The organism is Bifidobacterium choerinum (assembly GCF_002761235.1).
GTDB classification, from domain to species: domain Bacteria; phylum Actinomycetota; class Actinomycetes; order Actinomycetales; family Bifidobacteriaceae; genus Bifidobacterium; species Bifidobacterium choerinum.
Genome location: NZ_CP018044.1, coordinates 2,010,683 through 2,068,353, shown reverse-complemented (window position 1 = coordinate 2,068,353; position 57,671 = coordinate 2,010,683). Strand labels below are relative to the sequence as shown.

General features: G+C 68.3%; 47 protein-coding genes, 2 tRNA genes and 1 pseudogene (2 of these 50 running past the window's edge). 33 read left to right on the top strand and 17 right to left on the bottom strand.

What is annotated here, in order from left to right:
- Positions 1-936, bottom strand: the 5' portion of a protein-coding gene (sepH, locus tag BcFMB_RS08590; protein ID WP_099721558.1) for a septation protein SepH. Its footprint begins 78 nt before the window's first position; 936 of the gene's 1,014 nt are visible here — the first part of the coding sequence; it begins with the start codon at positions 934-936; its stop codon lies beyond the left edge, outside the window.
- A gap of 159 nt (positions 937-1,095) precedes the next feature.
- Here sepH and BcFMB_RS08585 point away from each other — a divergent pair, with 159 nt between their 5' ends.
- The 3 genes from BcFMB_RS08585 to BcFMB_RS08575 all read left to right on the top strand — a co-directional run bounded on the left by BcFMB_RS08585 (position 1,096) and on the right by BcFMB_RS08575 (position 4,285).
- Positions 1,096-1,389 carry a DUF4193 domain-containing protein gene (locus tag BcFMB_RS08585; protein WP_024540512.1) on the top strand — a complete coding sequence of 98 codons (294 nt, stop codon included), beginning with the start codon at positions 1,096-1,098 and terminating at the stop codon, positions 1,387-1,389.
- Positions 1,389-1,859, top strand: coding sequence for a dUTP diphosphatase (gene dut, locus BcFMB_RS08580; RefSeq protein ID WP_099721557.1), 471 nt, complete (start codon positions 1,389-1,391; stop codon positions 1,857-1,859). Before BcFMB_RS08585 ends, dut begins: the two co-directional genes overlap by 1 nt.
- Positions 1,860-1,945: 86 nt before the next feature.
- The gene (locus tag BcFMB_RS08575) at positions 1,946-4,285 is read left to right on the top strand and encodes a RelA/SpoT family protein (protein WP_099721556.1); all 2,340 of its coding nucleotides are present in this window, start codon (positions 1,946-1,948) and stop codon (positions 4,283-4,285) included.
- A 141-nt stretch (positions 4,286-4,426) separates the two neighbouring features.
- Here BcFMB_RS08575 and BcFMB_RS08570 read toward each other — a convergent pair whose 3' ends face one another.
- The gene (locus BcFMB_RS08570; protein ID WP_026645075.1) at positions 4,427-4,966 is read right to left on the bottom strand and encodes a peptidylprolyl isomerase; all 540 of its coding nucleotides are present in this window, start codon (positions 4,964-4,966) and stop codon (positions 4,427-4,429) included.
- A 128-nt stretch (positions 4,967-5,094) separates the two neighbouring features.
- Positions 5,095-5,955: a Cof-type HAD-IIB family hydrolase gene (locus BcFMB_RS08565; RefSeq protein ID WP_099721555.1), complete on the bottom strand. Its 861-nt coding sequence runs from the start codon at positions 5,953-5,955 to the stop codon at positions 5,095-5,097.
- 267 nt (positions 5,956-6,222) lie between these two features.
- Here BcFMB_RS08565 and BcFMB_RS08560 point away from each other — a divergent pair, with 267 nt between their 5' ends.
- From BcFMB_RS08560 to BcFMB_RS08485, 16 genes are all read left to right on the top strand, one after another.
- Positions 6,223-7,251: a MetQ/NlpA family ABC transporter substrate-binding protein gene (locus BcFMB_RS08560; RefSeq protein WP_026645073.1), complete on the top strand. Its 1,029-nt coding sequence runs from the start codon at positions 6,223-6,225 to the stop codon at positions 7,249-7,251.
- 155 nt (positions 7,252-7,406) lie between these two features.
- Positions 7,407-8,672 carry a methionine ABC transporter ATP-binding protein gene (locus tag BcFMB_RS08555; RefSeq protein ID WP_026645072.1) on the top strand — a complete coding sequence of 422 codons (1,266 nt, stop codon included), beginning with the start codon at positions 7,407-7,409 and terminating at the stop codon, positions 8,670-8,672.
- Positions 8,672-9,385, top strand: a complete 714-nt coding sequence (locus BcFMB_RS08550) for a methionine ABC transporter permease (RefSeq protein ID WP_099721554.1) — start codon at positions 8,672-8,674, stop codon at positions 9,383-9,385. Before BcFMB_RS08555 ends, BcFMB_RS08550 begins: the two co-directional genes overlap by 1 nt.
- 41 nt (positions 9,386-9,426) lie before the next feature.
- Positions 9,427-10,581: a M20 metallopeptidase family protein gene (locus BcFMB_RS08545; protein ID WP_099721552.1), complete on the top strand. Its 1,155-nt coding sequence runs from the start codon at positions 9,427-9,429 to the stop codon at positions 10,579-10,581.
- Between the two features lie 29 nt (positions 10,582-10,610).
- The gene (locus BcFMB_RS08540; RefSeq protein WP_024540503.1) at positions 10,611-12,308 is read left to right on the top strand and encodes an NAD+ synthase; all 1,698 of its coding nucleotides are present in this window, start codon (positions 10,611-10,613) and stop codon (positions 12,306-12,308) included.
- An 82-nt stretch (positions 12,309-12,390) separates the two neighbouring features.
- Complete coding sequence (locus BcFMB_RS08535) at positions 12,391-12,588, top strand: hypothetical protein (protein ID WP_024540502.1); 198 nt, start codon at positions 12,391-12,393, stop codon at positions 12,586-12,588.
- Between the two features lie 248 nt (positions 12,589-12,836).
- Entirely contained in the window at positions 12,837-15,212 is a 2,376-nt protein-coding gene (gene pflB, locus BcFMB_RS08530) for a formate C-acetyltransferase (RefSeq protein WP_024540501.1), read from the top strand.
- A 158-nt stretch (positions 15,213-15,370) separates the two neighbouring features.
- Positions 15,371-16,252 carry a pyruvate formate-lyase-activating protein gene (pflA, locus tag BcFMB_RS08525; RefSeq protein WP_024540500.1) on the top strand — a complete coding sequence of 294 codons (882 nt, stop codon included), beginning with the start codon at positions 15,371-15,373 and terminating at the stop codon, positions 16,250-16,252.
- Positions 16,253-16,341: 89 nt separating this feature from the next.
- Positions 16,342-17,628, top strand: coding sequence for an HRDC domain-containing protein (locus BcFMB_RS08520; RefSeq protein ID WP_024540499.1), 1,287 nt, complete (start codon positions 16,342-16,344; stop codon positions 17,626-17,628).
- 49 nt (positions 17,629-17,677) lie between these two features.
- The gene (gene tig, locus BcFMB_RS08515; protein WP_024540498.1) at positions 17,678-19,060 is read left to right on the top strand and encodes a trigger factor; all 1,383 of its coding nucleotides are present in this window, start codon (positions 17,678-17,680) and stop codon (positions 19,058-19,060) included.
- Positions 19,061-19,191: 131 nt separating this feature from the next.
- Positions 19,192-20,538 carry a chloride channel protein gene (locus BcFMB_RS08510; protein ID WP_232513799.1) on the top strand — a complete coding sequence of 449 codons (1,347 nt, stop codon included), beginning with the start codon at positions 19,192-19,194 and terminating at the stop codon, positions 20,536-20,538.
- Between the two features lie 90 nt (positions 20,539-20,628).
- Positions 20,629-21,216, top strand: a complete 588-nt coding sequence (locus BcFMB_RS08505) for an ATP-dependent Clp protease proteolytic subunit (protein WP_029675334.1) — start codon at positions 20,629-20,631, stop codon at positions 21,214-21,216.
- A 2-nt stretch (positions 21,217-21,218) separates the two neighbouring features.
- Positions 21,219-21,905, top strand: a complete 687-nt coding sequence (locus tag BcFMB_RS08500; protein WP_024540495.1) for an ATP-dependent Clp protease proteolytic subunit — start codon at positions 21,219-21,221, stop codon at positions 21,903-21,905.
- Between the two features lie 221 nt (positions 21,906-22,126).
- Positions 22,127-23,467: an ATP-dependent Clp protease ATP-binding subunit ClpX gene (gene clpX, locus BcFMB_RS08495; protein WP_099721550.1), complete on the top strand. Its 1,341-nt coding sequence runs from the start codon at positions 22,127-22,129 to the stop codon at positions 23,465-23,467.
- A gap of 112 nt (positions 23,468-23,579) precedes the next feature.
- Positions 23,580-23,653, top strand: a tRNA-Arg gene (locus tag BcFMB_RS08490).
- 56 nt (positions 23,654-23,709) lie between these two features.
- Positions 23,710-23,786, top strand: a tRNA-Arg gene (locus BcFMB_RS08485).
- Between the two features lie 265 nt (positions 23,787-24,051).
- Here the strand turns inward: BcFMB_RS08485 and BcFMB_RS09910 are convergent.
- Complete coding sequence (locus BcFMB_RS09910; RefSeq protein WP_418214996.1) at positions 24,052-24,681, bottom strand: hypothetical protein; 630 nt, start codon at positions 24,679-24,681, stop codon at positions 24,052-24,054.
- Positions 24,682-24,844: 163 nt separating this feature from the next.
- Here BcFMB_RS09910 and BcFMB_RS10100 point away from each other — a divergent pair, with 163 nt between their 5' ends.
- Positions 24,845-25,474, top strand: coding sequence for a transposase-like zinc-binding domain-containing protein (locus tag BcFMB_RS10100; protein WP_418214995.1), 630 nt, complete (start codon positions 24,845-24,847; stop codon positions 25,472-25,474).
- Here BcFMB_RS10100 and BcFMB_RS10095 read toward each other — a convergent pair.
- Positions 25,430-26,608: pseudogene (locus tag BcFMB_RS10095) on the bottom strand (IS1249 family transposase). The gene BcFMB_RS10100 and the pseudogene BcFMB_RS10095 sit on opposite strands and share 45 nt — an antisense overlap.
- Positions 26,609-26,663: 55 nt before the next feature.
- Between BcFMB_RS10095 and BcFMB_RS08460 the strand changes: the two are divergent.
- The 3 genes from BcFMB_RS08460 to BcFMB_RS08450 all read left to right on the top strand — a co-directional run bounded on the left by BcFMB_RS08460 (position 26,664) and on the right by BcFMB_RS08450 (position 30,283).
- Complete coding sequence (locus BcFMB_RS08460; protein WP_099721543.1) at positions 26,664-27,932, top strand: MalY/PatB family protein; 1,269 nt, start codon at positions 26,664-26,666, stop codon at positions 27,930-27,932.
- 163 nt (positions 27,933-28,095) lie between these two features.
- Complete coding sequence (gene nhaA / locus BcFMB_RS08455) at positions 28,096-29,526, top strand: Na+/H+ antiporter NhaA (protein ID WP_024541189.1); 1,431 nt, start codon at positions 28,096-28,098, stop codon at positions 29,524-29,526.
- A 79-nt stretch (positions 29,527-29,605) separates the two neighbouring features.
- On the top strand, positions 29,606-30,283 hold the full coding sequence (locus BcFMB_RS08450; RefSeq protein WP_198405457.1) for an LOG family protein: 678 nt from the start codon (positions 29,606-29,608) through the stop codon (positions 30,281-30,283).
- 86 nt (positions 30,284-30,369) lie between these two features.
- On the opposite strand, the gene BcFMB_RS08445 is transcribed toward BcFMB_RS08450, so the two are convergent.
- The 7 genes from BcFMB_RS08445 to BcFMB_RS08415 all read right to left on the bottom strand — a co-directional run bounded on the left by BcFMB_RS08445 (position 30,370) and on the right by BcFMB_RS08415 (position 38,307).
- The gene (locus tag BcFMB_RS08445) at positions 30,370-31,041 is read right to left on the bottom strand and encodes an O-methyltransferase (RefSeq protein ID WP_099721541.1); all 672 of its coding nucleotides are present in this window, start codon (positions 31,039-31,041) and stop codon (positions 30,370-30,372) included.
- Positions 31,042-31,051: 10 nt separating this feature from the next.
- Positions 31,052-31,984: a succinate dehydrogenase/fumarate reductase iron-sulfur subunit gene (locus BcFMB_RS08440; protein ID WP_099721540.1), complete on the bottom strand. Its 933-nt coding sequence runs from the start codon at positions 31,982-31,984 to the stop codon at positions 31,052-31,054.
- 44 nt (positions 31,985-32,028) lie between these two features.
- Positions 32,029-33,873 (bottom strand): FAD-binding protein, encoded by a 1,845-nt coding sequence (locus BcFMB_RS08435; RefSeq protein ID WP_099721538.1) that lies wholly within the window; start codon positions 33,871-33,873, stop codon positions 32,029-32,031.
- A gap of 48 nt (positions 33,874-33,921) precedes the next feature.
- Positions 33,922-35,019, bottom strand: a complete 1,098-nt coding sequence (gene dprA, locus BcFMB_RS08430) for a DNA-processing protein DprA (protein WP_232513798.1) — start codon at positions 35,017-35,019, stop codon at positions 33,922-33,924.
- A complete protein-coding gene (locus BcFMB_RS08425; RefSeq protein WP_024541195.1) occupies positions 35,016-36,542 on the bottom strand; it encodes a YifB family Mg chelatase-like AAA ATPase in 1,527 nt (508 codons plus the stop codon). Before BcFMB_RS08425 ends, dprA begins: the two co-directional genes overlap by 4 nt.
- On the bottom strand, positions 36,542-37,129 hold the full coding sequence (locus tag BcFMB_RS08420; protein WP_099721536.1) for a YraN family protein: 588 nt from the start codon (positions 37,127-37,129) through the stop codon (positions 36,542-36,544). The genes BcFMB_RS08425 and BcFMB_RS08420 overlap by 1 nt, the downstream gene beginning before the upstream one ends.
- Before the next feature lie 305 nt (positions 37,130-37,434).
- Positions 37,435-38,307 carry a pyridoxamine kinase gene (locus BcFMB_RS08415; RefSeq protein ID WP_099721534.1) on the bottom strand — a complete coding sequence of 291 codons (873 nt, stop codon included), beginning with the start codon at positions 38,305-38,307 and terminating at the stop codon, positions 37,435-37,437.
- A gap of 348 nt (positions 38,308-38,655) precedes the next feature.
- Between BcFMB_RS08415 and BcFMB_RS08410 the strand changes: the two genes are divergently transcribed.
- From BcFMB_RS08410 to BcFMB_RS08390, 5 genes are all read left to right on the top strand, one after another.
- Complete coding sequence (locus BcFMB_RS08410; RefSeq protein WP_099721533.1) at positions 38,656-39,972, top strand: O-acetylhomoserine aminocarboxypropyltransferase/cysteine synthase family protein; 1,317 nt, start codon at positions 38,656-38,658, stop codon at positions 39,970-39,972.
- A gap of 187 nt (positions 39,973-40,159) precedes the next feature.
- Positions 40,160-41,704, top strand: a complete 1,545-nt coding sequence (locus BcFMB_RS08405) for an ABC transporter ATP-binding protein (RefSeq protein WP_232513797.1) — start codon at positions 40,160-40,162, stop codon at positions 41,702-41,704.
- Complete coding sequence (locus tag BcFMB_RS08400; RefSeq protein ID WP_099721531.1) at positions 41,701-42,468, top strand: energy-coupling factor transporter transmembrane component T family protein; 768 nt, start codon at positions 41,701-41,703, stop codon at positions 42,466-42,468. Before BcFMB_RS08405 ends, BcFMB_RS08400 begins: the two co-directional genes overlap by 4 nt.
- Positions 42,469-42,642: 174 nt before the next feature.
- A complete protein-coding gene (locus BcFMB_RS08395; protein WP_232513796.1) occupies positions 42,643-43,521 on the top strand; it encodes an ABC transporter ATP-binding protein in 879 nt (292 codons plus the stop codon).
- Between the two features lie 37 nt (positions 43,522-43,558).
- Positions 43,559-46,168, top strand: a complete 2,610-nt coding sequence (locus BcFMB_RS08390; protein ID WP_099721530.1) for an ABC transporter permease — start codon at positions 43,559-43,561, stop codon at positions 46,166-46,168.
- A gap of 164 nt (positions 46,169-46,332) precedes the next feature.
- Here BcFMB_RS08390 and BcFMB_RS08385 read toward each other — a convergent pair whose 3' ends face one another.
- On the bottom strand, positions 46,333-47,043 hold the full coding sequence (locus tag BcFMB_RS08385) for a response regulator (protein WP_099721529.1): 711 nt from the start codon (positions 47,041-47,043) through the stop codon (positions 46,333-46,335).
- A gap of 32 nt (positions 47,044-47,075) precedes the next feature.
- Positions 47,076-49,637, bottom strand: a complete 2,562-nt coding sequence (locus tag BcFMB_RS08380; protein ID WP_099721528.1) for a sensor histidine kinase — start codon at positions 49,635-49,637, stop codon at positions 47,076-47,078.
- Positions 49,638-49,857: 220 nt separating this feature from the next.
- On the opposite strand from BcFMB_RS08380, the gene BcFMB_RS08375 reads away from it, so the two are divergent.
- From BcFMB_RS08375 to ychF, 3 genes are all read left to right on the top strand, one after another.
- Positions 49,858-51,195: an alpha/beta fold hydrolase gene (locus BcFMB_RS08375; protein ID WP_024541205.1), complete on the top strand. Its 1,338-nt coding sequence runs from the start codon at positions 49,858-49,860 to the stop codon at positions 51,193-51,195.
- Between the two features lie 124 nt (positions 51,196-51,319).
- Positions 51,320-52,126 carry a pyrroline-5-carboxylate reductase gene (proC, locus tag BcFMB_RS08370; protein WP_024541206.1) on the top strand — a complete coding sequence of 269 codons (807 nt, stop codon included), beginning with the start codon at positions 51,320-51,322 and terminating at the stop codon, positions 52,124-52,126.
- A 55-nt stretch (positions 52,127-52,181) separates the two neighbouring features.
- Positions 52,182-53,270, top strand: a complete 1,089-nt coding sequence (gene ychF, locus BcFMB_RS08365) for a redox-regulated ATPase YchF (protein ID WP_024541207.1) — start codon at positions 52,182-52,184, stop codon at positions 53,268-53,270.
- A gap of 370 nt (positions 53,271-53,640) precedes the next feature.
- Here the strand turns inward: ychF and BcFMB_RS08360 are convergent, their stop codons facing one another.
- The 3 genes from BcFMB_RS08360 to BcFMB_RS08350 all read right to left on the bottom strand — a co-directional run bounded on the left by BcFMB_RS08360 (position 53,641) and on the right by BcFMB_RS08350 (position 55,705).
- Positions 53,641-53,997: a cupin domain-containing protein gene (locus BcFMB_RS08360; RefSeq protein ID WP_024541208.1), complete on the bottom strand. Its 357-nt coding sequence runs from the start codon at positions 53,995-53,997 to the stop codon at positions 53,641-53,643.
- A 226-nt stretch (positions 53,998-54,223) separates the two neighbouring features.
- On the bottom strand, positions 54,224-54,550 hold the full coding sequence (locus tag BcFMB_RS08355) for a hypothetical protein (RefSeq protein WP_099721527.1): 327 nt from the start codon (positions 54,548-54,550) through the stop codon (positions 54,224-54,226).
- A 135-nt stretch (positions 54,551-54,685) separates the two neighbouring features.
- Positions 54,686-55,705, bottom strand: coding sequence for an alpha/beta hydrolase (locus BcFMB_RS08350; protein ID WP_099721772.1), 1,020 nt, complete (start codon positions 55,703-55,705; stop codon positions 54,686-54,688).
- A 225-nt stretch (positions 55,706-55,930) separates the two neighbouring features.
- Between BcFMB_RS08350 and BcFMB_RS08345 the strand changes: the two genes are divergently transcribed.
- Positions 55,931-57,055 (top strand): YeiH family protein, encoded by a 1,125-nt coding sequence (locus BcFMB_RS08345; protein WP_198405409.1) that lies wholly within the window; start codon positions 55,931-55,933, stop codon positions 57,053-57,055.
- 267 nt (positions 57,056-57,322) lie between these two features.
- Positions 57,323-57,671: the start of a uracil-xanthine permease family protein gene (locus BcFMB_RS08340; protein ID WP_418215016.1), read on the top strand. 1,034 nt of this gene lie beyond the right edge of the window; only the first 349 of its 1,383 coding nucleotides appear in the window; its start codon is at positions 57,323-57,325; the stop codon falls past the right edge of the window.

Below are 57,671 nucleotides of genomic sequence, written 5' to 3'. Positions count from 1 at the left end.
TTTGGGGCCGTCATGATGCGTCTCGTCGTGCGCGGCGTCGTCGTGCGCGGCGTCGTCGTGCGCGACGTCTCCTGCGGCGGCGGGGGATGCGTCGTCGGATTGCGCCGGCGATGACGGAGCCTGCTGCGCGGCGTCCTTCGGCTCCTGTGGCTGCTGCGGCAGCGGAACGTCGATGGCGGGGGCCGGCCGTTGCGCTGCCGGCGTATCTGCCGGGGCGTTGTGCGGCTGGCCCCAGGCGGCGACCGTCTGCTCGATGCGGGCGGAACGTGCCGAATCGCCGGGCAGTGAGATCGATGAGGGGATCGCGTCGTCGGGCACGTCGTCGCCTCCGTTCGCGGCGGCCGTCGTCGGGTTCGTCTCGCCGATGAGCTTGCGCGCGGCGTTGTTGATACATACGACCGAATTGTCATGCATGTTCCACGACCATTCCGCATGGATCGGGTGGCCGGCGGACGTGAAGGAGGCGGTGATGCGCCACGGCTCGAGACCGCGCCGCGTCGCCTTCCACTCGACCTCGTCGCGCCGCACCCGCGCCGCGGCGAAGGTGCGTTCGATGACGTCGCCGAGTGCGCGCATCCGCGACTCCTTGGGTGCGGGGACGCGCAGGAACTGCTCGATCGCGTAGCTTTTCTCCGATTCGACGGCCGATGAGAAGCGGCGTACGAGGATCGGGCTCAGCCCATAGCGTTCGGCGACCTGATCGGGTTCCATGCCGGCGCGGATGAGCGTCTGGATCTGCGAGATCGGCAATGTACGCTGCTGCGCGGGCGTCTCCTCGCCGTGGTGCTCCGCCTTGAGCTGCTTGGCCTCGAGAAGCGCGCGCTCGAGCGTCTCGTCGACGTCCACGGCGAAGGAGGCGCCGTCCACGGCGAACACCAGCAGGCCGGTCTTCGTGACGTGATCGAATCGTGCAACCGGGTAGGAGTCACCTGCCATAGCCAACACCTCTTTCATCCAGAATGTGAACGCTTTCCATTGTGCCCCACATGTCGGATTTTGCGTAACGGTCTCATCGTGTATCCTATGCGGGGAAAACCATGTATTGTATGGTGCGTCGCAATGATAAGCCGCCATCAATCGATGAAAGGAATCGCTATGGCACAGGATTATGATTCCCCGCGCAACAAGGACGAGGACGAGGAGTCGCTGCAGGCGCTCGGCAAGAGCTCGCAGAACTCCGCGACCGACATGGACGACGACGAGAACGCGATCGCCGAGGACTACGAGCTGCCAGGCGCCGACCTGAGCAACGAGGACGCGTCGGTGACCGTCATCCCGATGCAGGGCGACGAGTTCATCTGCTCCGAATGCTTCCTCGTCAAGCACCGCAGCCAGCTCGCGTACACGACGCCCGACGGCCAGCCGGTGTGCAAGGAGTGTGTGGCCTGATGAGCTTCGATCCCGCCTACAACGAGCCCGAATCCACCGAAGTGCTCGTCTGCCCGGTCGATCCGGGGCATCCTGTCGAATTGCGCTACGCGCACGCCGGTGATGCCGGCGCCGACCTGAGCACGACCGACCATCTGGAACTCGGCCCCTTCGAGCGCGCGCTCGTGCACACCGGCGTGCGCATCGCGCTGCCGGCCGGATACGTGGCGCTCGTGCACCCGCGCTCGGGACTGGCCGTCAAACGGGGCGTGACGGTGCTCAACGCGCCCGGCACGATCGACGCCGGATACCGTGGCGAGATCATGGTGCCGCTGATCAACCTCGATGCCCATGAGACCGCCGTCTTCGAGCCGGGGGACCGCATCGCGCAGCTCGTCATCCAACGCTACGTCGAGGCGACCTTCGTGCCGGCCGCGGCGCTGCCCGGTTCGGACCGGGCGGAACGCGGCTTCGGTTCGACGGGGATGTGAACACGCGCCGTCGTCCGGCGCGCCGCGCGTAGAATGAAATGACGCCCGTGGGAAGACGGCGCGGCGATACGAGAGGAGAGTGGACGATGGTGAACGTGGACGAGGAGATGCAGCCGGCCAACATGCTCGGCTGCGAAATCAGCGCCAATCCGTTGGATCCGCTCGCCCCGATCCTGGCGATCTGCAGGCAGCACCATCCGGACGAGGACATGGAGATCCTCTCGCGCGCCTACCAGCGCGCCGTACGCCAGCATTCGACGCAGCGCCGCAAATCCGGCGAGCCGTACATCATCCACCCGCTCGCCGTCGCGCAGATCCTCGCCGACCTCGGCATGGGGCCGCTCGTCGTGGCCGCCGGCCTGCTGCATGACACGGTCGAGGACACCGACTACACGCTCGAGGAGTGTCGCGCCGAGTTCGGCGACACCGTGGCCGGCCTCGTCGACGGCGTCACGAAACTGACGAAGATGGACTACGGCGACTCCGCGCAGGCGGAGACGATCCGCAAGATGGTCGTCGCGATGAGCCGTGACGTGCGTGTACTCGTCGTCAAGCTCGCCGACCGTGTGCACAATGCGCGCACCTGGCGCTACGTCAAGCCGTCGAGCGCCCAGCGCAAGGCGCGCGAGACGCTCGACGTTTACGCGCCGTTGGCGAACCGTCTCGGCATGAACGCGATCAAGACGGAGCTCGAGGAGCTGAGCTTCAAGGTCCTCTACCCGAAGATCTACAACGAGATCATCATGCTCGTCGCGCATCGCGCAGGACAGCGCGAGGTCTACCTCAAGCAGATCATCGCCGAGATCAACGAGGATCTGGGCGATCTGGGCATCCATGCGATGGTCACCGGACGCCCGAAGGACTACTTCTCGATCTACCAGAAGATGATCGTGCGCGGCCATGACTTCTCCGACATCTACGACCTCGTCGGCGTGCGCATCATCGTCGACACGATCCAGGACTGCTATGCCGTGCTCGGCGCCGTGCACGCACGCTGGAGCCCGGTGCCGGGCCGCTTCAAGGACTACATCGCGATGCCGAAGCTCAACATGTACCAGAGCCTGCACACGACGGTCGTCGGTCCCGGCGGCAAGCCGGTCGAGATCCAGATCCGCACCTGGGACATGCACCGGCGCGCCGAGTTCGGCATCGCCGCGCACTGGAAGTACAAGGCGAACGGCCAGGCCGGCCGTGCGCTGAGCACGCCGGACAAGGCGGACCGCGAGCGCGGCCGGCAGGAGCCGGAGGAGGCCGACAACCTCAAATGGATCCAGCAGCTCGCCGACTGGACGAGCGAGACGCCGGACTCGAACGAGTTCCTCGGTTCGCTCAAGGAGGACCTCGGCTCGGCCGAGGTGTATGTCTTCACGCCGAAGGGCAAGATCGTCTCGCTGCCTGCCGACGCGACGCCGGTCGACTTCGCGTACGCCGTGCACACCGAGGTGGGGCACCGCACGATGGGCGCGCGCGTCAACGGGCGTCTCGTGCCGCTCGACACGACGCTCGAGAACGGCGACACCGTCGAGGTGCTCACGAGCAAGTCGGACACGGCCGGCCCGTCGCGCGACTGGCTGAGCTTCGTCAAGAGCCCGAAGGCGCGCAACAAGATCCGCCAATGGTTCAGCAAGGAGCGGCGCACCGAGGCGATCGAGGAGGGCCGCGACGAGCTGACGCGTGCGATCCGCAAGCGCAACCTGCCGGTCAACGTGCTGCTGACGCCCGAGGCGATGGTCGGTGCGGCCGACGACCTCAACCTGCCGAACGCCGAAGCGGTCTACGCGGCGATCGGCGAGGGGCAGGTCTCGACACAGAACGTCATCTCCCATCTGGTCAAGGACGCCGGCAGCGACGAGGTCGCCGAGGAGGCGGAGGAGGAGGTGCTGCCGCTGCGCGTGCCCAAGCGCCGCCACGCCGGCTCCGGCCCGGGCATCGCCGTCAAGGGAGTCACCGACATCTGGGTCAAGCTCGCCAAATGTTGCATGCCGGTGCCCGGCGACAGCATCATCGGCTTCATCACGCGCAACGAGGGCGTCTCGGTGCACCGCGTCGACTGCCTCAACATGATCAACCTCAAACACCGTGAACCCGAACGCGTCGTCGAAGTGTCGTGGACGAACGACAAGGGCCTGTTCATGGTGCGCATCCAGGTCGAGGCGCTTGACCGTCCGCATCTGCTTTCGGACGTGACGCGCGTGCTCTCCGACCACGGCGTCAACATCCTGTCCGGTTCGATCGCGACCGGCTCGGACCGCGTCGCCACGAGCCAGTTCAGCTTCGAGATGGCCGATCCGCAGCATCTGAACACGTTGCTGTCCGCGGTGCGCAAGATCGACGGCGTCTTCGACGTCTACCGACTGACCGGCGCGAAGGACTCCGCGCAGCCGCGCATGCGCCGCATCCGCGACGGCCTCGACGCGCAGCACTGAGCGCACGGGCGGCATCGACACGTCATCAGCAACGACATAAGCGGACGGGAGGGGTGTCCCTCCCGTCCGCTTATGTCGTCACGAAACCGGCCGCCGTCGCGACGTCGTTCGTCGTCGCGGGGCCTCAGCGGCCGAAAAGCCTCAGTCCTTGACTTCGATCGATTCGATCATGACCGGCTCGAGCGGGCAATCGCGCGCATCGGTCGCGACGGAGTCGATCCTGTCGACGATCGCCTTCGACGCCTCGTCGGCGACCTCGCCAAAGATCGTGTGGTGGCCGTCGAGCCACGGCGTCGGCACCGTCGTGATGAAGAACTGCGAGCCGTTCGTGCCGTGCAGCTTGCCGTCGGCGCCGCGGGCGAGGCCGGCGTTCGCCATCGCGAGCAGGTAGGGGCGGTCGAACTTGAGCGTCGGGACGATCTCGTCGTCGAAGTCGTAGCCGGGGCCGCCGGTGCCGGTGCCGAGCGGGCAGCCGCCCTGGATCATGAAGTCCTTGATGACGCGGTGGAAGGTCAGGCCGTCGTAGAAGTGTTCGTTGGACTGCTCGCCGGTGAACGGGTCGCGCCAAGCCTTCTGGCCGGTGGCCAGACCGAGGAAGTTCTCGACGGTCTTGGGCGTCTTGTCGTCGAACAGGTCGATCGTGATATCACCTTCGGAGGTGTGCATGATAATAGTGGTCATACCTCGACACGGTAGCATACGGCCGCGCTCGCGCACGACGCTGCGCCCGACGGCGAACGGAGCGCCGCGCGCAGAATCGATGATGTCAATGAATCGATGATGTTGCTGAATCGATGATGCCGATGTCGTCACAGCACACCGAAATGCCGCAGAGCGCGCACGACGCCGTCGTCGTCAACGCTTCGCGTGACGTAGTCGGCGGCCGCCTTCGCGTCGTCGGTGCCGTTGCCCATCGCGACGCCGATATGCGCGTAGCGCAGCATGTCCACGTCGTTGCCGCCGTCGCCGAAGGCCATTGACTGTTCGCGCGTCAGTCCGGCGTCGGACAGCAGCGCTTCGATGCCACGGTCCTTGCCGCCCGAGGCCGGGATGAGGTCGACGAAATCGGGATGCCAGCGCACGCCGCGCACATTACGGCATTCCCCGACGATCGCAAGCTCGTCGTCGCGGCCCACATAGGGGCTGATTTGGTAGATGCGATGGTCGCCGATGCGCGTATGCGGGTCGATGAAGCGCAGCTTCGGCGCCGTCTTGCCCAGCGATTGCCACATCGCGCGCATCCGTGCGGAATCGTGGTTGAAATATGCGGTGTCGCGTTCGCCGAACACGGCGACGACGTCCGGATGACGGTCGAGCCAGCCGACGATCACGCGCACGTCCTCCTCGTCGATCGGCCGGTCCGCGACGATCGTGCCGTCGCTCCTGTAGCAGATTTGGCCGTTGACGGCGGCGATGCCGTCGAAACGGATCGGCAGCGCGTCGAGCACGACTTTCATCTGTTCGGGGGAGCGGCCGGTGCAGATGTAGATGCGGATGCCCTTCGCGCGCAACGCGTCGAGCGCGTCGATCGTCGAGGGCGGCACCTCGTGCGTCGTGAAGCTCGTCAATGTGCCGTCGATGTCGAAGAACACGGCGCGCACGTCGCGCCCCGCCTCGCGGGCGGCTGCGTCGGTCGCGTATCGGTCGGAGTCGGTTGTGGTCGTCGTCATGGAGGTCAGTCTATCGTGCGCCGCTGCCGTTATTGTCGTCGCCGTCGTCGTCGCATGTGGACGCAGACGGCAACGTCGCCGGATGCGCGATCGTTGGCGTTGCCATGCGTGAACGCCGCTTATAAGAGGAAACGATAACGACACGGCACCGTCGCGTCCCGCGCGGTCGTATCCTTGAACACGTCGCGGCGCCGACGGGCACGTTCGGGCGCACGCGGGACCTACGCACACCAAGGAACCATCGAGAGAGGAACGAGAGGAAACGAGATGAGCCAGAACAACGCCAACGAACCGGGCAAGGCGCCCGAGCTGAACACCGACGAGCCGGTGCGCGTCAACCACACGGCGCGCAACATCATCATCGCCGTCGTCGTCGTGCTGCTCGTGGCGGCCGGCGCCTTCTTCGGCTTCCACCGCGCGAACAACGGCGGGAAGGCGGCCGCGAGCGCCGAGACGAAGGGCACGAAGGACAATCCGGTGAAGATCGGCGTCGTCGGCGCGACCGATCCGCAGTGGATCGAATTCAAGAAGCAGGCCGAGGCGAAGGGCGTCTACGTGGACATCGTGGACTTCCAGGACTATACGAGCGAGAACCCGGCGCTCGACGCCGGCGACCTCGACATGAACGAGTTCCAGCATCTGCTGTATCTGGCCAACTACAACGTGCAGAACAACAAGAACCTGCAGCCGCTCGGCGGCGTGGCGATCTACCCGCTCGGCGTCTACTCCTCCTTCGACAAGGACGGCAAGCCGAAGTACACCGACATCAAGGATCTGCCGGCCGGCTCGACGGTCGCGATTCCGAACGACGAGACGAACCAGGCGCGCGCGATCGGCGTGCTCAAGGCCGCCGGCGTCGTCACGCTCAAGGGCGACTGGACGGCGTTCACAATTCCGCAGGACATCGACGAGGCGAAGTCGAAGGTCAAGGTCGTGCCGATGAAGGCCGAGCAGATCGCAAACACACTCAAGTCGGGCGGCGACGACCTGTCCGCCGGCGTCATCAACAACGACTACGTCGCCGACGCCGGCCTCGACCCGACCGACGCGATCTACCATGACGACGCAGAATCTGAGGAGTCGCGCCCCTACATCAACATCTTCGCCGTGCGAGCCGACGACGTGGACAACGCCGTGTACCGCAAGTGCGTCGAGATCTACCAGACGAAGCCGGTGCTCGACGCGCTGCAGGAGGAGTCGGCAGGCACCGCCGTGTTCGCAGACAAGTTCTCGCAGACCGAACTGGCGAAGTACCTGACCGACATCGAATCGGACATCCGCGCGAGCGGCAAGTGAGCCCTTCGCCGCACACGGCGCGCCGCCACGGGGCAACGCGCACGATGAGCCGCCCGTGCCGCTACAATGGCGGCCGGCGGCTTTCTCTCGCATTCGGCGCGATGCGCGGGCGACGGGGGAGAGGCGGGGCAAATCAAGGAGACAAAGGCGACACAATGACGCAAGGCAAGGAACCCATCATCGTCTTCGACCATGTGGTCAAGGAGTTCAGGCAGCGCGGCGCGAAGAAGACGATGCGCGCCGTCGACGACGTCTCGCTGAGCATCGACGAAGGCGACATTTTCGGCATCATCGGCTATTCGGGCGCCGGCAAGTCGACGCTTGTGCGCATGATCAACGCGCTCGAGCAGCCGACGAGCGGCACCGTCACCGTCATGGGCCACGACGTGTCGCATATGGGCGAGGGCAGGCTGCGGCCGGTGCGCCAGAAGATCGGCATGATCTTCCAGCAGTTCAATCTGTTCTCGCAGAAGACGGTCGCGCAGAACATCGCCTATCCGCTGAAGCTCGACCATTGGCGCAAGGACTATCAGGACAAGCGCGTCCGCGAGCTGCTCGAGTTCGTAGGCCTGTCCGAACATGCGAACAAGTACCCGTCGCAGCTGTCGGGCGGCCAGAAGCAGCGCGTCGGCATCGCGCGCGCCCTGGCGACGAACCCGAAGATCCTGCTTGCCGACGAGGCGACGAGCGCGCTCGACCCGGAGACGACGACCGAGGTGCTCCAGCTGCTCGAACGCGTCAACCGTCAGCTCGGCATCACGATCGTGCTCATCACGCATCAGATGAACGTCGTGCAGCAGATCGCCAACCGCGTCGCTGTCATGAGCGCCGGCCGCGTCGTCGAACAGGGCGATGTCTACGACGTCTTCGCCGCGCCGAAGCAGCCGGTCACGAAGCGCTTCATCGCCACGGCGATGGACGGCCTGCCCGACCCGGCGCGCATCGCCGTCATGCGCGAGCAGTGGCCGGGACGTCTCGTCACCGTCGTCGTGCGTCAGCGCGACATCGTCGACGCCGACGGCAACGTGCTCGTGCCCGCCTCCGGACAGGACATCTCCGAACTCATCGCCCGCCACGGCATCAGCAGCGGCCTGCTGTACGGCGGCATCGACACCGTGCAGGACATCGCGATCGGCGCGATGACCTACGAGTTCACCGGCGACGAGGCGCGGATCGACGCCTTCCTCGACGACCTGCGCCGCCACAGCGACATCGTCGACTTCGGCACGAAGGCACATCCGGTCGACTACGACACGGCCGTCGAACGCGCCCGCATCGCGCTCGGCCCCGACGAGGCGACAGCCACGTCGACGCCCACGCTCGACGACGATCTCGAAATGATCGAACAGAACGACGACGTCGTCGACATGACGCCCACGACCCCGCGGGAACGCAAGGCCGCACGAAAGGAACGTGACTGATGTACACCCTCGCATCCGCATCCGCATTCGCCCCCGCCGCGACGCTCGCGAGCCGCAGCGACTGGAGCGTCCTCAAGCCGCTGCTCGCGCAGTCGGTCGTCCAGACGCTGCAGATGGTGCTCGTCACAATCGTCATCGGCGGCGTGCTCGGCCTCGTGCTCGGCGTCATCCTCTACGGCACGCGCCCGGGCAACCTCTTCGAGAACCGCGTCGTCTATCGCGTGCTCGACATCCTCGTCAACATCGTGCGCCCGATCCCGTTCATCATCTTCCTCGCCGCGATGCAGCCGCTGACCGTCAGGGTCGTCGGCACGTCGATCGGCACGACGGCGGCGATCTTCCCGATGTGCATCATGTGCACCTTCGCGACGTCGCGTCTCGTCGAGCAGAACCTCGTGCCGGTCGACCACGGCGTCATCGAGGCGGCGCGCGCGATGGGCGCCTCGAAGTTCACAATCATCCGCACCGTGCTCATCCCCGAGGCGCTCGCGCCGCTGATCCTCGCCTACGCGTTCCTGTTCATCGGCGTGCTCGACATGTCCGCGATGGCCGGCTACATCGGCGGCGGCGGCCTGGGCAACTTCGCGATCGCGTACGGCTACCAGAAATTCGACCAGACCGTCACCTGGACGGCCGTCATCATCATGATCGTGCTTGTGCAGGTCGTGCAGGCCATCGCGAACGCGATCGCCAAGCGTCTGCTGCGCCGCTGAGACGGCGCCGGCAACGAACCAAGCAGGAGAGAGGAGCCAACATGGCCGTGACGATCGAACTGAGCGACGAACTGCGGGCGATCCGCCACCATCTGCACCGTCATCCGGAGCGTTCCTTCGAGGAACATGAGACGAGCGCGTATCTGAGGGACGTGCTCGCCTCGCACGGCGTCGAGCCGCTCGACGACCCGATGCCGACCGGCGTCTTCGCGCACATCGAGGGCACGCATCCGGGTCCGGTCGTGGGCCTGCGCGCCGATATCGACGGCCTGCCGGTGCATGAGGACTCCGGACTCGACTTCGCGTCGGCCGACGACGGCGTCATGCACGCCTGCGGCCACGACCTGCACATGACGAGTCTGCTCGGCGCCGTGTTCTGGCTCAACGCGCACCGCGACCTCATCCGCGGCACGCTGCGCGTCATCTTCCAGCCGGCCGAGGAGCTCGGCCGTGGCGCGCGCGCCGTCATCGACGCCGGGCTCGCCGACGGCCTCGACGCGATCATCGGCACGCACAACAACCCGAACTACGCGCCCGGCGTCCTCGCCGCCGGACCGCAGCCGATGATGGCCGGCTGCGTGCGCTTCCATGTGACGCTGCACGCCGACGGCACGCACGGCGGCTACCCGCACAAGGGCACCGGACCCTTCGAGGCGATGAGCTCGATGATCCTTGCGTTGCAGACGATCGTCAGCCGCAACGTCTCGCCGTTCCATCCGCTCGTGCTGTCGGTGACCGAAGTGCACGGCGGCGACGTGTGGAACGTCATCCCGGCCGAGGCCGGATTCCAGGGCACGGCGCGCTACTTCCACCGCGAGGACGGCGACCTCGCCGCCCGCCGCTTCCGCCAGATCGTCGAGGCGACGGCCGCCGCCCACGGCATCCGCGCCGACATCGAATGGGACGACTTCCAGGCGCCGCTCGTATGCGACCCCGACCTGATCGCGCCGGTCGCCGCCGCGATCCCGCAGTACGCCGAGGCCGCGCCGATCATGCCGTCGATGGCGGGGGAGGACTTCGCCGAATACGGCGAGGTGACGCGCCTCGTCTTCGCCTTCGTCGGCTCGAACGGCACGCCCGGATGCGCCGACTGGCACAGCCCGCGCTTCGTCGGCTTCGACGAGGCCGTGAAGACCGGCGCCGAGTTCTACGCGAACGCCGCGCTCGAGACATTGCACACGCTCGCGAACGAATAGGGAGGCGCGCGGCGCTACACTTGGTGCCCATGAGCACACTACGTTTCGCACTCGCGCAGATCGACACCTGCGTCGGCGACCTTGACGGCAACGCCCGCAAGGTCCTCGATTTCACGCGCCGCGCCATGCAGGGCGGCGCCGACGTCGTCGTCTTCCCGGAGATGACGCTCACCGGCTATCCGATCGAGGACCTCGCGCTGCGCGCGACCTTCCGGTCGGCCGCATGGGACACGGCTGACCGGCTCGCCGCCGCACTCGGCGACGAAGGCATGGGCGGCCTGTACGTCGTCGTCGGCACGATCGGCACCGACCACGCCAACGGCAAGCCGCGCAACCGCCTCGTCGTGCTGCACGGCGGACACGTCTGGGCCGGCTACGACAAGCACTTCCTGCCCAACTACGGCGTCTTCGACGAGTTCCGCATCTTCTCGTCCGGCGAGCGCACCGTCGTGCTCGACATCGACGGCGCGCGCGTCGGCGTCGCTATCTGCGAGGACATCTGGCAGGACGGCGGCCCCGTCGCCGAACTCGCTCACATGGGCATCGACCTGCTGCTGACCGTCAACGGCTCGCCGTACGAGGAGGGCAAGACGCACACGCGGCTCGACCTGGGCGCGCGTCGCGCGCGCGAGGTCGACGCGCCGATGATCTACGTCAACCAGGTCGGCGGCCAGGACGACCTCGTCTTCGACGGCGGCAGCTTCGTCGTCGACGCCGACGGCACATTGCTCGAGCGTTCGCCGATGTTCGTCGAGGACCTCTCGTACTTCGACCTCGACACGGACGCCGACCACCAGCGGCCGGGCGCGATCGCCGAGCCGCTCGACGCGGACGAGGAGGTCTACACGGCCTGCGTGCTCGGCCTCAAGGACTACATGGCCAAGAACGGCTTCACGTCGGTCACGCTCGGCCTGTCCGGAGGCGTCGACTCGGCGCTCGTCGCCGCGATGGCCGCCGACGCCGCCGGCGGCGACGCGGTGTACGGCATCTCGATGCCGAGCATGTACTCGTCGGACGGTTCGAAAGACGACGCCGCCGACCTTGCCGCGAACCTCGGCGCCCACTACGACGTGCAGCCGATCGAACCGCTCTTCGACGCCTTCCAGCGGCAGCTGCGGCTCGAAGGCGTCGCCGCCGAGAACCTGCAGGCGCGCATCCGCGGCGTCATCGTCATGGCCTACTCGAACTCGAAGGGCGCGCTCGCGCTCGCCACCGGCAACAAGTCCGAGCTCGCCTGCGGCTATTCGACGATCTACGGCGACGCCGTCGGCGGCTACGCGCCGATCAAGGACGTCTTCAAGACGAAGGTGTGGGCGCTCGCGCGCTGGCGCAACCGCGCGGCCGCCGAAGGCGTCGGCGTCGGCGGCCTGCGCGTCGTCGGCAACGAGGGATTCGACGGCGGCGTCATGCCGGCCGGCGGCGTCATCATCCCGGTGAGCTCGATCGAGAAGGCGCCGAGCGCCGAACTGCGCCCCGGGCAGAAGGATTCGGACTCGCTGCCGGAGTACGCGTTGCTCGACCGTGTGCTCGAGGCCTACATCGAGCATGCGCATGGCCGCGCCGACCTGCTCGCCGACGGCTTCGACGAGAGGACCGTCGACACGGTCATGCGCCTCGTCGACCGCGCCGAATGGAAGCGTCGCCAGTACCCGCTGGGCCCGAAGGTGAGCGCGCTCGCGTTCGGGCGCGACCGGCGCCTGCCGGTCACCGACCGGTTCCGCGAATAGCGGACCCGGGCCGGCGCGGCCCACAGGCGTACAGTGGTGCCCGAAACGGGCGTTTGCAGGAACAGCACGAAGGAGCGAAAGCATGAGCGAAGCGCAGCAGTGGTACTACAACACGGCGACCGGGCAGGTCGAACTCGGTCCGAAGTCCCCGATGGAGTACCGCATCGGACCGTATCCGACGAAGCAGGCGGCGATGGACGCGCTGAAGACCGCCGCCGAACGCAACAAGCGCTGGGACGACGAGGACCATGCCTGGAACAGCTGGAACGACACGAAGTGAGTGAGCGGCCCGTCGGGCCGCTGGCATGACGACGAAGGCCGCGCCGATCGATGTCCCGATCGGCGCGGCCTTCGTCGTCGACGGGATGTGCACGTTCACATCATTCGGAAGTGACGCGTATCACAGGGAAAACGGGCGAATGTGACCAAGGTCACGCATCCGCGCGGCCGTTCGCCGATGATGAACGGCTATCATGGGACACGCAACGGCACAAAGAGGCGTCGCAACAGACCCCAAAAGGAGTGAATATGGCAGCAGTCGAGACAACCGCGGTCTCCCCGGAGGAAATCAAGGAGCAGGCCTGGAAGGGCTTCGTCCCCGGAAACTGGGAAAAGGACATCGACGTCCGTGACTTCATCCAGAAGAACTACACGCCGTACGAGGGCGACGAGTCCTTCCTCGCGGACGCCACCGACAAGACGAAGCACCTGTGGCAGTACCTCGACGACAACTACCTGTCCGTCGAGCGCAAGCAGCGCGTCTATGACGTCGACACGCACACCCCGGCCGACATCGACGCGTTCCCGGCCGGCTACATCGATTCCCCGGAAGTCGACGACGTCATCGTCGGCCTGCAGACCGACGTCCCGTGCAAGCGCGCGATGATGCCGAACGGCGGCTGGCGCATGGTCGAGCAGGCGATCAAGGAGGCCGGCAAGGAGCCGGATCCGGAGATCAAGAAGATCTTCACGAAGTACCGCAAGACCCACAACGACGGCGTCTTCGGCGTCTACACGAAGAACATCAAGGTCGCGCGCCACAACAAGATCCTCACTGGCCTGCCTGACGCGTACGGCCGCGGCCGCATCATCGGCGACTACCGCCGCGTCGCGCTGTACGGCGTCGACACGCTGATCAAGTTCAAGCAGCGCGACAAGGACGCGATCCCGTACCGCAACGACTTCTCCGAGACCGAGATCGAGCACTGGATTCGCTACCGCGAGGAGCACGACGAGCAGATCAAGGCGCTCAAGAAGCTCATCAACCTGGGCAAGGAGTACGGCCTCGACCTCGCGCGTCCGGCGATGAACGCGAAGGAGGCCGTCCAGTGGACCTACATGGGCTACCTCGCCTCGGTCAAGAGCCAGGACGGCGCCGCGATGAGCTTCGGCCGCGTCTCCACGTTCTTCGACTGCTACTTCGAGCGCGACCTCAGGAACGGCACGATCACCGAGACCGACGCGCAGGAGATCATCGACAACCTCGTCATGAAGCTGCGCATCGTGCGCTTCCTGCGTACGAAGGACTACGACGCGATCTTCTCCGGCGACCCGTACTGGGCGACCTGGTCGGACGGCGGCTTCGGCGACGACGGCCGCACGATGGTCACGAAGACCTCGTTCCGCCTGCTCAACACGCTCACGCTCGAGCACCTCGGACCCGGCCCTGAGCCGAACATCACGATCTTCTGGGATCCGAAGCTGCCGGAGGGCTACAAGGACTTCTGCGCGAGGATCTCGATCGACACCTCGGCGATCCAGTACGAGTCCGACAAGGAGATCCGTTCGCACTGGGGCGACGACGCCGCGATCGCATGCTGCGTCTCGCCGATGCGCGTCGGCAAGCAGATGCAGTTCTTCGCCGCGCGAGTCAACTCGGCGAAGGCGCTGCTGTACGCGATCAACGGCGGCCGCGACGAGATGACCGGCGCGCAGGTGATCGACAAGGGCGTCATCGACCCGATCCGCCCGGAGGCCGACGGCTCGCTCGACTTCGAGAAGGTCAAGGCGAACTACGAGAAGGCACTCGAATGGCTGTCGGAGACCTACGTCGAGGCGCTCAACATCATCCACTACATGCACGATAAGTACGCCTACGAATCGATCGAGATGGCGCTGCACGACCGCGAGGTCTACCGCACGCTTGGCTGCGGCATGTCCGGCCTGTCGATCGCGGCCGACTCGTTGTCCGCGTGCAAGTACGCCAAGGTCTACCCGATCTACAACAAGGACGCCAAGGACATGCCGGGCCACGAGTTCGAGTACGTCGAGGGCGCCGACGACGACCTCGTCGTCGGCTACCGCACCGAGGGCGAGTTCCCGATCTACGGCAACGACGACGACCGCGCCGACGACCTCGCCAAGTGGGTCGTCTCGACGGTCATGGGCCAGGTCAAGCGCCTGCCGGTGTACCGCGGCGCCGTTCCGACGCAGTCGATCCTGACGATCACGTCGAACGTCGAATACGGCAAGAACACCGGCTCGTTCCCGTCCGGCCACGTCAAGGGCACGCCGTACGCGCCGGGTGCGAACCCGGAGAACGGCATGGACTCGCACGGCATGCTGCCGTCGATGTTCTCGGTCGGCAAGATCGACTACAACGATGCGCTCGACGGCATCTCGCTGACGAACACGATCACGCCCGACGGCCTGGGCCGCGACGAGGACGAGCGCATCGCCAACCTCGTCGGCATCCTCGACGCCGGCAACGGCCACGGCCTGTACCACGCGAACATCAACGTGCTGCGCAAGGAGCAGCTCGAGGACGCCGTCGAGCATCCGGAGAAGTACCCGCACCTGACCGTGCGCGTCTCCGGCTACGCCGTCAACTTCGTCAAGCTGACGAAGGAGCAGCAGCTCGACGTCATCTCCCGCACCTTCCATCAGGGAGCCGTGGAGGACTGAGCGTCCACGGACGCACACCGGTGTTCCCCCCCGATAGGGCGGGGGAACACCTGAGATGAAGGGCGGGGTCATGCACCCTGCCCTTCATCGTATCCGCCCGGCTTGCCGGCGACGGCGCACGGGGCAGACACGACATGACATGAACGGAGGAGGATCCGATGGACGAACGCACGGCGTTCCGCTCGACGACGCAGCACATGCTCAAGGAATCGAAGACCTACGCGAGCCAGACGCTCATGGGCGGCCTGTCCGGCTTCGAATCGCCGATCGGCCTCGACCGGCGCGACCGCATCCGCGCGCTCAGGACCGGCGACATCGGCTTCGTGCATTCATGGGACATCAACACGTCGGTCGACGGCCCCGGCACACGCATGACGGTGTTCATGAGCGGCTGCCCGCTGCGCTGCCAGTACTGCCAGAACCCGGACACCTGGAAGATGCGCGACGGCAAGCCCGTCTACCTCGAGGCGATGGTGAAGAAGGTCGAACGCTACGCCGACCTGTTCAAGGCGACCGGCGGAGGCATCACCTTCTCCGGCGGCGAGTCGATGATGCAGCCGGCCTTCGTCTCGCGCGTGTTCCATGAGGCCAAGGCCATGGGCGTGCACACCTGCCTCGACACCTCCGGGTTCCTCAACCGCAACTACACCGACGAGATGATCGACGACATCGACCTGTGCCTGCTCGACGTCAAGTCCGGCGACCCGGACACCTACGAGCGCGTCACCGGAGGCATCCTGCAGCCGACGATCGACTTCGGCCAGCGCCTCGCGGCGCGCGGCAAGAAGATCTGGATACGCTTCGTGCTCGTGCCGGGGCTGACCGACGACGAGGAGAACGTCGACAAGGTCGCCAGGATCTGCCTGACCTTCGGCGACGCCGTCGAGCACATCGACGTGCTGCCGTTCCACCAGCTCGGACGGCCCAAATGGCACGAGCTGCGCATCCCGTACCCGCTCGAGGACCAGAAGGGGCCGTCGAAGGTCTGCAAGGACCGCGTGCGCGAGCAGTTCGAATCCTACGGGTTCCGCGTCTACTGAGCGCGCGTCTCGCGGTGCGCGCCGTCGCTGTCCTCGATTGGCTGCATCATGCGTTATGTGACATCGCAAGGATCTGAAGGAGAGCACCCGTGGACGCTGAGCCGGTCCTGCTGACACAACCACGTGGAGGCGTGCCGGAGGTCACCGACACGCTCGCCGGCTACGAACGCGCCTGCGAGCGCCTCGCCGCGGCCTCGGGGCCGCTCGCCGCCGACGCCGAACGCGCCTCCGGCTACCGCTACGGCCATGAGGACCGCCTCATCCAGTTCAAGCGCGAGGGCGCCGGCATCATCCTGCTCGACCCGATCGCGCTCGGCGAACAGGGGGCGGACTGGGACCTGTTCAACGAGGCCGTCGGCGACGCCGTCTGGATCCTGCACGACTCGAGGCAGGACCTGCCCGGGTTCGCGGACCTGGGGCTGCGCCCCGAGCGCCTGTTCGACACCGAGATCGCCGCGCGCATGCTCGGCCTGCACCGCTACGGGCTCGCCCACGTCACCGAGCACTACCTCGGCATCGCGCTCGCCAAGGAGCATTCGGCCGCCGACTGGTCGTACAGGCCGCTGTCGCGTGACCTGCGCGACTACGCGGCGCTCGACGTCGAGCTGCTCATCGAGCTCGACGAGGCGATGACGCGCGACCTCAAACGTCAGGGCAAGCTCGAGTGGGCGCAGGAGGAGTTCTCCCATGCGCTGATGACCGGCCTCGCGCCGCGCCGGCCGCATCCGACGCCGTGGATGCGCGTCTCGCATATCACCGACCTCGGCGGCGACGCCCGCGCGCTCGCCGTTGCGAAGGCGCTGTGGCAGCGGCGTGACGAGCTCGCGAGGCACCATGACATCGCGCCGACGCTGCTGCTGTCCGACGCGGCGATCATCGAAGCGGCCAAGCGCAAGCCGCACAACGCCGCGCAGTTCCGCGCGATCCGTTCGCTCAACGAACGCGTGCGCATCCAGCTGGGCACCGAGCAGGGCAAGATGTTCGAACGCTATGCGCCGATCCAGCGCCAGATCAAGCCGCGCGTGTGGAAGGAGACGATCCAGCAGGCGCTCGACCTGCCCGACGCGCAGCTGCCGCAGGTCGTGCGCCAGCACGGCGGCGGCGAGGGCGGCAACGCGCCGAAGTCGATGCGCGTGTGGCGCCAGCACCATCCGGAGCGCTACAGGCGGCTGCAGGCATGCCGCGCCGCCGTCAACCAGATCGCCGAGGACGTGCGCATCCCCCCGGACATGCTGCTCAAGCCGCAGATCCTGCGCAACCTGTGCTGGACCGACGATCCGAAGCGGCGCGATGTGGCCGCTTTCCTGCGCGACGAGGGCGCCCGCGAATGGCAGATCGGGCTGTTGAACGCGTCGCTGACTCGCGTTATCATGTAAAAGTTGCCTTCGGGCAGACCATACGACCATATCTTTTCAGGAGCTAAGCGTGAAAATCAGCGTCAGGAACCTCGAGCCCACCAAGGCCAAGCTCACCATCACCGTCGACAAGGACGAATTCGAACCGTACCTCGACGGGGCCCGCAAGGAGATCGCCGAGCAGATCACCGTCCCCGGCTTCCGCAAGGGCCACGTGCCCGGCAAGCTCGTCGACAAGCGCGTCGGCTTCGGCGCCGTCGCCGGCGAGGCCGTGAACAAGGCGCTGCCGGACTTCTATTCGCAGGCGCTGCAGGAGAAGGACATCCGTCCGATGGCGCAGCCGGAGATCGAAGTCGTCGACCTGCCGGAGAGCGCGGACGACGACACGAAGCTCAAGTTCACCGCGACCGTCGAGCGCCGTCCCGACTTCGAGCTGCCCGAGCTCGACGGCATGACGATCGCCGTCGAGAAGGACGAGGTCTCGGACGACGACGTCAACGAGCGCCTCGATATGCTGCGCCAGCGCTTCGCGACGCTCGTCGGCGTTGACCGCCCGGCCCAGAAGGGCGACTACGCGAACATCGACCTCACCGCGACGATCGACGGCGAGACCGTCGACTCTCAGGAGGGCGTCAGCTACGAGATCGGCTCCGGCACGATGCTCGAGGGCCTCGACGAGGCGCTCGATGGCCTGTCGGCCGGCGAGGAGACGACCTTCGAGTCGAAGCTCGAAGGCGGCGAGCGCGAGGGCGAGACCGCCCAGGTCAAGGTCAAGGTCAACTCCGTCAAGACCGAGGAGCTCCCGGAGCTCGACGACGACTTCGCCCAGGAGGCCTCCGAGTTCGACACGCTCGACGAGCTCAAGGACGAGATCCGCAAGAACGTCGAGGCCGACGCCGAGGGTCGCCAGGCCACGAAGGCGCGCGACGCGTTCATCGAGACGATCGAGAAGGACCTCGACATCCCGGCGCCGAAGGGCGTCAAGGAGCACATGGTCGAGCAGCAGCTGCAGAGCATGGGCGCCGACAAGGACAAGGCGACCGCCGAGCAGAAGAAGCAGGCCGAGGAGGAGGTCGACAAGCTGCTCAAGGACCAGATGGTCCTCGACGCGCTCGCCGAGAAGCTCGACGTCCAGGTCTCCCAGTCCGACGTCTTCAACTTCCTCGCCTCGATCGCCCAGCAGTACGGCATGGACCCGAACCAGTTCATCCAGGCCATCATGCGCAACGGCCAGATCGGCTCCGCCGTCGAGGAGGTCGCCCGCTCCAAGGGCCTGCTCGCCGGCATGCGCGCCGTCACCTTCACCGTCGACGGCGAACCGCTCGACCTGAGCGCGTTCCTCGGCTCCGATGACATCGCCGCCGAGGTCGACGAGGACGAGTCTGTCGCCGCCGCGGCCGCCGCGGCCGCCGTCGCCGATTCGCTCAACGCCGGCGACGAGACCGAAGCCTGATCCGTCAGACGACCGGTACCACCGATTCGATCGAGAGATGCCCCGCATCCGCAGCGCGCGGATGCGGGGCATCCCCTTTGGGCCTTCGGCGTAACCGCGTCGCCGCGGCTGGCATCATGGAGGGCATGGGCATGCACATCACCACAGGGCATTTCGACAACGACGAGGCCGTGGTCTCCGAGCTGCGCGACGACGACCTCGACCCGGGGCGTCCTCCGCTCGGCTCGCGCCTGACGGCGCTCGTCGTCACCGTCGTGCTGCTCGGCGTCGTCGTCGGCGTCTGCTCGGGACTGCTCACGCTGCTGCTGTACGCGATAGAGCATCTGATGCTCGGCTTCGTCGAGTCGCCGTCGATGCCCGGACCCTTCCTGACCCATCCGCTCAGGCGCGCCGTCTCGCTGGTCGGCGGCGCGACGGTCGCCGCCGTGTGCTGGTGGCTGCTGCGCACGCGCACGGCCGCCGTGCCGTCGGTGCGTCAGGCCGTGCGCGGCAGCCTGATGCCGGCATGGCAGACGGTATGCCATGTGCTGCTGCAGATCGGCATCGTCGGCTGCGGACTGTCGGTCGGCCGCGAGGTCGCGCCGCGCGAACTCGGCTCGATGCTCGCGCAGCGTCTGTGCCGCTGGACCGGACTGCACCGGCGCGACCTGATGCAGGTCGTCGCGATCTCGGCGGGCGCGGGCCTCGCCGGCGTCTACAACGCGCCGCTCGCCGGCGCGTTCTTCTCGATCGAGATCCTGCTCAAGGACGTGACGGCGTCCACCGTCGCGCTGTCGATGCTGTGCTCGAGCCTCGCCGCATGGGTCGCCACGCTCATCAAGGGGACGCATGCCTTCTACGTCATCGGCCCGGTCGACGCGCACTTCACGCCCGACCTGTTCGCGTTCGCCGTCGTCGTCGGTCTGCTCGCCGGCGTGTGCGGGGCGTGGTTCCGCCGCGGCGCGCAGTGGGCGGAGTCGCACAAGGCCTCCGGCGCGGCGATCCTGTGGCAGCTGCCGCTCGCTGGCGCGCTCACCGCGCTCGTCGCCGTCTGGATCCCGCAGGTCATGGGCAACGGCCGCGCGACGGCGCAGATGGGCTTCTCCGGCCGTCCCGAGCTCGCGTTCATCCCGCTGCTGCTCGTCTCCTTCGCCGCGAAGGCCGTCGTCACGCTGATGACGATCCGCGCCGGCGCCTCGGGCGGCGTGCTCACGCCGGGCATCGCGCTCGGCTCGTCGCTCGGCAGCATGCTCGGCGTGGTCTGGCTGCTCATGTTCAGCACGAACTCGATCGGCGTCTACGCGCTGCTCGGCGCGTGCGCGCTGCTCGCCGCCTCGCAGAACGCGCCGCTGATGGCGATGACGCTCGTCATGGAGCTCACCGAGGCGCCGTCGAACCTGTATGTGCCGGTCGCCTGCGCATGCGCCGTCTCGGTCGGCGCCGGGCTGTTCGTCGCGCGGATGCACGACAGGCGCGGGGTCGGCGCGGCGCGGGAATAGAAACGGGCCGCCGTCGTTTGAACCAAGTAATGTGACTGTTCAGGACACACCAATGAAGGAGACAACGTGAGTAAGCTACTTACGCCGACGATGGACGACGGCGCGATGCCGGCGGGCCCCGCCGATCCGATCTTCAACCGACTCCTCAAGGACCGCATCATCTGGATGGGCGAGGAGGTCAAGGACGATATGGCGAACCGCATCTGCGCGCAGATGCTCATGCTCGCCGCCGAGGACCCCAAGAGCGACATCTGGCTCTACATCAACTCGCCGGGCGGCTCGATCACGGCCGGCATGGCGATCTACGACACGATGCAGCTCATCGAGCCGGACGTCGCGACAGTCGGCATCGGCATGTGCGCGTCGATGGGCCAGTTCCTGCTGAGCTCGGGCACGAAGGGCAAGCGTTTCCTCACCTCGCACGCCCGCGTGCTCATGCACCAGCCCTCGGGCGGCATCGGAGGCACGACTACCGACGTGCGCATCAGCGCCGAGCTCATCATGAACATGAAGAAGACGCTCGCGGAGCTCACGGCGCAGCAGACGGGCCACACCGTCGAGGAGATCTACCGCGACAACGAATACGACCACTGGTTCACCGCGCAGGAGGCGCTCGAGTACGGCTTCGTCGACAAGCTCGTCTCGACGCACGACACGATGAACACGGACAAGGAGTGAGCATGGCATCCGAGGAAGCGAAATTCGTCGCACGCGCCGAACGACTCGCCGGACCGCGTGGCGTGGCCGGCTTCCAGTCGCCGAGCGCGCGCTACATCGTGCCGGAGTTCGAGGAGAAGACGCCGTACGGCTACAAGCGGCAGAACCCGTACACGAGGCTCTTCGACGACCGCATCATCTTCATGGGCGTCCAGGTGGACGACACGACGGCCGACGACATCATGGCGCAGCTGCTCGTGCTCGAAAGCATGGACCCGAACCGCGACGTGATGATGTACATCAACTCGCCGGGCGGTTCGATGACCGCGATGACGGCGATCTACGACACGATGAACTACATCCAGCCGGACGTGCAGACCGTGTGCCTCGGCCAGGCGGCCTCGGCCGCGGCGATCCTGCTCGCGGCCGGCACGAAGGGCAAGCGCCTGATCCTGCCGAACGCGCGCGTGCTCATCCACCAGCCGGCGATCGACCAGGGCTTCGGCAAGGCGACCGAGATCGAGATCCAGGCCAAGGAGATGCTGCGCATGCGCCAGTGGCTCGAGGACACGTTCGCGAAGCACACCGGCCAGCCGATCGAACGCATCCGCAAGGACATCGAGGTCGACACGTTCCTGACGGCCGAGGAGGCCAAGGAGTACGGCATCGTCGACGAGGTGCTCGCGCCTCGCGGCGCGACGACGGCCTGAGGGCCGGCGATGACGCCCGGCGCATAGCCGAAAGCGGCATATGGCATGGCGGCGCGGACCACCCATCGGGGCGGTCCGCGCCGCCATGCCATATCTCACCGCTTCCATGGGCCGGCCGCGGCCCGACGTGCATCCTCGCGGCTATCATGGACGGCGGGCGGCGCACGGGCGCCGCGAGACGGCAACGGCGTAGATCCGCGACACGGCGAGGGACGGCGACGATGGGACGAGTGATCAGCTACAACGACGGCATGCAGCGCTGCGCGTTCTGCGGCAAGAGCGAACGCGAGGTGAACCGCCTCGTCGCCGGCGCCGGCGTGGCGATCTGCGACGAATGCGTCGCGCTGTGCGTCGAGATCATCGCCGACGAACAGGCCAAGGACACGAAGCTCCAGGTCATGAAGCTGCCGAAGCCGGCGCAGATCAACGCCGTGCTCGACGAATACGTCATCGGGCAGGAGGCAGCCAAGCGCACATTGAGCGTCGCCGTCTACAACCATTTCAAACGCATCGAGATCGAGAAGGCGCGTCGCGCACGACGCGTGGACGGCGGCGACACGAGGCTGACGCCGGCCACGCGGCGCATCGCCGACCCGGACGACGACGTCGACGTCGCAAAATCGAACATCCTGATGCTGGGGCCGACCGGCGTCGGCAAGACCTACCTCGCGCAGACGCTCGCGAAGGCGATGCAGGTGCCCTTCGTCATCGTCGACGCGACGACGCTCACCGAGGCCGGCTATGTCGGCGACGACGTCGAGACGGTGCTCCAGCGGCTCATCCAGGCCGCCGACGGCGACGTCGGACGCGCGAGCCACGGCATCATCTACATCGACGAGATCGACAAGATCGCGCGCAAGAGCGGCGAGAACACGTCGGTGACGCGCGACGTGTCCGGCGAAGGCGTGCAGCAGGCGCTGCTCAAGATCATCGAGGGCACCGTCGCGAACGTGCCAGTCGAGGGCACGCGCAAGCACCGCGAGGCCGAATCGGTGCAGATCGACACGCACGACATCCTGTTCATCTGCGGCGGCGCCTTCGTCGGGCTCGACGAGATCGTCGCCGACCGGCTCGGACGGCGCACGAGCGGATTCGGCGCGTCATGGCGGACGGGGCGCCCCGAGCGCGCCGAACTGCTCGCGCAGGTGTGCGCCGACGACCTCGAGGACTTCGGGCTGCTGCCCGAGTTCATCGGGCGGCTGCCGGTCGTCACGGCGCTCGACGAGCTCGGCGCCGACGACCTGAAGGCGATCCTGACGAAGCCGGCGAACGCGCTGACGCGCCAGTACCGCAAGCTGTTCGCCGTCGACGGCGTGACGCTCACCTTCACCGACGACGCGATCGACCGCATCGCGCAGGTCGCGCTCGAACGCGGCACCGGCGCGCGCGGACTGCGCTCGATCATCGAACGCACGCTCGAGGACGCGATGTACGACGTGCCCGGCGACGACGCCGTGACCGAGGTCATCGTCGACGCCGACGCCGTCAACGGCGTGCGCGGGCCCCGGATCGTCGCCGACGATCGTCGGCCGGCGCTGCGGCTCGAGCGCCCCGCCGCATGAGGGGAGCGGGGCGAAGGCGGCGCAAGCGCTGGAGCCAAACGCGACACGCCGACGATTTGATGTGATTGTGAAAGCGTTGTATATTTTTCGAGTTGCCGGAAACAAGCAATATGCGCGAGTAGCCCAGCGGATTAGAGCAGCTGACTACGGATCAGCAGGTCGCAGGTTCGAATCCTGTCTCGCGCACTTGGCCGTTGCAGTGGAGGCGTGTGAACGTCGGTCACTTTGGATGCAGCGGTGCTGCGCGAGTAGCCCAGCGGATTAGAGCAGCTGACTACGGATCAGCAGGTCGCAGGTTCGAATCCTGTCTCGCGCACCATAAGCCCTTGAGCGTGCATACGTTCAAGGGCTTAACCAATTTTCGGCGCCTTGTTCCGATTGACCACGGACCGCGGCGCATGCACCGCCCCGTCCCCGTGTAACACGCAGGCGCTAGGCTTGACGCGTCACGGCGCGCCGCCCTTCCGGTCCGCGCCGCCATGGCCCATGCACGCACACGCAGACGATGGAGGAGCACGCCCCATGTTCGATTTCGAGGGTTAAATGACAAAATGTGTGTTTTATTCCGGCGTGTCGAGGTGACGTCATCGGGTCTTGCCTGCCCAGCCTTTCCTGATTCCGAATCCTGATTCATAGGCGTCAACGCCGGGTGCGGCCTCTTGTACGCTGCCGGCGGGCAGGCCGGTGCTCGTGGTGGGCGGCTCGGCGGTTTCGTCGTGTGCGGCGGTGATGAACGACCCGGGGTCGGGGTCGTGCGTCTTCATATACAGGACCCATTCGCATACGCGTTTCATGTGTTCCTCCGTCAAGCCGCGGTGGGCGTCGAGGACGCGCTTGATGTCGGCGTTGACGCCGCCCTCGAGACGGTTGGTGGTGGACGGGACGCTGCCTGCGAGGGCGGGCTCGCAGAACGCGAACAGCGTACCGTCGCGTTGCAGGCGGACGAACCGGTAATAGGCGCGTCTCAACCGGGCGTGGGTCCACCACCATGTGCGTCCGGCGCGGGCCTTGGGGTTGCCGGGGTCGTCGCGTGCAGTGGTGCGTTGGCCGATGATGTCGGCGTAGCGGGTGTGCCAGTCGTTGAGCAGGCTGAGCCAGGCCGCGGCGGCGTCGGCGTCGCGGACCTTCACGAGTCTCCGGGCGAGCCTGAGCAGGTCCTTGCCTGCGTCGGTGCGTGGCCTGCAGGTGAGGTCCGCGCGCGTGTTGCGCAGCACGTGCACGAGGCACCGTTGGAGGGTTAAATGACAAAATGTGTGTTTTATTTTGCCACTTATCCTTACTGCCGTAAGGCGTGTCGCGGGGTGATTCTGGGCCCGGGGCATTATCGAAATCCCCGCTTGACTTTCCGGAAAAACGTGTTCCTGCTGTGCTTGACGGATGGGCAGAAGAAAATCATCCAAGGCGAGACTGTGCACGATATGCGGCGAGCCGATGCGCAAGAACGGGACGACATCGTCGGGCAGGCAGCGGTGGCGGTGCATGCGCTGCCGCGCGAGCAGCGCAGGCGACGGCGGCAACGCGAGGGGAGCCGCCGAATTCCGCGCGTTCCTTGTCTGGGCCACCGGCCGGATGACGCTTGCGCAGGCCGCCGCGACGCTCGGGGTGTCGCCGCGCACGTTCATCCGTCGCATCCAATGGTGCTGGCATGTCAAACCCGGGATGCCGAGACCGACGTCGCCCTGCAGCGCCGTCGAGGCAGACGGCACGTACGTGCCGTACGGATGGTGCCTGCTCGTCGCGATCGACGCCGCGGACGGGACGCCCGTCGCATTCCAATGGTGCGACACCGAAAGCCGCGCGGCATACGCCCGGCTGTTCTCCAAGCTGCCCGCCCCGCGCGCGCTCGTCACCGACGGGGGCGCCGGATGCGCCGCGGCCGCCGCCGACGCGTGGAAGGACGCAAGGATCCAACGGGGGTTAAATGACAAAATGTGTGTTTTATTCCGGCGTGTCGAGGTGACGTCATCGGGTCTTGCCTGCCCAGCCTTTCCTGATTCCGAATCCTGATTCATAGGCGTCAACGCCGGGTGCGGCCTCTTGTACGCTGCCGGCGGGCAGGCCGGTGCTCGTGGTGGGCGGCTCGGCGGTTTCGTCGTGTGCGGCGGTGATGAACGACCCGGGGTCGGGGTCGTGCGTCTTCATATACAGGACCCATTCGCATACGCGTTTCATGTGTTCCTCCGTCAAGCCGCGGTGGGCGTCGAGGACGCGCTTGATGTCGGCGTTGACGCCGCCCTCGAGACGGTTGGTGGTGGACGGGACGCTGCCTGCGAGGGCGGGCTCGCAGAACGCGAACAGCGTACCGTCGCGTTGCAGGCGGACGAACCGGTAATAGGCGCGTCTCAACCGGGCGTGGGTTCACCACCATGTGCGTCCGGCGCGGGCCTTGGGGTTGCCGGGGTCGTCGCGTGCAGTGGTGCGTTGGCCGATGATGTCGGCGTAGCGGGTGTGCCAGTCGTTGAGCAGGCTGAGCCAGGCCGCGGCGGCGTCGGCGTCGCGGACCTTCACGAGTCTCCGGGCGAGCCTGAGCAGGTCCTTGCCTGCGTCGGTGCGTGGCCTGCAGGTGAGGTCCGCGCGCGTGTTGCGCAGCACGTGCACGAGGCACCGTTGGATCCTTGCGTCCTTCCACGCGTCGGCGGCGGCCGCGGCGCATCCGGCGCCCCCGTCGGTGACGAGCGCGCGCGGGGCGGGCAGCTTGGAGAACAGCCGGGCGTATGCCGCGCGGCTTTCGGTGTCGCACCATTGGAATGCGACGGGCGTCCCGTCCGCGGCGTCGATCGCGACGAGCAGGCACCATCCGTACGGCACGTACGTGCCGTCTGCCTCGACGGCGCTGCAGGGCGACGTCGGTCTCGGCATCCCGGGTTTGACATGCCAGCACCATTGGATGCGACGGATGAACGTGCGCGGCGACACCCCGAGCGTCGCGGCGGCCTGCGCAAGCGTCATCCGGCCGGTGGCCCAGACAAGGAACGCGCGGAATTCGGCGGCTCCCCTCGCGTTGCCGCCGTCGCCTGCGCTGCTCGCGCGGCAGCGCATGCACCGCCACCGCTGCCTGCCCGACGATGTCGTCCCGTTCTTGCGCATCGGCTCGCCGCATATCGTGCACAGTCTCGCCTTGGATGATTTTCTTCTGCCCATCCGTCAAGCACAGCAGGAACACGTTTTTCCGGAAAGTCAAGCGGGGATTTCGATAATGCCCCGGGCCCAGAATCACCCCGCGACACGCCTTACGGCAGTAAGGATAAGTGGCAAAATAAAACACACATTTTGTCATTTAACCCATTTCGACACCCGTCCCGAACGCCGGCACACGACGTCGGCCAAATGGAAGCTCATCGAGGACGAGCTCGGTGCCGGCCACGACGACGTCGTCGCGATGTCGGTCGCCGACATGGAGTTCGTCCCGGCGCCGCAGGTCGTCGACGCGATCGTCGACGCGGCGCGCCACGACGTCTTCGGCTACGACTACGCGACCGACGCCTACTACGATGCCGTCGTCGGCTGGATGCGCCGCCGCCACGCGCTGGAGGTCGACCCGGCATGGATACGGCTGTCCGACGGCGTCATGCCGGCGATCAACACGGCGCTGCGCGCGTTCACGCATCCGGGCGACGTCATCGTCATCCAGCGGCCGGTGTACTACCCGTTCACCGACGCGGCGCGCGGCAACGGCCTGACGATCGCGAACAACGCGCTCGTCTACGACGAGGACGCGCACCGCTACACGATCGACTTCGACGACCTCGACGCCAAGCTCGCCGACCCGCGCTGCACGGCGATGCTGCTGTGCAGCCCGCACAACCCGGTCGGCCGCGTCTGGACCGCCGACGAGCTGCGCCGCATCGGCGAGATGTGCATCGCACACGATGTGCTGCTGCTCGTCGACGAGATCCACGCCGACTTCGCGCGCGACGGCCACCCGACGACGATGTTCGGCGCGCTCGGCGAACCCTATGCGAGCCATGCGATCGAATTCACGGCGCCGACGAAGACCTTCAACCTCGCCGGACTGCTGTGCTCGAACGCCTTCATCCGCGACGAACGCATGCGCGCACGCTACGACGTCGCCGCCGCGAACATCGGCGGCATGACCGTCAGCCACTTCGGCCTCGTCGCCTGCATCGCCGCCTACGACGACGCCGAGACGTGGTTCGACGAGCTGCTCGACGTGCTCGAACATAACCGCGTCCTGCTCGCCGACTTCGCGCGCAGCCATCCGGGCGTCGAACTCGTCGAGCCGGAGGGCACCTACCTCGCATGGGTCGACTTCCGCGGCCTCGGCCTCGACGCCGACGCACTGCGCGACTTCATGCATGAGCGTGCCCGCGTCTACTTCGACGAAGGCGTGATGTTCGGCCCCGAGGGCGCCGGGTTCGAGCGCATCAACCTCGCCTGCCCGACGCCGATGCTGCAGGAGGTGCTCGCGCGGCTCGATGCGGCGCTCGCGACGCTCGGACGGTGATGCGCGCCGATTCGCGACACCCGGACGGCGACGCAAGGCACCCGAGGTCGAGAAAGCGTGAACATCCGCGCCCGCGGCCACATGGCGGGCATCGGATGCGGCATAATGGAATGGTTTTGCGTGTGGAAGGGCGGCCGTCGCGGCCGCATGAACGGGAGGTGCGATGAGCGGGAAATCACAGGGACCCTGGGCGGCCATCAGGAGAGTGGCGGCGTCGGACCGCATATCCGGCCTGATCATGCTCGGCTTCGCGCTCGCCGGCCTCGTGTTGGCGAACATCCCGGCGACGGCGGCGTGGTTCGAGCATCTGTCGCACTTCGAACTGGGCGTGCCCGGCACGAACATCACCATGGGCGTCGGCCACTGGGCGCAGGACGGCCTGCTGACGATCTTCTTCCTCGTCGTCGGCCTCGAGCTCAAACAGGAGCTGACGACCGGATCGCTGTCGAACATCCGCGCCGCCGCCGTGCCGATGCTGTGCGCCGTCGGCGGCATGATCGTGCCGCCGATCCTGTTCATCGCCGTCGTCGCGCTGTTCTCGCGCTACGGCGCCGGCGACCCCGGCAGTCTGCTCATCGCGAACGGCGCGAGCTTCCCGTTCTCCGAAGCGGCGCATGGATGGGCGATCCCGACGGCGACCGACATCGCGTTCTCGCTCGCCGTGCTCGCATTGTTCGCGAAGGCGCTGCCGGGCTCGATCCGCGCGTTTCTGATGACGCTCGCGACCGTCGACGACCTGCTTGCGATCATCCTGATCGCCGTGTTCTTCTCGTCGCTCAACGCCTGGTACTGGTTCGTCGGCATCGCCGTGTGCGCAATCGCCTGGTACTTCCTCGTGCGCATGCGCAAGGTGCCGTGGTTCGGCGTCGCCGTCATCGGCATCCTCTCATGGGTGATGATGTACGAGGCGGGCGTACATCCGACGCTCGCCGGCGTCCTCGTCGGCCTGCTCACGCCGGCGCGCGCGATGTTCGGGGAGCGTGACGCCCGAGCCGAACGCTACGCCGACAAGCTCCAGCCGTTCTCGGCGCTGCTCGCGCTGCCGGTCTTCGCGTTCTTCGCCACCGGCGTGCACTTCGACGCGATCACGCCGATGCTGCTCGTCTCGCCGATCGTCATCGGCATCATCGTCGCGCTCGTTGTTGGCAAGCCGCTCGGCATCATGGCCGTCGCATGGCTGTCGACGCATGTCGGGACGCTGAGGATGCCGAAGGGGCTGCGTGTGCGCGACATGTTCCCGGCGGCCGTCGCCTGCGGCATCGGCTTCACCGTCTCCTTCCTGATCGCCTCGCTCGCCTACGCCAACGCCGAACTGTCCGCCGAGGCGCGCTTCGGCGTCCTGCTCGCGTCGCTGCTCGCGGCCGCCGTCTCCGGCGTGCTGCTGAGCCGCCAGTCGAAGCGCTTCGAGGCGCGCATGGCCGCCTCGCCGGCCGAACTGGAGGCCGTCCGCGGCTCGGGACGTACCGAGACCACGCTCGCCGATGGTACTGTGGTGCTCAGCCAGAGCATCGGCGGCAGACGAAAGGAGCCGGCACATGACGAAGGAAGAACCGCAGGCAAGCGAACGAAACGAGGACGTCGCACGCGTCGATGACGCCCGGTGGGCGGGGGGCGACGGCGTCTCGCCGCTCGGCCAGACCTACCGGCAGGGCGCCGTGCTGCTGCGCGGCCAGATGATCCCGCAGGAAAGCACGACCGAACGGCTGCTCAAGCCGGACACGTCGACCGACTGGCTGCACCGCGACCCATGGCGCGTCCTGCGCATCCAGGCCGAATTCGTCGACGGCTTCGGCTCGCTCGCCGACCTGGGACCCGCCGTCAGCATCTTCGGCTCGGCGCGCATCAAGCCCGACGAGCCGACCTACCGCGCCGCGCTCGCGATGGGCAAACGCGTCGCCCGGCGCGGCGTCGCCGTCATCACCGGCGGCGGCCCCGGCGTCATGGAGGCCGCGAACAAGGGCGCCGCGCTCGCCGGCGGCAAGTCGGTGGGGCTCGGCATCGAGCTGCCGCACGAGCAGGGCATCAACGAATGGGTCAACCTCGGCATGACCTTCCGGTACTTCTTCGTGCGCAAGACGATGTTCATGAAGTACTCGCAGGGCATCATCGTATGCCCCGGCGGCTTCGGCACGCTCGATGAGACCTTCGAGGCGCTCACGCTCGTGCAGACGCACAAGGTGGCGCACATCCCGATCGCGCTGTACGACACGGCGTACTGGCAGGGCCTGTTCGACTGGATCAACGGCACCGTGCGCGACCGCGGCCTGATCTCGCCGCTCGACCCGTCGCTCGTGACGATCACCGACGACGTCGACGAGGCCGTCGCCGTCGCCACGTCGCAGATCGGCTGACCGAAGCGACGCAATGATATGCGGAGGGCGGATTCCCACGGTTACATGGCCGTGGGAACCCGCCCTCCGCCGTCTGCGGCAGGCGCTCAGCGCGCCACGGCGATGAGCACGCCGTCGCCGGCCGGCGCCATCGCCGTGACGAATCGTTCGTCGTCCTCGATCTGCTCGAGCAGTTCTCGCATGAGCACCGCCTTCTCGCCGCGGTCGGCCGGATTCGTCAGGCCGCCCCTGGCGTGCGGCGCGCGCATCGCGAGCGCGTCGGTGAACACGACGGCGCCGCCGCGGCGCAGCAGCCGCGGCGCCTGCTCGAGCACCGGCATGTAGTTCGAAGGGTCGCCGGACACGACGATGAGGTCGTAGTCATTGCCGTTGAGCCGCTGGAGGAAGATGGCGGGGGCGGCGTTGACGGCGCGCAGCGTCGTGCGCGTCGCGTCGTCGATGTCGGAGAAGAACGCGCGGATTGCGGCAACGCCGGCCGCCGACGAGTCGACGGCGGTGAGCTTGCCGGCGCCGTCGAGGCCTTCTACGAGCTGCGCGGTCTCGACGAGCGAGCCGGTGCCGACGACGATCGCCGACGTGGCCTTCGTCATCCGTGCGAAGGCGGCGAGCAGGAAGCCCTCCGAGGCGGGGGACGGCGCGAGCTCGGCATGTTCGGCCAGTGCGCGCGCCCGGCGCACGAGCTCCGGTTCGCGCGCCGCCTCATGGTCCTCGATGCAGACCCACGCCTTGGCGTGGTTGTCGTATGTGCGTTTGTCCATCATCGTCGCGCTACGCCTCGCGTTCCCTGACCTGCGCGATGAGCTGCCAGATCTCCTCGCCGACGTCGATGCCGACCGGGCATTCGCGCGAGCAGGCGCGCACCGACTGGCAGGCCTGGATGCCGTCCGCCGTGTCGATCGCCTCGAGTCGCTCCAATGTGGCCTCGTCGCGCGAATCGTCGATGAACCTGGCCTGGTTGATCAGCGCGGCCGGTCCGACGAAGGCCTCGCCTCCGGCGTACACCGGGCATGCGCCCTCGCAGGCGCCGCAGACGATGCAGGTCGTCAGCGTCTCGTATCTGGCGAGCTGCTCGGGGCTCTGCAGGTATTCGAGCACGTCGACCTTGCCGTCCTTCGTCGTCGCGAGCGTGCCGTCGGCAATCAGATAGGGCTTGAGACGCCTGATCTGTTCGAGCATCGGCTCGATGTCGGCGATGAGGTCGCGGTCGACGGCGAATCCGGGCAGCGGCGCCAGTTCGATGACGCCGAGCCCGTCGCCGTCCGCGGAGGCGACGTCGTCCGTCGCGGCGTCGGTGACGGTGCGGCGGAAGCCTTCGGCGTCGACGGCGCGCGGCCGGCGCGCCCAGTCGGCGATCTTCGCCTTGCACAGCAGCGTCGGCGTGCCGTTGACGGCGGCCGCGTCGGAGCCGCACATGCCGTGGCCGCACGAATAGCGGAACATGAGCGTCGGGTCGACGGTGCGCTTGATCGTCAGCAGGCAGTCGAGGATCGTCTCGTCGCCGCACACGTCGAGCGTGTAGTCCTGCGTCCATTGCCTGCCGCGCGGACGCCGTGCGGCTCGCGCCGGCGAGTCGCCGAACGGCGATGCCTTGCGCGCGAAGGGGCTGGAGCCGCGCGCGCGGTCGCGTTCGCGCGCCAGCCTGGGGGAGAAGCGGTGCACGCGCAGCGTGACCGTCGTCCCGGATGATGCTAGTTGAGCCATGCGTTCCCTTTCATGCCTGTTCCACTATAGACGTCCGGGGTGCTTCAGTAGGAGCGCGCACCCGGTTCGATGTCGACGATGTGCACCGGCTGGCGCAGCGGCGCGGCGCCGGCGGCCGTCATCGAATGGTTCAGGCACGTCGCGTCGTCGCGCTCGGGGAAGTCGGTGCGCTTGAGCGATCCGCGCGATTCGTGGCGCGCGTCGGTCGCGGCGAGCACCGCCTCGGCGAGGCGCACGAGATGGCGCGCCTCCCAGATCGCCGTGAGCTCCTGATTGAAGGTGCGCGCGTCGGAATGCGGCCGCAGACGGCGTGCGCGTTCGGCGAGCGGGCCGTCGACGACGACCTGCGCCTGCGCGATCGATCTGGCATCGCACAGCACGGCGACGCCGCGCTCCATCGTCTCGGACAGGTCGGCCATGACACGGTACGCGTTGTCGCCGTCCGCGTCCTTCGCGGCGCCGGCAAGCAGCGCGTCGATATCGGCGTCGCGCGCCGTCTTCGCCGCGTCGAGCGCCTCGCCCAGCGCCGGGTCGGCAGGCGTGCCGGCGGCGACCGGGTCCTGTCCGACGCGCTCGGCGACGGCCTGGCCGGCGCGCGTGCCGAACAGGCAGGCGTCGAGCAGCGAGTTGCCTCCGAGGCGGTTCGCGCCGTGCACGCTCACGCACGAGCATTCGCCGGCGGCGTACAGGCCTTCAACGACGTTGCGGTCCGCACCGTCCCAGACGTAGACCTCGCCGTCGGTCGTCACCGGGATGCCGCCCATCGTGTAGTGGGCGGTCGGCTTGACCGGCACGAGGTCCTTCGTCGGGTCGAGGCCGGCGTAGTCCTCGATCGTCTCGACGACCTGCGGCAATGCGCGGCGCATATGTTCGGGGTCGATGCCGGTCATGTCGAGCCAGACGCAGTCCTTCGCCCCGTCCGGGTCGCGCGGGTCGGCGACGCCGCGGCCGGCGTCGGTCTCGCTGCGGATCGCGCGGCTGACGACGTCGCGCGCCGCCAGGTCGGCGTGGCCGGGCGCGTAGGAGGCCATGAAGGCCTCGCCGTCGGCGTTGCGCAGCACGCCGCCCTCGCCGCGCGAGGCCTCGGACAGCAGGATGCCGGTGTGGGCCAGCCCGGTCGGATGGAACTGCACGAATTCGATGTCCTCGAGCTGCAGGCCAGCGTCGAGCGCGAGCGCCATGCCGTCGCCGGTCAGGTCGTGGGAGTTCGACGTCGTGTGGAACAGTCGTCCGGCCCCGCCTGTGGCGAGGATCGTGTTGCGCGCCGCGATCGCGTGGGTGACGCCGGCGTGCGTGTCGAAGGCGATGACGCCGGCGGCGCGGGTGAGCGTCTCGTCGAGCACGAGGTCGGTCACATACCATTCGTCGGCGAAGTCGACGCCGTAGTGCACGCACTGCTGCCACAGCGTGTGCAGGATCTGGTGGCCGATGCGGTCGGCGGAGTAGGCGGCGCGCTTGACCGGCCGCGCGCCGAAGTCGGCCGTGTGGCCGCCGAAGCGGCGCTGCGCGATGCGGCCGTCGTCGGTGCGCGAGAACGCGACGCCGGAACGTTCGAGGTTGATGACGGTCATCGGGGCGTCCTCGGCGAGCAGCCTCGCCGCGTCCTGGTCGACGAGCCAGTCGCCGCCCTTGACCGTGTCGTAGTAGTGCCAGCGCCAGTCGTCCGGTTCCATGTCCGCAAGGCTCGCGGCGATGCCGCCTTCGGCCGAACCGGTGTGCGAGCGCAGCGGCTGCAGCTTCGAGATGACGAGGACCTTCGGTTCGACGCCGGCGTCGCGCAGCGCGCGGGCGGCGTCGCTGCGGTGGAAGCCGAGCGCGGCGGACAGACCGGCCGCGCCGGCTCCCACGATCACGGCGTCGTATTGTTCTTCGATGTGCTTCGGGGTCATATCCGGTATTGTCTCACAAGGCATCCCGCACCCAGTCCGGGGCGGGGGCTACGGGCCTCCGGCCGGCTTCGGCTCTCCGGGCCCAGCGGCCGACGGTGCGTGGCTCGGATGGCAGCATTCGTCGGCGGCGCGCGCGTCGGCCAACAGGATCGCCCGGTGGTCGCGGATGAGCATGTTGCATCCGGCGTTCGACGGGACCGTCACGTCGCCGGGCACCGCGTAGAGCCGCCGGTTGAGCTCGTTAGCCCAGCGCGCCGTGTTGAGCGCGCCCGAACGCAGCCTCGCCTGCGTGACGACGACCGACGCCGCCATCGCGGCGATGAGCCGGTTGCGCAGCAGGAAGCGGTGGGCCAGCGGGGGCGTGTCCGGGCACAGTTCGCTGACGAGCGCGCCGCCGGCCTGCTCGATCGCCGCGAACAGCCGTTCGTTGCATGAGGGGCCGAGGTGTCCCAGACCCCCGGCGAAGACGGCGACGGTGCGGCCGGCCGACGGACCGGCCGCGCGCACGGCGGCCCAGTGGGCGACCGCGTCGACTCCCATCGCGCCTCCCGAGACGACGGTGTGCCCGTCGAGGCACGCCGCCTCGGCGAGCGCTGACGTCACCTCGCGGCCGTAGTCGTTCATGCCGCGCGAGCCGACGATCGCGACCGGTTCGGCGCATGCCGTGAGCGCATGCACGTCGCCGCGCACCCACAGGCACGCCGGCGGCGCGTGGTCGGAGCGGACATCCAGGTCGGCGAGGCCGGATGGCCATGCGTCGTCGTCGGGCGTGAGCACCGTGTATGCGCCGTCCGCCGTCAGCCATGCGCGCAGCGCGTCGGGCTCCTCGCTCGGCAACGAGGCGAGCCGGGCGCGCCAGCGTTCCACGGCCTGCGCGAAGCGTTCGCGCGTGCGCGGACGCACCGTGCAGCCCCAGCGGGCGATGCCGAGCGCGAGGTCGCGTTCGAGCGTGCGCATGCCTTCCGCCCGTACGGCGGCCGGCATGTCCTCCATCGACATGGCGAGCGCGGCGAGCACGTCGCGCGCGGCGGTGCCCTTGAGCAGCGCGGCCATCATGATGTCCGCGTCGTCGATGCACAGTGTGAGCAGGCAGCGGGCGAGCATGTCGTCGCAGCTTTCGGCGGCCCTCAGCAGCATGTCGCTCATGTCAGCTCCTTCGTGCGCAGCGCGATTGCCTCGGCCATGTCCCGCGCGTCCGGGCGGCCGTGGCCGGCGAGGTCGGCGAGCGTCCACGCCAGCCGCATCGAACGGTCGGCGCCGCGCAGGCTCAGCCGCTGCGCGCCGAGCGCCTTGTTGACGACGTCGAGCGCCGTCGGCGGCGTGTTCGCGCGCAGCCATGCGCCCGAGGCCTGCGCGTTGCAGCTCCAGCCGAGGTCGGCGAAGCGCCCGCGGGCGACCTCGCGCGCCCGGACGACGCGCGAGCGGACGGTTTCGCTCGATTCGCCGTCGCGGCCCGGCGCGGCGCCGATGTGCGCGATCGGGTTGACCGGCACCTGGATGTCGATGCGGTCGAGGATCGGCCCGGACAGACGCGCGAAGTAGCGGATGCGGTCTCGCTCGCGGCACGTGCAGCGTTCGCCGGTGCCGTACCCGTAGCCGCAGGGGCACGGATTGGCCGCCATGACGAGCTGGAACGAGGCGGGGTAGACGGTCGTGCCCTTCGCGCGGGAGACGGCGACGATGCCTGATTCGAGCGGTTCGCGCAGCGTCTGCAGCGCGCGCGGCGCGAATTCGGGCGCCTCGTCCATGAACAGGACGCCGCGGTGGGCGCGCGTGACGGCGCCGGGCTTGCCGATGCCGCCGCCGCCGACGAGCGACGGCACCGTGGCCGTGTGGTGCGGCGCCTCGAAGGGCGGCACGTCGGTGATGCCATGGGCGCCGAGCGTGCCGCACAGCGAACGGATCGACGCGACCTCGAACTGCTCGCGTTCGTCGAGCGGCGCCATGATGCCGGGCATGCGCGAGGCGAGCATCGTCTTGCCGGTGCCGGGAGGGCCGACCATGAGCACATGGTGGCCGCCGGCCGCGGCCACCTCGAGCGCGCGCTTCGCCGCCCGCTGACCGACGACCTCGGCGATGTCGCCGACGGCCGGCGCTGGGGCGAGGCCGGCGTCGGCGGCGACGTGCACGGACGCGTCGCGCAGCGTGTACGTCGAACGTGCGCCGAACATCTCCATCAGCTCGCCGACGTGGGAGACATAGCGCGGCTCGACGCCGTCGACGAGCTCGGCCTCGTCGCGGTTCGCGCGCGGCACGATGACATGGCGCAGCCGCGCGTCGCGCGCGTGCAGCAGGATCGGCAGCAGCCCATCGATGCCGTGCACGCTGCCGTCGAGGTTGACCTCGCCGAGCACGACGGTGTCGATCATGCATTCGTGCGGGACGACGCCGCTCGCGCTGAGCACCGCGGCGGCGATTGCCAGGTCGTGTGACGAGCCGCGCTTGGGCAGCGAGGCGGGCGACATGTTCACGGTCACGCGCGTCTGCGGCCACGAGAAGCCGCTCGCGACGCATCCCGACTTGACGCGTTCGCGCGCCTCGCTCAGCGACGCGTCGGGCAGGCCGATGATCGAGAAGTACGGCAGGCCGGGGGAGATGAAGGCCTGCAGCTGGATCGTGAAGGCCTTGAGCCCGATGAGCCCAATCGACAGCGCGTTGCCGATGGCCATCAGAACGCCCCCGGGATGTGGCGCACGTCGACGTCGCCGCCGGACACGCTCAGCGCGAGCACATCGAAGCGCACGCCGACATGCGGCACCTTCGCGCCGCGCGCGCCGAGCCACTGCGCGGCGGCGCGGCGCAGATTGGCCTGCTTGGCCGGGTGCACGGCCTCCTCGGGTGCGCCGAAGCGACGCGTGCGCCGCGTCTTGACCTCGACGAACAGGATCGTGCGGTTCGGCGTGACGGCGATGACGTCGATCTCGCCGTAGCGGGTGCGCCAGTTCGCGCCGATGACGCGGATGCGCCGGCATTCGAGCCATGCCTGCGCGGCCGCCTCGCCGGCGGCGCCGAGCTCGCGCCCCGACAATCCGGGCGCCGCGAGCCGTTCGAGGCACGCGCGCAGGCGGGCGTGCGGCTCGTCGTCCTCGTCGCCGAACTCGTCGCCGATGAGGTCGCCGTCAGCGCCGAATCCGATGCCGGCATCCGTCTCGGCGTCACCGCCGCCGTCGGCGCACGCCGTCGCCGTGACGGCGCCGAAGGCCGGCGCATCCCATATGTCCTCGTCGTGTTCGAACACGGTCCATGTCTCGTCCATGCCATCCTCCTTGCAAGCCGGGGCCGCGTCACCTCGGGCGCGGCGCCGCGAACGGTGGCGTCCATCGAAGCAGACGGCGGCATGGATGTGGACGACACGCCGGCAGGGTGTGTCGGATGTGGATGGGCGGGCCGCAATCCACATCCGGCGCCGCGACTGTGGACAACGGCGACGCGAAGGCTTGCGACGGCGGCGTTTCCTCCGGCGCGAGGACGACGACGAAAGGGGCCGTGTCCGGCACGATCGTGCCGGACACGGCCCCTTTCGTCGTCGGCGATCGCCGGAGGCGAAACGCGTGGGGAAGGTCAGTCGACGAGGTTCGTCAGCTCGCCGAGGCTCAGCTCGAAGCTCACGCCGCGCTCCTCGTAATGTGGCTGCAAGCGCGTCTGCTCCATCGCGTTGTGCACGAGCTCGCCGGCCAGGCGCGCCGCGGCGGCCAGGTCGAGGCCGGCCATGACGCCGCCGATCATCGCCGACGCGAAGGCGTCGCCGGTGCCGTGGCACATGAACGGCAGCTTCTCGTGCACGCATTCGGTCATCGAGTCGAGGCCGGCCTCGCGGTTCGCGACGAAGTTGCGGATGCGGCCGTCGTCATGGTCGATGCCCTTGAGCACGACGTTCTTCGCGCCGAGGTCGAACAGGCGGGAGATGATCGCGCGCACCTGCGCGTCGGTGATGTCCTGGCCGGGATAGTCGGCGCCCGTCAGGATCGACGCCTCGGTCAGGTTCGGCATCAGCAGGTCGGCGCCGTCGACGAGCGCGCCCATCGCCTCGCACAGCTCGGCCGTGTACGTCGGATACATCTCGCCGGCGTCGCCCATGACCGGGTCGACGAAGCGCAGCGCCTGCGGGTACTCGCGGTACAGGCGCTCGATGATCGCCACCTGGTCGGGCGAGCCGAGGAAGCCGGAGTAGACGCCGTCGAGCTCGACGCCCTCCTTGCCCCAGGCGTCGAGGTAGGCGCCGAGCATGTCGGTCGTGTCCTCCATCGTGAAGACCTTGTAGCGCGTGTGCGCCGAGAACAGCGCGGTCGGCACCGGGCATACGTCGCAGCCGGCGGCCGACAGGATCGGGATCGCCGCGGTCAGCGAGCATTTGCCGTACCCGCACATGTCGTGCACGGCGGCGATGCGGGGGATGTATTCGCGGTTGCGGTTGTACAGCGTGATTTCGGTCATGGCGTCCTTCCTTCTGCCCTTGTGCCTGACGCGCCCGGCCCGCCGCGTGCGGTCGGCGTCCGTCGCTTCACCACGCCACTGTAGGCCGAGGTGGCGCGTTTCGCATACCGCATGCGTCCGCCGGGCCGTGTCCCCGGCGTGTCGCGCGGGCGCCGTACGCGTCCGCCGGCCCCGCGAAGCCCGCCGCACGCCGCGGACCGATAGACGGGTATAAGAAACGGCGATAACGCGGGGCTTGCGCCGCCGCCGCGCCGCTCCATACAGTCGGACGCAACGCGGCGCCCAGGCCGCGCACGATAAGGACGGGCACGCGGCACAACCGGCGGCGTGCGGGAAAGGACGGATACGATGACCGACGAGAGGAACCACGGATACCATTTCGAGACGCTGCAGCTGCACGCGGGGCAGGAGACGCCGGATCCGGCGAGCGACGCGCGCGCCGTGCCGATCTACCAGACGACGAGCTACGTCTTCCACGACTTCGACCATGCGGCCGCGCGCTTCTCCCTGGCCGACCCGGGCAACATCTACGGGCGACTGACGAACTCGACGCAGGCCGTCCTCGAGGAGCGCATCGCCGCGCTCGAGGGCGGCACGGCGGCGCTCGCGGTCGCCTCCGGGGCCGCGGCCGTCGACTATGCGGTGCGCAACATCACGCAGGCCGGCGACCACATCGTCGCCGCGAAGAACATCTACGGCGGCACCTACAACCTGCTGCGGCACACGCTCGAGCGCGACGGCGTGCGCACGACCTTCGTCGACCTCGATCCGCGCGCCTTCGAGGACGCGATCGAGGAGGACACGAAGCTCGTCTACTTCGAGACCTTCGGCAATCCCAACGCCGACTTCCCCGACGTCGAGGCGATCGCCGACGTCGCGCACCGCCACGGGCTGCCGGTCATCGTCGACAACACCTTCGCGACGCCCTACCTGTTCCGCCCGCTCGAGCACGGCGCCGACGTCGTCGTCGAATCGGCGACGAAGTTCATCGGCGGCCACGGCACGACGCTCGGTGGCGTCATCGTCGAGGGCGGCGCCTTCGACTGGGCCGCGGAGCCCGGCAGGTTCCCGACGCTGACCGAACCCGACCCCTCCTACCACGGCCTCGACTTCTACGGGGCGCTCGGACCGGCCGCCTTCGTCACGCGCATCCGCGCGATCCTGCTGCGCGACAGGGGCGCGACGCTCTCGCCGCTGTCCGCCTTCCTGCTGCTGCAAGGCGCCGAGACGCTCTCGCTGCGCGTCGAACGCCACGTGGAGAACGCGCTCAAGGTCATCGACTACCTCAAGACGGTGCCCGAGGTCGTCTCGATCTCCCATCCGTCGATCGAGGGGCGGGCCGACCACGAACGCTACGTCAGGAACTTCCCGGACGGCGCATGCCCGATCTTCACCTTCGACATCGCAGGCGGGCGTGACGCGGCGCGCACGTTCATCGACAACCTGCACCTGTTCTCGCTGCTGGCAAACGTCGCCGACGTCAAGAGCCTCGTCATCCATCCGGCCTCGACGACGCACGCGCAGGAATCCGAGGCCGAGCTCGCCGACCAGGGCATCCGGCAGGGCACGATCCGCCTGTCGGTCGGCACCGAGCACATCGACGACATCATCGCCGACCTCGACGGCGCCTTCCGCGCGGTGCGCGCGGGCGGCCGCGCCGACTGAGCCGGTGGGGCGGACGGCGGCGCATGTGGCGTGCGGAACGCCCGTGCGGCGGCCTGTTATGCTGGATTAGGCGCCTGCCGGCCGTTTGTCTGAAGCAGCGGATACGTTCACCTGTGGTGGACCGCCTCCCCGGATGCGAACGGCCGGGGGCGACGTGTCCGTTCCTGCTATCCCGATGGAGTATGGTGTGGCCGACATTATCACCGTGATGAATCTTGGATGGGCGTATGCGCCTGCGTCCGAAGGGGACGACGCGCGCGTCGCGCTGCGCGACGTGAGCTGCTATGTGCCGTGCGGCGGCGTCATCGGCGTCGTCGGGCCGAGCGGCTCGGGCAAGTCGACGTTCGCGAAGGCGCTCGTCGGTCTCATCCCGCACTGCACTGCCGGCACGCTCACCGGCTACGCGCGCATCGCCGACATGAACGTCAAGAGCACGTCGGTGTCCAACCTGTCGCTGCGCGTCGGCTACGTCGGACAGAACCCGTGGGGCCAGATCGTGGCCGAGACGGTCGAGGAGGAGATCGCGTTCCCGCTCGAGAACCGCGGCGTGGCGCCCGACGAGATCCGCGCGTGCGTCGACGAGGTCCTCGCGATGCTGCACATCGAGGCGCTGCGCCACCGCCTGACGGCCACGTTGTCCGCCGGCGAGCTCGAACGCGTCGCGATCGGCTCGGCGATCGCCGCAGGTCCGGACGTGCTCATCCTCGACGAGCCGTCGAACACGCTCGACGAGCAGGGGCGCGACGACCTGTTCGCGATCGTCGAGCATATGCGCGAGGACGCGCGTATGACGACGTTGGTCGTCGAGCAGCGCACGCGCGCGCTCGCCCATCACGCCACCGGCGTCTTCCTGATGGTCGGCGGCGAGATCATCCGCCGTACCGGCGCCGACATCTTCGAACGCGAGGGCGCGCTGCTCGAATCGGTCGGCGTCGACGTGCCACGCGGCGAGGCGCCGACGCTCACGCTCGCCGACGACGAGCCGGCCGCCGCAGGCGAGCCCGGGCTCGTCCTCGACCACGTCGGGCTGCGCTACCCGGATTCGACCCCCGACGAGTCGCCCGCGCTCGAGGACGTCTCGCTGCGCGTCGAACGCGGCTCCTTCGTCGGCGTCGTCGGAGCGAACGGCTCGGGCAAGTCGACGCTGCTGCGGCTGCTCGACGCGCAGCTGCGCCCGCAGCGGGGACATGTCGCCGTCGCCGGCGTCGACGTCGCCACCCGGCGCACGCAGCAGATGGCCAGACTCGTCGCCTACGTCGGCCAGGACCCGGCCGCGACATTGCTCGGCGGTACCGTGCGCGAGGAGATCGCGCAGGGCGCGCGCTCCGGCGGCATCCGCGAGGCCGAGGCGAACGCGCGCGTCAACGAGATGATTCGCCTGTTCGACCTCTACGGCGTCGAGGACACGCCGGTCGCGCAGCTCGCCGACGGGCAGCTGCGCGCCACGGCGCTCGCCGCCGCGCTCGCGGCGCGCACGCCCGTCATCGCCCTCGACGAGCCGCTCGCCGGCTTCGACGTGCGGCTGCGCACGCGCGTGCTCGACGCGCTCGCCGAGGCCTGTGCGCACGGCGCGACGGTCGTCATGGCGAGCGGCGACGTCGCCGCCGTCGGCGAATACTGCACGTATGCGGCACGGCTCGACGCCGGCCGCCTCGTCGGCTACGGCCGCGTCGTCCGCGATGCGCGGGGCGCAGGCCGTGGCGCCGATGCGAGCCAAGGAGGCGCACGATGATGAACGGACGGTTCTGCACGCCGGGCGACGGCTGGCTGCATCGGCTCGACACGCGCGTGAAGGTCCTCATATCGATCCTGCTCGTCGTGCTGTGCGCATGGTGGGGCAACTGGATCTTCCTGGCCGCCGTGCTCGTGCTCGAACAGCTCATGTTCCTCGCCGACCGCACGCCGGCGCGCTCGGTCGGCTCCGTGTGGGCCGCGTTCGCGCCCCTCGCCGCGCTCATCGCGATCATCATGGCGCTGTGTCTGAACGACTACGGCGACACGACGCTGTGGCGGCTCGGCTGGTGGCGCGTGAGCGCGCAGTCGCTGACGCTGTGCGGCGTCGTCGCGCTGAGGATTCTCGACATCGTCTTCGCGCTGATGCTCACCGTGCTGACGACGAGCCGGCGCGACTGGATCTGTGCGTTGAGCGCGCTGCGGGTGCCGTATCCGGCGGCGAGCCGCTTCGTCGACCGGCTCAACTGGCTGCCGCGCTGGCGGCGGGCGGTGCGCGAGGCGCGACGGCGCCAGGACGTGCGCGGCGTGAGGCCGACGCCGCTGTCGCGGCTGCGCCGCTGGGCGATCGCGCGCGACCTGATGGGCCGGTACGACGACCACGTCGTCATCGCCGAGCGTCTTCGCGGCGTGTACATCGACCGCGGCTCGGCGCGCCGTACATTGATGAGGCCGGCGCATATGCGCTTCGCCGACTGGCTTGCGCTGTTCGTCGCCGTGGCGCTCGCCGCCGGCGTCGTCGCGATGATCGTGCTCGGCTGGTGACAGGGGCGCCGCCTTCCTGATCGCAGTACGAGGTGCGGGCATCATCCTTGCGGATGATGCCCGCACCGCTTTTCCGCCCCGCGGCCGATGACGGCGACGGGACGGCGGACCTACCGTGGAATCCAACGACAACGAAACGGCGCGGCCTTGCCGCGCCGACGAAAGGAAACCACGATGGACACACCGACCACACCGATGACGCCGGCCGCCGCGACGGCGCAGCAGAACCCCGCGGCGCCGTTCACGGCCTCGCGTCCGCACACGGCGATCGAGGCGATCGACCTCGTCAAGGACTACGGCGAGGGCAGCAGCGTCGTGCATGCGCTGCGCGGCGTCAACGTCGCCTTCGAACAGGGCCGCTTCACGGCGATCATGGGACCGTCCGGCTCGGGCAAGTCGACGCTGATGCACACGATGTCCGGCCTTGACGGCGCGACCTCGGGCCGCGTCATGTTCGAAGGCCACGACCTGACGAAGCTCGGCGACAAGCAGCTGACGATGCTGCGCCGCACGCGCATCGGCTTCGTCTTCCAGAGCTTCAACCTGCTGCCGATGTTCACCGCCGAGCAGAACATCCTGATGCCGCTGACGCTCGCCGGCGCCAAGCCGGACCGCCAGTGGTTCGACCTGCTCGTGCGCACGCTTGGCATCCAGGACCGCCTCGACCACCGTCCCAACGAGTTGTCCGGCGGCCAGCAGCAGCGCGTCGCGATTGCCCGAGCGCTCATCACGAAGCCCGCGCTCGTGTTCGCCGACGAACCGACCGGCGCGCTCGACTCGGTCTCGAGCGCCGAGGTGCTCAGCTTCCTCAAGAGCTCGGTCAAGGAGCTCGGGCAGACGATCATCATGGTCACGCACGACCCGGTCGCCGCCTCCTACGCGGACCGCGCGATCGTCTTCGCCGACGGCAACATCGTCGCCGACGTCGACGACCCGACGGCCGAGCGGATGAGCGAGCTGCTCATGCGCGAACGGGAGCAGGCGACGCGCGCGGCAACCGCCGTGCCGCTGCCGGCGCACAAGGCCGAACATATGCAGGGACAGTCGCGGTGAGGCGCGCGGCGGCAACGACGACGGAGAGGATGCACCCATGCGATCGGTGACGATGCAGATGATGAAGAAGAACCTGAGGATGCTGATACCGGCGGGCATCGCGATCCTCATCGGCACGGCGTTCATCGCGGCGACGCTGCTGTTCACGAACGCCTTCGACAGGTCGCTGCGCGAACAGACGACCGGACAGTTCGGCGGCGCGAACTACGCGATCACGACGGACGGCGGCGACGGCGCGGATCCGGGCCAGGAGACGACGGTCGGCGACCTGCGGCTCGACGCGGTGGGCGCCGTCGACGGCGTCGAGGGCGTGCGCCCCGACGTCACGCGCTCCGTCCTGCTGGGCGCCGGCGACCAGCACGGCAGCGGCGTGGCGCTCGCGACGAGCGCCGACGCCCGGCTGCTGCCGGTCGAAATCACCGACGGCCGGGCGCCGTCGCCCGCAGGCGAGCGGCAGATCGCGGTCCCGGCCAAGCTCGCCGACCAGTGGCGGCTCAAGGTCGGCGACACGCTCACGCTGCGCGCGCAGTACGCCGAGGATCCGAAGGACCTGCAGGCGACGATCACCGGCCTGACCGGCGACCCGAACAACGTATACGGCTACTACAATGGCGCCTCGGTCATCTCCGACGACCTGATGGTCGCCTGCGCCGAGACGGGCTCCTTCGACCAGGTGCCGACGACCGGCGCCTACCTGTACATCGATCCGGCGCGCGAGGCGCAGGCCGTGCCCGCCGTGCAGGCCGCGACCGATCCGGCCGCGACGGTGCGCGACCGCGCGCAGATGGAGGAGCAGGCCATCAAGGCGCTCAGCTCCAACGGCGGCGACGTGACCAAGCAGTTCCTGCTCGCCTTCGGCGTCCTCGCCCTCGTCGTGGCCGCGCTCGTCATCGCGAACACCTTCCAGGTGCTCGTCGCGCAGCGCCGCCGCACGCTCGCGCTGCTGCGCACGATCGGCGCGACGAAACGCCAGCTGTACGTCTCGGTGCTCGAGGAGGCCGGCATCCTCGGCCTCGTGTCGTCGGCGCTCGGCGTCGCCGCGGGCGTCGGCCTGATGGCGCTCGCCACGCTCGCGACGAAGGACCGGTCGCTCGGCGGCATGCACCTGACGCTCGTCATGAGCTGGCAGGTCGTCGTCCTGCCGATCCTCTTCGGCGTCGTCATGACGGTGCTCGCCTCGATAGGCGCCGCGCGCTCGGCGACCGGCGTCAGCCCGCTCGAGGCGATGCACCCGATCGAGATCACCGGCCGGCGCCAGGCGCGCACGGGACGCGCCGTCGTCGGATGCGTGCTGCTGCTCGCCGGCGTCGCGGCCGCGCTCGCCGCGATCCCGATGACCCGCTCCGCGAACGGCGACGCCTCCGGCGCCGCGCTGCTCGCCGGCGTCGCCGGATGCATGCTCGTCTTCGTCGGCCTGGCAATGACGGCGCTGTTCTGGCTGCCGTGGATGATGAAGGGCGTCGGCGCGCTCGTCTCGCTGTGCGGCCCGGCCGCCAAGCTCGCGAACGCGAACATCCAGAAGAACCCGCGGCGCATCGCCGCGACCGGCACGGCGCTGCTCATCGGCGTCACGTTGATCTCCACATTGGCGACCGGCGCCGCGGCGGCGAAGGCGACGATGAACGAAGCGCTCGACAGCCGCTACAGCGTCGACGTGGCGGCCTCCGGCCCGCAGATCCCGGCCAAGGCCGTCGACGCGGTGAAGGCCGAACGCGGCGTCGCCGCGACATTGTCCGCGAAGACGGCGCAGGCCGAGTTCGCCGACGCGCAGGGCCACATCGTCTATACGACCGTCATCGGCGTGCCCGACGTGGCCGCGCTGCAGCATGTGCTCAACGTCGACCTGGGCGATCCCGCGCCGTCCCTGGGCGCCGGCGACGCGCTGATGCCGACGATCGAAGGCGGCAGCGGCGAAGCGCTGCGCCTCAAGGACGGCACGGCCGCGCTCACCGAGATCGGCGACGACGGCGAGGCGCAAGGCGCCGCGCACCGGCTGCACGTGACGCAGCGCGCCTACAAGCGCATCGCGCAGGACGCACCCAACGCCACCTTCGTCGACGCCTCGCTGTTCGACGACGGCACCTTCAAGGCCACCGGCGACACGCTGCTCGTCAAGCTCGACGTGCCCTCCGACCTGTCGCTGTCCAACGTCTACGACGCGATCGCGAAGGACCTGCAGGACTATCCGGACATCGCCGTGGGCGGCCCGGTCGCCGAACGCAGCATGTGGGAGAGCATGGTGAACATGATGCTGATGCTGCTCGTCGCGCTGCTCGCCGTGGCCGTCGTCATCGCCGTCATCGGCGTGGGCAACACGCTGAGCCTGTCGGTCATCGAACGCACCCGCGAATCGGCGACGCTGCGCGCCATCGGCATGACGCGCGGCCAGCTCAAGCGTTCGCTCGCCGTCGAGGCGCTGCTGATCTCGCTCGTCACGAGCGTCGTCGGCATGGTCGTCGGCACGTTGTTCGGCTGGCTCGGCATCTACATCGTGATGAGCCCGATCGCCGACGTCGTCTACGTCGTCGACTGGGGCACCTACGGCACCATCCTCGCGATCGCCGTCGTCTGCTCGCTGCTCGCGAGCGTGTTCCCGGCGCGCCGCGCCGTGAGGACGCCGCCGGTCGAGGCGCTCGCCGAATCCTGATCGTGGCCGGCGCGGCGCGCACCTTCCCTTCTCCTCGCATCCACGCCGCGCCGGCCATCGCCATCGGCCCGCGCCGATGACGGACCGGCCCCTGCGCACTGCGATGCAGTGCGCAGGGGCCGGCCATATTCATTTCCATTGCGGATTCGCCCCGCCGCACCGGGCTACACCAGATGGTTCTCGTAGGCGAAGACGACGGCCTGCACGCGGTCGCGCGCGTTGATCTTCTGCAGGATGTGCGCGACATGCGTCTTGACGGTCGGCAGCGAGATGAACAGCTTGTCGGCGATCTCCTGGTTGGACAGGCCGTGCGCGATCTCGACGAGCACCTCGCGTTCGCGGTCGGTGAGCGTGGCGAGCTCGGGGTCGACGTAGTCGTCGCCGCCTGCGTGCGCGTCGGCGGAGGTGAGCGTGCCCTCCATCATCTTCTCGATGAGGCGCTTCGTGGCCGTCGGCGCGATGATCGCGTTGCCCTGGTAGACGGTGCGGATCGACGCGAGCAGCGTCTCCGGGTCGGTGTCTTTGAGCAGGAAGCCCGAGGCGCCGGCGTTGATCGCCGACATCACGTACTCGTCGAGGTCGAAGGTCGTCAGGATGATGACGCGCGTATGGCGCGTCCCCTCCCCGTCCCCGTTCGCATGCGCGTACGCGGTGATGCGCCCGGTCGCCGTCAGCCCGTCCATGCCGGGCATGCGCACGTCCATGAGCACGATGTCCGGATGCAGCCGTTCGACGAGTTCAACCGCCTGCGCTCCGTCCGAGGCCTGGCCGACGACCTGCATGTCGGGCTGCGAGTTGATGACCATCGTGAAGCCGGCGCGGATGAGCTCCTGGTCGTCCGCGATCACGATGCGGATTCTGTCGTTGCCTGTCATGCCGTCCAGTTTAGCCGCAGCGGTGCCTGCGCTCAGCGCGCGTCGGGGGAGTGCTCGCCCGCATGTTCGATCTGCTCGTTGAGCGACTTCGCCGGCGCGAGGCTCGGCGAACGGTCGTGCTCGCCCTCGTCGCTGAATCCGGTCTCGCGCAGCACGCTGAGCAGCTCGCGCATATGGGCGAGCGCCGTGCGCCCCTGCGCGCCGATCTGCGCGAACGCGTCGTTGATGAAGTCGGGCGACGGCGTCTCGCCGCGTGCGAGCTGCCCGTCGATCGTCGACAGTTCGGTCGTCGTCTGCTCGATGACGGCATTGAGCGTGTCGCTGACCTCGGCGCGGATGTTCGCGCTGATGCGGTCGCGTTCGTGGTTCGCCGCCATGACGCGCTGCTTGTCGCGCTCGGCCTCGAGCGCCTCGGTACGCGCCTGCAGCACCTGCGGGTTCGTGCCGCCGAGCCTCGTCCATGCGCCGAGCGCGTAGGCGAGGATGCAGAGGAACATCGAGAAGACGCCGTACTGGACGAGGGCCGAATGCGGCGAGCCGAGGTAGAGCGCCTCGATCGACGGGTCCGGCGTATGGGAGAGCCAGGCGAACAGGCTCGGGAATCCGGCGATGTTCATCGCGCAGCGCGCCGCGAAGGCGGTGCAGCCGAACGTGAACAGCGGCACGATCCACTTCCGGCTGCCGGCGCGCCCGTACAGCGCGACCGCGTGGATCGCGAACACGACGTAGAGGTCGGCCGTGTAGAAGCCGGGCAATACGAGCAGCTGCAGCAGGCACACGGCGGCCACGACGAGCGCGACGGCGCGCGGAAAGCGCCGGCGCAGCATCAGCGGCGCCACTACGGCCCAGGTCACGATGACGCCGAAGATGTAGGAGCGCCTGCCGCCGGGCGTCGTCGCCAGGTTCATGACCGGGCCCGCGACGCAGGTGAAGCAGCCGAGCAGCGTGAACATGACGACGTCCATCATCACGTAGTGCCGCTGCGTCCAGCGCGACAGCCGGGCGATCGCGCTGCGTGGGCTGTCGTCCTCGGCCTGGTCGAAGGGACGCGAGCGCAGCGTGTGCCCGAGCTTGACGAAGAACGGCCAGACGATGCCCTCGTCGCCTTCTCGGCGCGCGTCGTCGTCCGTGTCCGCCGTCCCGTCCGCGCCGTCGGCGCCGGGGGAGGGGACCGTCGGGTGCGCGGCCGCATCAGCGGCGGCGACCGTGGATGTGCACGCGTCGACGTCGGAAGGGACGCCGCTCGCGGAGGGGATGTCGGCGAGCGCGGCGGCACCGTCTGCGGTCGCGGCCTCTGCATCGGCGGCGTCGACGTTGCCGAGTGGCACGACGGCGTGGACGTTGAAGCCGCCGGACAGCCGCGGGCCGGATTCGACGGTGCCGCCGACGGACTCGACGCGTTCGCGCATGCCGAGCAGGCCGTAGCCGGGCTTGTGCCCGTCGAGCGACGACGCCGCGCCGCGGCCGTCGTCGTCCACGTCGATGGACAAGGTCTCGGGACTCCAGTCGAAGGTCACCGTCACGTGCGTCCTCGCACCGGCGTATTTGCGGATGTTCGTCAGCGCCTCCTGCACGACGTGGTACATCGCGACGCTCGCGCGCCCGTCGAGGCGCGCGGGCGCCGGATCGCCGAGCGTGCGCGTCGTGAGCGTCATGTCCGGCGCGACGGCGCGCGCCTGTTCGATGAGCGCGTCGACGTCGGCCAGTCGCGCGTGCTCGGAGCCTCCGAAGACGCCGAGCAGCCGCCGCATGTCATGCAGCGCGTGCTCGGATTCGCGCCGGATCGTCTCCATCGTCTCGCGCGCTAGCTTCGGGTCGTCGCGCGCGGCGTAGCGTCCGCCGTCCGACTGGATGATGATGATCGACAATGTGTGCGCGACGATGTCGTGCATGTCCCTGGCGATGCGCGCACGCTCCGCCGACGCGGCGATCTGCCGCTCCTCGCGTTCGCGCGCGACGATCGCCTCGTTGCGTTCGTTGAGCAGCCGGACCGTCTGATGGCGCGCCCGCTGCCAGAACGCGACGACGACCGCCATCGCGAGCGGCAGCGACACCGTGAACAGCACGATTGCGAAGGCCCGCGCGAACTGCGCGCCGCAATGCCCGCTGGCCGCCTCGCCGATCGGGCACGGGTACATGATGACGCCGAAGCGCTCGTCGCGCGGCTGCGGCAGCAGCGGGCCGAAGACCTGCACCGACGCGTTGACGAGCGACGTGAGCACGTCGAAGACGGCCGCCGTCGCCAGATAGCGGCGCAGATGGCCTCGCTCGCCGTAGACGATCGCCGCGCACAGCATCGGCACGGCCATGAAATCGGCGACGATCAGTGAAGGCCCGCACACGAGCTGCACGGCGACGACGCCGACGAACAGACGCACGGCCAGTTCCGGACGCGTGCGGTGCAATATGTACGGGGCGGTCAGCAGCGCGCTCCACACCGTGCACGCGGCGACGGCGCCGGCGGACGAGGACGGATAGTCGAAGATCAGGCCGGCGCCGTCGTTCCACGCGAAGCCGCCGATCATCGAGATCCACAGCAGCATCAGCAGCATCGTCTCGAGCGCGTCGACGACGATGACGCGATGGTCGTGCATCCATCCGCGTGCGCGGACGCGGAAGGGCGCTCGACGCGGATCGGAACGTGGGGCATCGGAAGGCATGACGCCCAGCGTAGCGTGCGCGCGCGCCACCGGCAATCATCCGCGAGGACGAAGCCGTCGCCATGTCCGTACGGGGGATTGTGATGGAGACGGGCGTCGCCGGGCGCGCACCGCGGCCGCGGCGACGCGACGGCGCAACGAAAGGGGACACCATATGGGACTGCTTGCCGAATACTATCTGCCGGGACTGCACGTCTCGGAACACGCGATCGACGTGCCGCTCGACTGGGACGGCCACGAACCCGGCCGGGGCTTCGACGGCCCGCGCATCAAGCTGTTCTACCGCGTGCTCACCGCGCCCGAACACATCCACGACGACCTGCCGCCGCTGCTGTTCCTGCAGGGAGGTCCCGGCGGCGCCGGACCGCGCCCTCTCGACCCCCATTCGGACGGCTGGATCGCCGAGGCCGTCAAGCACTTCCGCGTCGTGCTGCCCGACCAGCGTGGCACCGGACGCTCCTCGCACATCGATTCCAACGTCATCGGCGCGATGGATGGCGAGGCCGGCGCCGACCATCTCATGCACTTTCTCGCCGACTCGATCGTGCGCGACTTCGAACACCTGCGGCGCACCGAATTCGCCGGCAGCCTGTGGACGACGCTCGGACAGAGCTACGGCGGCTTCCTGACGCTCACCTACCTGTCGCTGTTCCCGACGGCGCTCGCGGCCGCGTTCACGACCGGCGGCATCCCGCATGTGCCGGCCGACGCGACCGAGGTCTACCTGCACACCTTCCCGCGCATGCGGCGCAAGACCGAACAGTTCACCGACCGCTACCCGTTCGACCGCGCCCGTCTCGACACGCTCGCCGACATCCTCGCCTCGCAGCGCATCACGCTGCCCAACGGCGACCCCTTCACCGTCGAGCGCCTGCAGACGCTCGGCTCGTCCTTCGGTATGAAGCCGAGCTTCGAACATGTGCACTGGCTGCTCGACGAGGCCTTCGCCGCTGGCGACGGCAGCGCGTCTGAGACGTCGCCGCTGACCGACGAGTTCCTCGCCGACGTCGTGACGGCCACATCGTCGAACGCGCTGTACTGGCCGCTGCAGGAGTTCATCTACGCGAACGGCGAACTCGACGCGCCGATCGACTGGGCGGCGCAGCGCGTGCGCGACACGATGCCCGAGTTCTCGACCGATGCGCGGCCGCTGCTGCTGACCGGCGAGGCCGCCTTCCCGTGGATGTTCGAGCAGGAGCGTGCGCTCAGGCCGTTCCGCGCCGCCGTCGAGACGATGATGGGACGCACGCGCTTCGGCACGATCTACGACGCGCAGCAGCTCGCGCGCAACACGGTGCCGCTGCAGGCCGCCGTCTACTTCGACGACATGTACGTCGACTCGTCGCTGAGCCTCGACACGCTCGCGCACATCGGCAACGCGCACTGGTGGGTGACGAACGAGTTCGAGCACGACGGCGTGCACGGCGCCAGGGTCTTCCGCCACCTGTTCCAGGAGGCGCTCGACCGCGGCGACCTGCGCAAGCTGTTCTGAGCGCCCGACACTTCGGCGGCGCGCGTCCATGTCATGGCATGCCCGGGCAGGGACGCAACACGGATGCGCTACCGTGGACGACGAAGACAAACGCGCCCGGTGCGCACGGCAAGGAAGGAAGCACATGACGGATTCGTGCACGGTCGGATTCATCGGATTCGGCAACATGGGACAGGCGATCGCGAAGGGGCTCGTCGAGGCGGGCACGCTCGACGGCTCGCAGATCGTGGCCTGCGCGGCCCATTGGGACAAGCTCGTGGAGTCCACCGGCGCGATCGGCGCGACGGCGCTGCACGACGCGAAGGATGTCGTCGACGCCGCCGACATCATCGTCGTGGCGATCAAGCCGTACCAGATCGAGACGGTCATCAAGCCGCTCGTAGCCGACCTCGCCGGCGCCGACAAGTTCGTCGTGTCGATCGCCGCCGGATGGACGCTCGACCGCTTCGACACGATGATGGGGGAGATGAGCGAGCTCATCCACCTGCAGTGCACGATCCCGAACACGCCGATGGCCGTCGGCAAGGGCGTGCTCGTCACCGAGACCGACAACACGCTCACCGACGCGCAGCGCGACGAGTTCGAACGGATCTTCGGCTCGATCGCGCTCATCGAACGCGTCGACGGCGCGCACATGGACATCGCGATGTGCATCGCCGGCTGCGCGCCCGCCTTCACCGACATGTACCTCGAGGCGCTCGGCGACGCCGGCGTCAAGTACGGGCTGCAGCGCGCGACCGCCTACCGGCTCGCCGCCAAGATGATCGAAGGCGTCGGCGCGCTGTATCTGGCCACCGGCACGCATCCGGGCGCGATGAAGGACGCCGTGTGCTCGCCGGGAGGCACGACGATCAAGGGCGTCGCCTCGCTCGAGGAGAGCGCGTTCCGCGGCTCGGTCATCCGCGCCGTCGACGCGATCGAACAGGGCTGAGCGCCGCCCGCCGCCCGCCGCGGCGTTGACGAGCCGCAACGCTACAGTGGGCGGTATGTCTCTTACCATCGGAATCGTCGGACTGCCGAACGTCGGCAAGTCCACCATGTTCAATGCCCTCACCCGCAACAACGTGCTCGCCGAGAACTACCCGTTCGCGACGATCGAGCCGAACACCGGCATCGTGCCGCTGCCCGACGACCGTCTGCCGGTGCTCGCCAGGCTCGTGCACACCGAGAAGATCGTGCCGGCGACCGTCACCTTCGTCGACATCGCCGGCATCGTCAAGGGCGCCTCGGAAGGCGAGGGACTCGGCAACAAGTTCCTCGCGAACATCCGCGAGGCAGACGCGATCTGCGAGGTCGTGCGCGCCTTCGAGGACGACGACATCGTCCACGTCAACGGCCGCGTCGACCCGGCCGACGACATCGACACGATCAACACCGAGCTCATCCTCGCCGACCTGCAGACGATCGACAACGCGCTGCCGAAGCTCGAGAAGGACCTGCGCGGCAGGAAGATCGAGCCGTCGTACATGGAGGCCGTCAAGCAGGCGAAGGCGATCCTCGAGTCGGGACGCACGATCGACGCGGCCGCGCAGGCCGGCGAGATCGACAAGGACGAGCTCTACGACCTCCATCTGCTCACCGCGAAGCCGTTCATCTACGTGTTCAACGTCGACGACACCGAGCTGATGAACGACGGGTTCAAGAAGAAGCTCGACGATTCGGTCGCACCGGCGCCGGCGATCTTCCTCAACGCGCAGTTCGAGGCCGAACTGACCGAGCTCGACGAGGCGGACGCCCGCGAGATGCTCGAGGACGCCGGGCTCAAGGAGTCAGGCCTCGACCAGCTCGCGCGCGTCGGCTTCGACATCCTCGGCCTGCAGACCTTCCTGACGGCAGGCGAGAAGGAGGTGCGCGCCTGGCAGATCCACAAGGGCTGGACGGCGCCGCAGGCCGCAGGCGTCATCCACACCGACTTCGAGAAGGGCTTCATCAAGGCCGAGGTCGTCTCCTACGACGACTTCGTGGCCGCCGACGGCTCGATGCCGAAGATCAAGGAGGAGGGCAAGCTGCGCCTCGAAGGCAAGGACTACGTGATGCAGGACGGCGACATCGTCGAATTCAAGTTCAACGTCTGAGCGACTGTAGCGTCACGATACGAAAACGGCGGAATCCCAACGGTTCACGGGTTGCGGACCATACGGAATCCGCCGTTTTCGCGTCTCCGGCGAAATGGCGGAACGAGCCGCGTGTGCGACCGATGGCTTGCCGGCCGCCTGTCCGCAACGACGAAAGACGCTGATGCGAAACTTGCCGCAGGGGAGCCGGTGCCATGCCCATCAGCGATCCGTCGTCATCGTATGCACACGCATCGGCTTCCCCGATATCGAAGACATCCCCGTTAACGTCACGGACGAGAGGCCACATCATTGGTCGGTGCGGTGCGGCTATTACGGCAACCCATCCCTGTGCCGCGGTCTGATGAGCCGTGAGCGGCCGGATCCGGAATCAGTTGTCGATGGCGTCATGGGCGCGCGCCGGCGTGACCATCGTCAGCATCATGACCGACGGCTCGAGCGCTCTGATCGCATGCGGCAGACGCGTCGGGAAGTAGATGAGGTCGCCGGGGACGGCCTCATGCTCCTCGTCGCCGCCGCTGATGAGCAGGCGGCCGCTGAGTGGCTGCACGAAGACCGGCATCGCCGCCGTGTGCTCGCTCAGCTCCTGGCCGGCATCGAAGGAGAACAGCACGACGTTGCCGCCCTCGGTCTGCATGACGGTGCGCGACACCGTCGCCTCCGGCTGGACGCTCACCATCTGCGCGACATCGTCGAGCGTCTGCATCCGTGTTTCCTCGTTGGTCATCGTCATCATGCTCCTCACATTTCTCGATATTCAGACATCCGCGTCATCTCCGGCGTACGCGCCGGCTTGCGGTGACATACGCACACAGTGTAGCGTCGCGGCCGAGGCATGAGAAGACCCCGCGCATCGCTCAATGCGAAACGCGGGGTCCATGGTGATGCGGATGCGGGCGGCGAATCGTGGCGCCGGAGGCGCACAGGCAGGAGATCGCCGTCCGCGCAGGCGGTCACTCAGCCTGTGCGCCGCCGGCCCTGACGCCGGTGCCGTCGCCGCTGGGCTCCTGCGACGCCGGGAAGGGGTTGACCGGCTCTGCAGGCTGCGGCGTCTCGTTCGACTTCGCATGTTCGCGTCTGAAGGCCCGCTCGGCCGCGTCATCCTTCGTGCCGCATCCGCAGCTTGAGGCCTCGTCGGCCGCGTTCGCCATGCCTCGGAAGTCGAGGTCGCCGTCCGAGGAGGCGCCCTTCGTCGCTCCGCCGTTCGTCGCGCCGGTGTTCATGCCGTCCGAATCGGCGTTGGTGCTGGTGGGTGTTGTGGTGGTTGTTGCAGTGGTCATGTCGGCCGCCTTTCTGTTCGTTGTCCTCCACGATACGGGGCACGGCTGTGGGTGGGGTGTACGCGACCTGCCAATGTCATGACCGTCCTCGCAGCCGATTCCCAGATTCGTCCGAGGTGGGGAATCGGCTGCATCTCAGCGGATGCGCGCGTACGAGAAGTCGCGGATGCGTTCGAGCACCCGTTCGCTGTCCTCGAGCCATGTCATGCATACCGGGAACACATGGCCGAGCGTGCGCGTCGGCGGCGTCTTCTCGTCGTGCAGCTCGAAGTCGCGGCGGTGCGTCGACAGCGCCGTCGCCAGTTCGAGCGTCTGTGCCTCGATGAAATCGTCGCTGCTCGTCTGCAGGTACAGCGGCGGCACGTCGACATGCGAGACGAGCCCGGCGGGGGACAGGAAGGGCTGCGCCTCGTCGAGGCCGGCGAGGAAGCGTGGTCCGAGCGTGCCGGTCAGCGTCTCGCGCAGCGGCGAGTCGGCGGTCAGGTCGTAGACGCCGCTGACGAGCGCGCCGCCGGCGATCGGCAGCCCCGATGGCTTCGCGACGCCGAAAGCGGCCGCGGCCGCGGCGTCGCGTTCGATCGCGATCGTCAGCAGCGCGAGGCAGGCGCCGGCCGAGTCGCCGGTCAGGAACACGGCGTCGGGATCGACGGGGAAGCGTCCGATGTTCGCGCCGATCCAGCGCAGCGCGTCCTGGACGTCGGCGAGCTGGCCGCGCAGGTCGGTCTGCGGCGCCGGCCGGTAGTTGAGGGAGAAGACGGCGAAGCCGAGCGCGGCCAGATGCGTGCAGAAGTTGCGGTTGAGCTCCTTGTAGCCGTAGCAGAAGCCGCCGCCGTGAATGTCGATGTACACCGGCAGCGTCGCGCCGCCGCTAACGATTGCAGCATGGGGAAGGTAGAGGTCGAGCAGATGGCCGCGGACCTGACCGTGGGCGCGGTCGTAGCCGCCGTCGGCGCGGTAGGGCACGTCGGCGATCACGTCGATCGATTCGGGGTCGTGCCAGTAGGCGGCGCGCGGATAGTCGAACTCGGCCGTGTCGAGCCGCATACGGCGGATTTTCGCGGCCTGCTCGGCGCCCACGGAGCGCAGGTCGTCGTCGATCTCGGTCCAGTAGCGCGCGACCGGCGCGATCGCGCAGTCGAGGTCGTCGCGTTCCATCGTCAGGGTGTCCAGATCGGGGTGCATGAGCGAGTAGGGCGTTGACATCGTATTCATCGTGTTTGTCCTTTCCCTGCGTTCGGGCGTACATGTTCAATTATCGCATAGTTTCGGCGACGTTCCAACGGTTTGCGGACGTAGAGCAAGCCCGCGCCGTCCCGCTGGGTCCTTCGCTCATGACGCAATCGTGCGTTCGCGTTGAAGCGCGGGGTACTACTGGGAGATATGAAAGAATTCTGTCAGAAATGGGGCAAGCGCATTGCCACCAAAGAGATGCTGCTCATCGTCATCGTCACGCTCGCGGCCACGGGCGTCGGCATGTGGGCGGCGCAGTTCCCGGGACTGAAGATCCTCGGCGCGCTCATCATCTCGCTGCTGATCGGCATGGTCGTCCAGTTCCCGATCCGCGCATGGTACACGAAGAACGATCCGCAGCGTCAGGCGCGCGTCAAGGACGCCGCCGGACTCATCGCGAACAAGTTCCTGCGTCTGGGCATCATCCTGCTCGGCTTCAAGCTCAACCTGCAGCTGCTGTTCACGACGGGCGCGAAGTGCCTTCCGCTCGCCGTCGTCATCGTCACCGTCACCGTGCTGCTCACCTACGGCATCTGCCGCTGGATGGGCGTCGACCCGCTGATGGCCATCCTCGTGGCCTGCGGCACCGGCATCTGCGGCGCCGCCGCCGTCATGGGCGTCTCCGGTTCGGTCAAGGTCTCGCCCAAGCGCGAGGAGGAGAAGGAGAACGACGAGGTCACCGCGATCGCGATCGTCGCGATCATGGGCACGATCTTCGCGCTGCTCGAGATCGCCATCCTGCCGATGATGCACCTCAACCAGGCGCAGGAGGGCTTCGTCGCCGGCGGCTCGCTGCACGAGATCGCGCACGCCGTCGCCGCGGGCGAGGGCCTCAACGACCCGCAGCTCGCCGCGCAGCAGGGCGTCGTCGAAGCGGCGACGATGGCGAACATCATCAAGCTCTCGCGTGTGCTCATGCTCGTCTTCGTCGCGATCATCGTCGCGATCTGGTGGGACAAGAGGCACAGCGAGGTCCCGTCGGACGGCGGCAAGCGCAAGGTCGCCTTCCCATGGTTCATGCTCGGCTTCATCGCGACGGCCGCGATCGGCACGTTCATGCTCGAGACCTGGCCGTCGACGACCGGGTTCGTCAACGTGCTCGGCAACGACGTCGCGAAGATCTTCCTCGGCATGGCGATGGCCGCGCTCGGCATCAACGTCAACTTCAAGGCGCTCGCCAAGGGCGTCAAGCCCTTCGTCGCCTCGCTCATCGCGTCGGTCATCCTCGTCGCGATGTGCATCGGCATGGCGCTGGTGTTCTTCCCCGCGAAGTGACGTCGGCCCGACCGGCCGGCACCGGCATCCTGTTCCCGCGTCGCCCGCATCCCGTTTCCCCGGGACGCGGGCGACGCCGTCTTTTTCCGCCCGGCGCGAAACGGAGCGGGCGTTGCCGGAACGGCCGCGGCGACGCCGCGAACGTTCGTGACATGGGGGCATTACAATGACGATGGCGTCCGCGCGGGACCCTGTGCCGCCGCGTGCCGCCGAGAGCAGTCCAGAGAAGTCAAGGAGACATTTATGACCAATCTTTCGATGGCGGGCATGTTCCATTGGAAACTGCACGGCGACGGCAAGACGCTCGGCCCCGGCGAGGTCGTCGAGCCGAACGAGCGCCTCACCTGGCCGCGCACGATCGAGATCGGCGCGCAGCACGTCGTGGCGATGTTCGGCGCCACGTTCCTCGTGCCGATCCTCACGCATTTTGACCCCTCCACGACGCTGTTCTTCACGGCGTTCTCGACGGCGCTGTTCCTGCTCATCAACAGGAACATCCTGCCGTCCTATCTCGGCTCCTCCTTCGGCTTCATCGCCCCGATCACGGCCGTCTACAGCGCCGGCAAGGGCATCGCCGTCGCCAGCTTCGGCATCCTGTGCACCGGCCTGCTGCTCG

Coding starts and splice junctions, on each gene's coding strand:
- dprA (WP_232513798.1), bottom strand. CDS start 35,019: ATGAGCGACATGCTGCTGAGGGCCGCCGAAAGCTGCGACGACATGCTC.
- BcFMB_RS08410 (WP_099721533.1), top strand. CDS start 38,656: ATGACCGACGAGAGGAACCACGGATACCATTTCGAGACGCTGCAGCTG.
- BcFMB_RS08565 (WP_099721555.1), bottom strand. CDS start 5,955: ATGACGACGACCACAACCGACTCCGACCGATACGCGACCGACGCAGCC.
- clpX (WP_099721550.1), top strand. CDS start 22,127: ATGGGACGAGTGATCAGCTACAACGACGGCATGCAGCGCTGCGCGTTC.
- BcFMB_RS08380 (WP_099721528.1), bottom strand. CDS start 49,637: ATGCACGACCATCGCGTCATCGTCGTCGACGCGCTCGAGACGATGCTG.
- nhaA (WP_024541189.1), top strand. CDS start 28,096: ATGAGCGGGAAATCACAGGGACCCTGGGCGGCCATCAGGAGAGTGGCG.
- BcFMB_RS08440 (WP_099721540.1), bottom strand. CDS start 31,984: ATGGCTCAACTAGCATCATCCGGGACGACGGTCACGCTGCGCGTGCAC.
- BcFMB_RS08400 (WP_099721531.1), top strand. CDS start 41,701: ATGATGAACGGACGGTTCTGCACGCCGGGCGACGGCTGGCTGCATCGG.
- BcFMB_RS08545 (WP_099721552.1), top strand. CDS start 9,427: ATGGCCGTGACGATCGAACTGAGCGACGAACTGCGGGCGATCCGCCAC.
- BcFMB_RS08550 (WP_099721554.1), top strand. CDS start 8,672: ATGTACACCCTCGCATCCGCATCCGCATTCGCCCCCGCCGCGACGCTC.
- BcFMB_RS08435 (WP_099721538.1), bottom strand. CDS start 33,873: ATGACCCCGAAGCACATCGAAGAACAATACGACGCCGTGATCGTGGGA.
- BcFMB_RS08460 (WP_099721543.1), top strand. CDS start 26,664: ATGCCCCGGGCCCAGAATCACCCCGCGACACGCCTTACGGCAGTAAGG.
- BcFMB_RS08540 (WP_024540503.1), top strand. CDS start 10,611: ATGAGCACACTACGTTTCGCACTCGCGCAGATCGACACCTGCGTCGGC.
- BcFMB_RS08510 (WP_232513799.1), top strand. CDS start 19,192: ATGCACATCACCACAGGGCATTTCGACAACGACGAGGCCGTGGTCTCC.
- BcFMB_RS08535 (WP_024540502.1), top strand. CDS start 12,391: ATGAGCGAAGCGCAGCAGTGGTACTACAACACGGCGACCGGGCAGGTC.
- pflB (WP_024540501.1), top strand. CDS start 12,837: ATGGCAGCAGTCGAGACAACCGCGGTCTCCCCGGAGGAAATCAAGGAG.
- BcFMB_RS08385 (WP_099721529.1), bottom strand. CDS start 47,043: ATGACAGGCAACGACAGAATCCGCATCGTGATCGCGGACGACCAGGAG.
- BcFMB_RS08570 (WP_026645075.1), bottom strand. CDS start 4,966: ATGACCACTATTATCATGCACACCTCCGAAGGTGATATCACGATCGAC.
- BcFMB_RS08425 (WP_024541195.1), bottom strand. CDS start 36,542: ATGGCCATCGGCAACGCGCTGTCGATTGGGCTCATCGGGCTCAAGGCC.
- BcFMB_RS08555 (WP_026645072.1), top strand. CDS start 7,407: ATGACGCAAGGCAAGGAACCCATCATCGTCTTCGACCATGTGGTCAAG.
- BcFMB_RS08560 (WP_026645073.1), top strand. CDS start 6,223: ATGAGCCAGAACAACGCCAACGAACCGGGCAAGGCGCCCGAGCTGAAC.
- BcFMB_RS08395 (WP_232513796.1), top strand. CDS start 42,643: ATGGACACACCGACCACACCGATGACGCCGGCCGCCGCGACGGCGCAG.
- BcFMB_RS08415 (WP_099721534.1), bottom strand. CDS start 38,307: ATGACCGAAATCACGCTGTACAACCGCAACCGCGAATACATCCCCCGC.
- BcFMB_RS08360 (WP_024541208.1), bottom strand. CDS start 53,997: ATGACCAACGAGGAAACACGGATGCAGACGCTCGACGATGTCGCGCAG.
- ychF (WP_024541207.1), top strand. CDS start 52,182: ATGTCTCTTACCATCGGAATCGTCGGACTGCCGAACGTCGGCAAGTCC.
- proC (WP_024541206.1), top strand. CDS start 51,320: ATGACGGATTCGTGCACGGTCGGATTCATCGGATTCGGCAACATGGGA.
- BcFMB_RS08500 (WP_024540495.1), top strand. CDS start 21,219: ATGGCATCCGAGGAAGCGAAATTCGTCGCACGCGCCGAACGACTCGCC.
- BcFMB_RS10100 (WP_418214995.1), top strand. CDS start 24,845: ATGGGCAGAAGAAAATCATCCAAGGCGAGACTGTGCACGATATGCGGC.
- BcFMB_RS08575 (WP_099721556.1), top strand. CDS start 1,946: ATGGTGAACGTGGACGAGGAGATGCAGCCGGCCAACATGCTCGGCTGC.
- dut (WP_099721557.1), top strand. CDS start 1,389: ATGAGCTTCGATCCCGCCTACAACGAGCCCGAATCCACCGAAGTGCTC.
- BcFMB_RS08445 (WP_099721541.1), bottom strand. CDS start 31,041: ATGGACAAACGCACATACGACAACCACGCCAAGGCGTGGGTCTGCATC.
- BcFMB_RS08585 (WP_024540512.1), top strand. CDS start 1,096: ATGGCACAGGATTATGATTCCCCGCGCAACAAGGACGAGGACGAGGAG.
- BcFMB_RS08420 (WP_099721536.1), bottom strand. CDS start 37,129: ATGGACGAGACATGGACCGTGTTCGAACACGACGAGGACATATGGGAT.
- BcFMB_RS08345 (WP_198405409.1), top strand. CDS start 55,931: ATGAAAGAATTCTGTCAGAAATGGGGCAAGCGCATTGCCACCAAAGAG.
- BcFMB_RS08375 (WP_024541205.1), top strand. CDS start 49,858: ATGGGACTGCTTGCCGAATACTATCTGCCGGGACTGCACGTCTCGGAA.
- BcFMB_RS08450 (WP_198405457.1), top strand. CDS start 29,606: ATGATCCCGCAGGAAAGCACGACCGAACGGCTGCTCAAGCCGGACACG.
- BcFMB_RS08505 (WP_029675334.1), top strand. CDS start 20,629: ATGGACGACGGCGCGATGCCGGCGGGCCCCGCCGATCCGATCTTCAAC.
- pflA (WP_024540500.1), top strand. CDS start 15,371: ATGGACGAACGCACGGCGTTCCGCTCGACGACGCAGCACATGCTCAAG.
- BcFMB_RS08355 (WP_099721527.1), bottom strand. CDS start 54,550: ATGACCACTGCAACAACCACCACAACACCCACCAGCACCAACGCCGAT.
- BcFMB_RS08390 (WP_099721530.1), top strand. CDS start 43,559: ATGCGATCGGTGACGATGCAGATGATGAAGAAGAACCTGAGGATGCTG.
- BcFMB_RS08350 (WP_099721772.1), bottom strand. CDS start 55,705: ATGGAACGCGACGACCTCGACTGCGCGATCGCGCCGGTCGCGCGCTAC.